This window comes from Enterobacter sp. RHBSTW-00175, from assembly GCF_013927005.1.
Taxonomy (GTDB): Bacteria; Pseudomonadota; Gammaproteobacteria; order Enterobacterales; family Enterobacteriaceae; genus Enterobacter.
The window spans coordinates 4,698,682-4,756,352 of the sequence record NZ_CP055930.1; the positions used below are offsets into that span (position 1 = coordinate 4,698,682).

Annotated in this window: 51 protein-coding genes (2 of these 51 only partly in view); 25 read left to right on the forward strand and 26 right to left on the reverse strand. The window is 52.6% G+C overall.

Features of this window, described 5'->3' with window-relative positions; translation table 11 throughout:
• Together HV107_RS22745 and HV107_RS22750 are read left to right on the forward strand one after the other, a co-directional pair.
• A protein-coding gene (locus HV107_RS22745; RefSeq protein ID WP_182060963.1) for an AraC family transcriptional regulator crosses the window boundary here: on the forward strand, nucleotides 1–202 show its final stretch. It extends 740 nt beyond the left edge of the window; the window shows 202 of its 942 coding nt (coding positions 741–942); the start codon falls outside the window, past its left edge; it ends in the stop codon at nucleotides 200–202.
• Nucleotides 203–404: 202 nt separating this feature from the next.
• On the forward strand, nucleotides 405–1,784 hold the full coding sequence (locus HV107_RS22750) for an MFS transporter (RefSeq protein WP_182060964.1): 1,380 nt from the start codon (nucleotides 405–407) through the stop codon (nucleotides 1,782–1,784).
• A 122-nt stretch (nucleotides 1,785–1,906) separates the two neighbouring features.
• Here HV107_RS22750 and HV107_RS22755 read toward each other — a convergent pair whose 3' ends face one another.
• Nucleotides 1,907–2,803, reverse strand: coding sequence for a LysR family transcriptional regulator (locus HV107_RS22755; RefSeq protein WP_182060965.1), 897 nt, complete (start codon nucleotides 2,801–2,803; stop codon nucleotides 1,907–1,909).
• 243 nt (nucleotides 2,804–3,046) lie between these two features.
• On the opposite strand from HV107_RS22755, the gene HV107_RS22760 reads away from it, so the two are divergent.
• The 4 genes from HV107_RS22760 to HV107_RS22775 all read left to right on the forward strand — a co-directional run bounded on the left by HV107_RS22760 (nucleotide 3,047) and on the right by HV107_RS22775 (nucleotide 7,067).
• On the forward strand, nucleotides 3,047–3,784 hold the full coding sequence (locus tag HV107_RS22760) for an SDR family oxidoreductase (RefSeq protein WP_182060966.1): 738 nt from the start codon (nucleotides 3,047–3,049) through the stop codon (nucleotides 3,782–3,784).
• 198 nt (nucleotides 3,785–3,982) lie between these two features.
• Nucleotides 3,983–5,191 carry an MFS transporter gene (locus HV107_RS22765; protein WP_182060968.1) on the forward strand — a complete coding sequence of 403 codons (1,209 nt, stop codon included), beginning with the start codon at nucleotides 3,983–3,985 and terminating at the stop codon, nucleotides 5,189–5,191.
• An 85-nt stretch (nucleotides 5,192–5,276) separates the two neighbouring features.
• Nucleotides 5,277–6,320, forward strand: a complete 1,044-nt coding sequence (locus tag HV107_RS22770) for an alpha/beta hydrolase (RefSeq protein WP_182060970.1) — start codon at nucleotides 5,277–5,279, stop codon at nucleotides 6,318–6,320.
• A 264-nt stretch (nucleotides 6,321–6,584) separates the two neighbouring features.
• On the forward strand, nucleotides 6,585–7,067 hold the full coding sequence (locus HV107_RS22775; RefSeq protein ID WP_182060972.1) for a glutathione peroxidase: 483 nt from the start codon (nucleotides 6,585–6,587) through the stop codon (nucleotides 7,065–7,067).
• Between the two features lie 29 nt (nucleotides 7,068–7,096).
• On the opposite strand, the gene HV107_RS22780 is transcribed toward HV107_RS22775, so the two are convergent.
• The gene (locus HV107_RS22780; protein ID WP_182060974.1) at nucleotides 7,097–7,972 is read right to left on the reverse strand and encodes a LysR family transcriptional regulator; all 876 of its coding nucleotides are present in this window, start codon (nucleotides 7,970–7,972) and stop codon (nucleotides 7,097–7,099) included.
• Between the two features lie 127 nt (nucleotides 7,973–8,099).
• On the opposite strand from HV107_RS22780, the gene gstA reads away from it, so the two are divergent.
• Nucleotides 8,100–8,705, forward strand: a complete 606-nt coding sequence (gene gstA, locus HV107_RS22785; RefSeq protein ID WP_182060976.1) for a glutathione transferase GstA — start codon at nucleotides 8,100–8,102, stop codon at nucleotides 8,703–8,705.
• Between the two features lie 396 nt (nucleotides 8,706–9,101).
• A complete protein-coding gene (locus HV107_RS22790; protein ID WP_182060978.1) occupies nucleotides 9,102–9,848 on the forward strand; it encodes an SDR family oxidoreductase in 747 nt (248 codons plus the stop codon).
• Between the two features lie 39 nt (nucleotides 9,849–9,887).
• Here HV107_RS22790 and HV107_RS22795 read toward each other — a convergent pair whose 3' ends face one another.
• Both HV107_RS22795 and HV107_RS22800 read right to left on the reverse strand, forming a co-directional pair.
• Nucleotides 9,888–10,778, reverse strand: a complete 891-nt coding sequence (locus HV107_RS22795) for a LysR family transcriptional regulator (RefSeq protein WP_182060980.1) — start codon at nucleotides 10,776–10,778, stop codon at nucleotides 9,888–9,890.
• A gap of 125 nt (nucleotides 10,779–10,903) precedes the next feature.
• A complete protein-coding gene (locus tag HV107_RS22800; protein ID WP_182060982.1) occupies nucleotides 10,904–11,380 on the reverse strand; it encodes a GNAT family N-acetyltransferase in 477 nt (158 codons plus the stop codon).
• 86 nt (nucleotides 11,381–11,466) lie between these two features.
• Here HV107_RS22800 and HV107_RS22805 point away from each other — a divergent pair, with 86 nt between their 5' ends.
• From HV107_RS22805 to HV107_RS22825, 5 genes are all read left to right on the forward strand, one after another.
• Nucleotides 11,467–12,399 carry a LysR family transcriptional regulator gene (locus HV107_RS22805; protein ID WP_182060984.1) on the forward strand — a complete coding sequence of 311 codons (933 nt, stop codon included), beginning with the start codon at nucleotides 11,467–11,469 and terminating at the stop codon, nucleotides 12,397–12,399.
• Nucleotides 12,400–12,585: 186 nt separating this feature from the next.
• A complete protein-coding gene (gene dapF, locus HV107_RS22810; RefSeq protein ID WP_182060986.1) occupies nucleotides 12,586–13,440 on the forward strand; it encodes a diaminopimelate epimerase in 855 nt (284 codons plus the stop codon).
• A gap of 10 nt (nucleotides 13,441–13,450) precedes the next feature.
• On the forward strand, nucleotides 13,451–13,849 hold the full coding sequence (locus tag HV107_RS22815; RefSeq protein ID WP_182060987.1) for a cell envelope integrity TolA C-terminal domain-containing protein: 399 nt from the start codon (nucleotides 13,451–13,453) through the stop codon (nucleotides 13,847–13,849).
• 352 nt (nucleotides 13,850–14,201) lie between these two features.
• Nucleotides 14,202–14,696, forward strand: coding sequence for a molybdopterin-dependent oxidoreductase (locus HV107_RS22820; RefSeq protein ID WP_182060989.1), 495 nt, complete (start codon nucleotides 14,202–14,204; stop codon nucleotides 14,694–14,696).
• A gap of 17 nt (nucleotides 14,697–14,713) precedes the next feature.
• Entirely contained in the window at nucleotides 14,714–16,675 is a 1,962-nt protein-coding gene (locus tag HV107_RS22825; RefSeq protein ID WP_182060994.1) for a bifunctional diguanylate cyclase/phosphodiesterase, read from the forward strand.
• Between the two features lie 15 nt (nucleotides 16,676–16,690).
• Here the strand turns inward: HV107_RS22825 and HV107_RS22830 are convergent, their stop codons facing one another.
• From HV107_RS22830 to HV107_RS22890, 13 genes are all read right to left on the reverse strand, one after another.
• Nucleotides 16,691–18,106: a DUF4832 domain-containing protein gene (locus tag HV107_RS22830; RefSeq protein ID WP_182060996.1), complete on the reverse strand. Its 1,416-nt coding sequence runs from the start codon at nucleotides 18,104–18,106 to the stop codon at nucleotides 16,691–16,693.
• A gap of 6 nt (nucleotides 18,107–18,112) precedes the next feature.
• Nucleotides 18,113–18,526: a hypothetical protein gene (locus tag HV107_RS22835; protein ID WP_182060998.1), complete on the reverse strand. Its 414-nt coding sequence runs from the start codon at nucleotides 18,524–18,526 to the stop codon at nucleotides 18,113–18,115.
• An 11-nt stretch (nucleotides 18,527–18,537) separates the two neighbouring features.
• Nucleotides 18,538–19,638: a glycosyltransferase family 4 protein gene (locus tag HV107_RS22840; RefSeq protein ID WP_182061000.1), complete on the reverse strand. Its 1,101-nt coding sequence runs from the start codon at nucleotides 19,636–19,638 to the stop codon at nucleotides 18,538–18,540.
• Nucleotides 19,635–20,849, reverse strand: a complete 1,215-nt coding sequence (locus HV107_RS22845; protein ID WP_182061002.1) for a glycosyltransferase family 4 protein — start codon at nucleotides 20,847–20,849, stop codon at nucleotides 19,635–19,637. Before HV107_RS22845 ends, HV107_RS22840 begins: the two co-directional genes overlap by 4 nt.
• Entirely contained in the window at nucleotides 20,830–21,855 is a 1,026-nt protein-coding gene (locus HV107_RS22850; protein ID WP_182061004.1) for a glycosyltransferase, read from the reverse strand. Before HV107_RS22850 ends, HV107_RS22845 begins: the two co-directional genes overlap by 20 nt.
• Entirely contained in the window at nucleotides 21,848–23,230 is a 1,383-nt protein-coding gene (locus HV107_RS22855; RefSeq protein ID WP_182061005.1) for a capsular biosynthesis protein, read from the reverse strand. Before HV107_RS22855 ends, HV107_RS22850 begins: the two co-directional genes overlap by 8 nt.
• Nucleotides 23,221–24,438 (reverse strand): lipopolysaccharide biosynthesis protein, encoded by a 1,218-nt coding sequence (locus HV107_RS22860; RefSeq protein WP_182061007.1) that lies wholly within the window; start codon nucleotides 24,436–24,438, stop codon nucleotides 23,221–23,223. The genes HV107_RS22855 and HV107_RS22860 overlap by 10 nt, the downstream gene beginning before the upstream one ends.
• 5 nt (nucleotides 24,439–24,443) lie before the next feature.
• Nucleotides 24,444–26,531 (reverse strand): exopolysaccharide transport family protein, encoded by a 2,088-nt coding sequence (locus HV107_RS22865; protein ID WP_182061009.1) that lies wholly within the window; start codon nucleotides 26,529–26,531, stop codon nucleotides 24,444–24,446.
• A gap of 1 nt (nucleotide 26,532) precedes the next feature.
• Nucleotides 26,533–27,087: a polysaccharide biosynthesis/export family protein gene (locus HV107_RS22870; protein ID WP_182061011.1), complete on the reverse strand. Its 555-nt coding sequence runs from the start codon at nucleotides 27,085–27,087 to the stop codon at nucleotides 26,533–26,535.
• Nucleotides 27,084–28,370 (reverse strand): outer membrane beta-barrel protein, encoded by a 1,287-nt coding sequence (locus HV107_RS22875; RefSeq protein WP_182061013.1) that lies wholly within the window; start codon nucleotides 28,368–28,370, stop codon nucleotides 27,084–27,086. Before HV107_RS22875 ends, HV107_RS22870 begins: the two co-directional genes overlap by 4 nt.
• Nucleotides 28,360–29,748, reverse strand: coding sequence for an undecaprenyl-phosphate glucose phosphotransferase (locus HV107_RS22880; RefSeq protein WP_182061021.1), 1,389 nt, complete (start codon nucleotides 29,746–29,748; stop codon nucleotides 28,360–28,362). Before HV107_RS22880 ends, HV107_RS22875 begins: the two co-directional genes overlap by 11 nt.
• A gap of 385 nt (nucleotides 29,749–30,133) precedes the next feature.
• On the reverse strand, nucleotides 30,134–30,481 hold the full coding sequence (yajD, locus tag HV107_RS22885) for an HNH nuclease YajD (protein WP_014070216.1): 348 nt from the start codon (nucleotides 30,479–30,481) through the stop codon (nucleotides 30,134–30,136).
• 670 nt (nucleotides 30,482–31,151) lie between these two features.
• Nucleotides 31,152–31,460 carry a hypothetical protein gene (locus HV107_RS22890; RefSeq protein ID WP_182061023.1) on the reverse strand — a complete coding sequence of 103 codons (309 nt, stop codon included), beginning with the start codon at nucleotides 31,458–31,460 and terminating at the stop codon, nucleotides 31,152–31,154.
• A 245-nt stretch (nucleotides 31,461–31,705) separates the two neighbouring features.
• On the opposite strand from HV107_RS22890, the gene HV107_RS22895 reads away from it, so the two are divergent.
• Nucleotides 31,706–32,245, forward strand: a complete 540-nt coding sequence (locus HV107_RS22895) for a DUF2058 domain-containing protein (protein ID WP_182061025.1) — start codon at nucleotides 31,706–31,708, stop codon at nucleotides 32,243–32,245.
• Nucleotides 32,246–32,252: 7 nt separating this feature from the next.
• Here the strand turns inward: HV107_RS22895 and HV107_RS22900 are convergent, their stop codons facing one another.
• Together HV107_RS22900 and azoR are read right to left on the reverse strand one after the other, a co-directional pair.
• Complete coding sequence (locus HV107_RS22900) at nucleotides 32,253–32,939, reverse strand: RluA family pseudouridine synthase (protein ID WP_182061027.1); 687 nt, start codon at nucleotides 32,937–32,939, stop codon at nucleotides 32,253–32,255.
• Nucleotides 32,940–33,029: 90 nt separating this feature from the next.
• Nucleotides 33,030–33,635 (reverse strand): FMN-dependent NADH-azoreductase, encoded by a 606-nt coding sequence (azoR, locus tag HV107_RS22905; protein ID WP_014070219.1) that lies wholly within the window; start codon nucleotides 33,633–33,635, stop codon nucleotides 33,030–33,032.
• Nucleotides 33,636–33,839: 204 nt separating this feature from the next.
• Here azoR and hrpA point away from each other — a divergent pair, with 204 nt between their 5' ends.
• Entirely contained in the window at nucleotides 33,840–37,742 is a 3,903-nt protein-coding gene (gene hrpA / locus HV107_RS22910; RefSeq protein ID WP_182061029.1) for an ATP-dependent RNA helicase HrpA, read from the forward strand.
• 44 nt (nucleotides 37,743–37,786) lie between these two features.
• On the opposite strand, the gene HV107_RS22915 is transcribed toward hrpA, so the two are convergent.
• Nucleotides 37,787–38,446, reverse strand: coding sequence for an O-methyltransferase (locus HV107_RS22915; RefSeq protein WP_182061031.1), 660 nt, complete (start codon nucleotides 38,444–38,446; stop codon nucleotides 37,787–37,789).
• Between the two features lie 337 nt (nucleotides 38,447–38,783).
• On the opposite strand from HV107_RS22915, the gene HV107_RS22920 reads away from it, so the two are divergent.
• Both HV107_RS22920 and aldA read left to right on the forward strand, forming a co-directional pair.
• A complete protein-coding gene (locus HV107_RS22920; protein WP_182061033.1) occupies nucleotides 38,784–39,587 on the forward strand; it encodes a YdcF family protein in 804 nt (267 codons plus the stop codon).
• A 198-nt stretch (nucleotides 39,588–39,785) separates the two neighbouring features.
• The gene (gene aldA / locus HV107_RS22925) at nucleotides 39,786–41,225 is read left to right on the forward strand and encodes an aldehyde dehydrogenase (RefSeq protein ID WP_182061035.1); all 1,440 of its coding nucleotides are present in this window, start codon (nucleotides 39,786–39,788) and stop codon (nucleotides 41,223–41,225) included.
• A gap of 38 nt (nucleotides 41,226–41,263) precedes the next feature.
• Here the strand turns inward: aldA and gap are convergent, their stop codons facing one another.
• Entirely contained in the window at nucleotides 41,264–42,265 is a 1,002-nt protein-coding gene (gap, locus tag HV107_RS22930; RefSeq protein ID WP_182061041.1) for a type I glyceraldehyde-3-phosphate dehydrogenase, read from the reverse strand.
• A 190-nt stretch (nucleotides 42,266–42,455) separates the two neighbouring features.
• Here gap and cybB point away from each other — a divergent pair, with 190 nt between their 5' ends.
• Nucleotides 42,456–42,986, forward strand: a complete 531-nt coding sequence (gene cybB / locus HV107_RS22935; protein WP_182061043.1) for a cytochrome b561 — start codon at nucleotides 42,456–42,458, stop codon at nucleotides 42,984–42,986.
• Nucleotides 42,983–44,260, forward strand: coding sequence for an MFS transporter (locus HV107_RS22940; RefSeq protein ID WP_182061045.1), 1,278 nt, complete (start codon nucleotides 42,983–42,985; stop codon nucleotides 44,258–44,260). Before cybB ends, HV107_RS22940 begins: the two co-directional genes overlap by 4 nt.
• Before the next feature lie 36 nt (nucleotides 44,261–44,296).
• Here HV107_RS22940 and HV107_RS22945 read toward each other — a convergent pair whose 3' ends face one another.
• Both HV107_RS22945 and HV107_RS22950 read right to left on the reverse strand, forming a co-directional pair.
• The gene (locus tag HV107_RS22945) at nucleotides 44,297–45,406 is read right to left on the reverse strand and encodes an oxidoreductase (RefSeq protein ID WP_395676420.1); all 1,110 of its coding nucleotides are present in this window, start codon (nucleotides 45,404–45,406) and stop codon (nucleotides 44,297–44,299) included.
• Nucleotides 45,399–46,142, reverse strand: coding sequence for a DeoR/GlpR family DNA-binding transcription regulator (locus tag HV107_RS22950; protein ID WP_182061049.1), 744 nt, complete (start codon nucleotides 46,140–46,142; stop codon nucleotides 45,399–45,401). The genes HV107_RS22945 and HV107_RS22950 overlap by 8 nt, the downstream gene beginning before the upstream one ends.
• Nucleotides 46,143–46,274: 132 nt before the next feature.
• Between HV107_RS22950 and HV107_RS22955 the strand changes: the two genes are divergently transcribed.
• From HV107_RS22955 to HV107_RS22965, 3 genes are all read left to right on the forward strand, one after another.
• Nucleotides 46,275–46,550, forward strand: a complete 276-nt coding sequence (locus HV107_RS22955) for a metal/formaldehyde-sensitive transcriptional repressor (protein WP_006175178.1) — start codon at nucleotides 46,275–46,277, stop codon at nucleotides 46,548–46,550.
• A gap of 32 nt (nucleotides 46,551–46,582) precedes the next feature.
• Nucleotides 46,583–47,701 (forward strand): S-(hydroxymethyl)glutathione dehydrogenase/class III alcohol dehydrogenase, encoded by a 1,119-nt coding sequence (locus tag HV107_RS22960; RefSeq protein ID WP_014070233.1) that lies wholly within the window; start codon nucleotides 46,583–46,585, stop codon nucleotides 47,699–47,701.
• A gap of 159 nt (nucleotides 47,702–47,860) precedes the next feature.
• Complete coding sequence (locus HV107_RS22965; protein WP_182061050.1) at nucleotides 47,861–49,552, forward strand: methyl-accepting chemotaxis protein; 1,692 nt, start codon at nucleotides 47,861–47,863, stop codon at nucleotides 49,550–49,552.
• A 121-nt stretch (nucleotides 49,553–49,673) separates the two neighbouring features.
• Here HV107_RS22965 and HV107_RS22970 read toward each other — a convergent pair whose 3' ends face one another.
• Entirely contained in the window at nucleotides 49,674–52,058 is a 2,385-nt protein-coding gene (locus HV107_RS22970; protein ID WP_182061051.1) for a membrane-bound PQQ-dependent dehydrogenase, glucose/quinate/shikimate family, read from the reverse strand.
• Nucleotides 52,059–52,348: 290 nt separating this feature from the next.
• On the reverse strand, nucleotides 52,349–53,272 hold the full coding sequence (locus tag HV107_RS22975) for a LysR substrate-binding domain-containing protein (RefSeq protein ID WP_182061052.1): 924 nt from the start codon (nucleotides 53,270–53,272) through the stop codon (nucleotides 52,349–52,351).
• Between the two features lie 272 nt (nucleotides 53,273–53,544).
• Here HV107_RS22975 and HV107_RS22980 point away from each other — a divergent pair, with 272 nt between their 5' ends.
• Nucleotides 53,545–54,888 carry a VOC family protein gene (locus tag HV107_RS22980; RefSeq protein ID WP_182061053.1) on the forward strand — a complete coding sequence of 448 codons (1,344 nt, stop codon included), beginning with the start codon at nucleotides 53,545–53,547 and terminating at the stop codon, nucleotides 54,886–54,888.
• Between the two features lie 42 nt (nucleotides 54,889–54,930).
• A complete protein-coding gene (locus HV107_RS22985) occupies nucleotides 54,931–56,439 on the forward strand; it encodes a carboxylesterase/lipase family protein (protein WP_182061054.1) in 1,509 nt (502 codons plus the stop codon).
• Here HV107_RS22985 and HV107_RS22990 read toward each other — a convergent pair.
• Nucleotides 56,426–57,268, reverse strand: a complete 843-nt coding sequence (locus HV107_RS22990) for a LysR family transcriptional regulator (protein WP_182061055.1) — start codon at nucleotides 57,266–57,268, stop codon at nucleotides 56,426–56,428. The two genes, HV107_RS22985 and HV107_RS22990, sit on opposite strands and share 14 nt — an antisense overlap.
• 113 nt (nucleotides 57,269–57,381) lie before the next feature.
• Between HV107_RS22990 and HV107_RS22995 the strand changes: the two genes are divergently transcribed.
• Nucleotides 57,382–57,671 carry the start of a pyridoxal phosphate-dependent aminotransferase gene (locus tag HV107_RS22995; RefSeq protein ID WP_182061056.1) on the forward strand. The gene runs 880 nt beyond the window's last position, so 290 of the gene's 1,170 nt are visible here — the first part of the coding sequence; the start codon lies at nucleotides 57,382–57,384; its stop codon lies beyond the right edge, outside the window.

Consider the following 57,671-nt stretch of genomic DNA (forward strand, 5'->3'; position numbering starts at 1 on the left):
CACTCACTGGCGTATGCACATTGCCAGCAGGGCACTCAGACTCAGCAGTGAGCCGGTCAAGCATCTGGCTTTCAGGCTTGGTTATGCAAATGAAAGCACCTTCAGTACCGTATTCAAGCGTGTTTATGGGATGTCACCCACAGCACATCGGGCTCAATACCGGGAAGGGCCGGTATACCCACTTCGACCATACACGAACTAAAGCCTCTTTAACTTTAAAATCGTCATAGACTGATACTATTACGAAAGTAATCTGGACTTTTGATTATTAAACGTCTCTCTTCTTTCAAATATTATTTTCCGGGCACATCAACGTGTGCGTCAGCCTAACTTAGGGCGCGGCCGTCAGGCTGAAATTGTTCCGTCATATGGCGGGAAAATCTGAATAAAAACGGGAAATATAAATGACTGAATCACGGACCAGTAAACGCTGGTTTACTGCTGCATCCTGCCTTGGGATCGTTCTTGTCCAGCTTGACGTAAGCATTGTAAACGTCGGATTGCATTCACTTAAGGACGCCTACAATTCTACGGTTTCCGATCTGGAATGGGTCATTAATGCGTATGCACTTGTTTTTGCCGCATTGATGCTCAGTTCCGGTAGCATTGTTGACCGTTTCGGTTCAAAAAACACATTTATCTGCGGTGTGACCATTTTTATCGTTGCCTCAGTATGCTGTGCTCTGGCACCGACCATTTACTGGCTTGACTTTAACAGGGGCTTACAGGGCGTTGGGGCTGCTCTTTTACTGCCCAGCTCACTTACGCTCCTTCGCCAGTATTTCTCCAACTCGCATGAACGCGCTTCTGCTATTGCAATGTGGGCTGCGGCGGGTTCACTCGCGCTTGTTGCAGGCCCCGTAGCAGGTGGTTTGCTGATTAAGTATTTTGGCTGGAAAAGTATATTTGTTATCAATTTCCCGCTGGGACTCTTGAGTATTATTGTGATCCTTCGCCTGGCTCAAGCCAGCAGCCCATCCAGAACTGAAATGAATTTGCTGAGTCAGGCGTTCATTATACTGGGACTGGCGATGATGACCTTTACGCTTACCGAGGCCGGGGAATATGGCTGGACAAGTCCGGTGATCCTCACGACCCTGACGCTTGCTGTAATAATGATGGCAACTTTCTGTCGTGTTGATAGCCTTTCAGCCAATCCCGTTATTGCAAGAGAGGTCAGACAAAATCCACTTATTATCAGCGCTGTACTTGTTGGACTCCTCTGTAACCTGGTGTTCTATGGTGCTGTTTTTATCTTCAGTATTTTCTTTCAGAACAGATTACACTTATCGGCCCTTGAAACGGGTATTGCCTTCATGCCGATGATGGCTTTAACTGCCCTCGTTAATTTTTGTTCAAGATGGTTCTCGTCATGGTGCTCTGTTCGGACACTATCCATCCTGGGTAGCCTGATCAGCATGTTTGGGTTTGTGATAATTTTCTTTATCACACCTGAATGGACCGCTTATCAGTTATTCCTACCCATGATACTGCTGGGAAGCGGGACGTCATTTGCTATGCCCATCATGACCAACATGGTGCTTTCGCAGGCAACACAGCGTTCTGCTGGATCTGCATCCGCCTTCTTTAACTGTGCCAGACAAATGGGGGGAGTAACCGGAGTTGCAGTTTTTGGCCTTGTTCTGGGAGCAGGCGGAGATGATATGACACGGGGTTTACAACAAGTCGCTTTTACTGCTGCCTCAATTACACTCGTCTGGGTAATGATCAGCTTTAAAAAACTACCCTCTCTTAAGTTGCATGAGCTTTATTCCCATGATTAAAGTTCATCCGCCAGAAATATAACCCTGTTTCTTTATCTGAGGTATGAGTGAGTCAGGGCTGCAACAGCAGCCCTGTGCAAGAAGCTGACATCCATTTGTCAGGAAAGATTAACTCTATTGGTTTAGCGCGTTGAAGCGCGTAGTTCGTCAACCAACAGGCTAAATGCCGGGGTGGGTTGACGATGGCTTGGATAATAAAGATGGTATCCAGAGTATGGTTCACACCAATCTTCAAGTACGCGAATAAGATTTCCGGATGCGATATAAGGTTCAAGCTGCCCTTCTGGTAGATAGGCTAGTCCTCGACCTTCAAGTGCCGCTTTCAGTATCATGCTTCCCGTATTGAAAACCAATTGACCATCAACTCGCACATTTAGTTCTCGTCCGTCTTTTTCAAATTCCCACGCATAGAGCCCTCCATGTCCTGAAAGGCGCAGGTTTATACAATTGTGATCTGTCAATTCCTGCGGAGTAATGGGCACATGCCTGTTACTGAAATAATCAGGTGATCCTGCCACTGTCATCCGCATATCTGGCGCAATACGAATGGCAATCATGTCTTTGGCGATAGTTTCGCCGGGACGTACACCGGCATCAAAACGATCTCTTACGATGTCAGTTAGCCCATAATCTGTAAGAATTTCGACCTTAATATCGGGGTATTTTTTAACGAGACGCGCTACTGCTGGCCAGAGTATTGACTCTGCTGCATATTCCGTTGCTGTAAGGCGTATTGTACCAGCTGGCTTATCACGTAATTCACTCAGCACCATTAACTGACGCTGAATATCCTCTATCTGAGGTCCGACTGAAGAGAGTAAACGTTCCCCGGCTTCAGTCGGGACGACCCTTCTGGTGGTTCGGTTAAGCAACCGGAGCCCGAGCTGGGCTTCCAGAACGCGAACGGTCTGACTGAGTGCTGACTGTGAGACTCCCAGACGTTTTGCTGCTCGCGTGAAATTCTGTTCCTTAGCCACCACCATAAATGCGGCGAGGGCATTCAGATTATCATCGGCCATTTAAAGGTTTTCCTTATAATTTCAATCTCATTTTACCATCTAATCACTTAATGCGTCCTCAGATATACTTTCTTCGTTCACTAAATAACCACCCACCCGGTCTGAGGGCTTTATGTAAGCCGCTACGCCATTTGTCGAAGTCAACCAGCAAGGTGAAGATGAAGTCAATCATTGCCGCACCGGTTTTCAACGCGGTGTTTGAACAGCGCGAGTCGAATTAACAACGCCCTACAGGAGGACAATATGTCTCAGGGTATCGAAAACAAAATCATCGTCATCACCGGTGCCAGCAGCGGTTTGGGCGCAGAAACAGCCCGACATCTGTCAAAGCTGGGCGCGAAAGTGGTTCTGGGAGCCCGTCGTATGGAAAGGCTGGAACATATTGCCGCGGAACTGGGGCTGGATCACAGAGCCATACTGGGTACCGACGTGACGGATCGCGCTCAGGTTCAGGCCCTTGTTGACCGGGCGGTAGAATTGCATGGTCGCATTGATGTCATCATCAGTAACGCGGGTTTAATGCCGAGCTCCATGCTCGACAAACTGAAAGTAGATGAATGGGACCGGATGATTGACGTGAACATTAAGGGCGTGCTTTACGGTATTGCCGCCGCGCTGCCGTATATGAAAGCACAGAAGTCCGGGCAGTTTATCAACGTGTCATCCGTCGCCGGGCATAAGGTGGGTCCCGGTGGGGCCGTATACGCAGGCACTAAATGGGCTGTCCGGGCTATTTCAGAAGGACTGCGTCAGGAAGTGAAACCCTGGAATATCCGCACGACTATCGTCTCTCCTGGGGCGGTAGACACCGAACTGATCAAAACCATCACCGACGAAGATGTTGCAAAAGGTATGTCTAAGACCTATGAGAATGCAATTCCGGCGGATGCCTTTGCGCGAATAGTAGCATTTGCTATCAGCCAGCCTGACGACGTGGACGTTAACGAAATACTTTTCCGGCCAACGCTACAGGTTTATTAAAAGCGTATCAGGCGCGTAATCTCCGCGCCTGTTTTTCCGGATGATTTTTACTCTCCAGGATTAAGAAAGAAACGCACTAATTTATCCCTGAAGACAAACAGGAAATTCTAAATGGAATTTTCTGCAGGCCACTTCGTGCCTGAAAAATAAAACAGATATACGACATTCTATACATGAAAAGGGAAGGGGCTGAGTTATATGCCTGTAAAACAATCACACCATATTTCCGGCACTTCAGTTGTCGCTACGTTAATACCCGTAATGACCGCCGTTCTGGTCGGCTTTATTATTATCGGCGTTGCACTACCCGTCCTGCCATTACATGTCAAAAATGGTCTGGGTTTCGGGACTTTTATTGTGGGTCTGGTTGCCGGGGCGCAGTTTGCTGCATCGCTTATTTCCCGAGTATGGTCCGGGAGCTATTCAGACAAGCGCGGTGCTAAAAAGGGCGTGGTCGCAGGACTCATCGCCGCTGCTGTGTCAGGGTTGTTATACCAGGCTTCTCTCTGGCTGGTGAGTATTCCGTCACTGTCAGTGAGCGTACTTTTGGCTGGGCGTGCGATCCTTGGCGGTGCAGAAAGTTTCATCATTACCGGTGCAGTGGCATGGGGGCTGGCCCTGGTTGATAAAGAGCATGCGGGTAAGGTCATTGCCTGGGTGGGCACCGCGATGTTTGCCGCTATGGCGCTTGGCGGGCCAGTGGGCACGCTGTTATACGATGCATTCGGCTTTGAGGCGGTTGTGTTACTGACCTTGCTGCTTCCGCTGATGGTGCTCATGTATCTCGCTCGTATGCCCGCTGTGGCTCCTCATCCACATGCTATACAGACTTCTGTTGGCTCTGTGATGCGCGCAGTCTGGTTACCAGGCCTGGGTGCTGCGCTTGCGAGTACAGGCTACTGTACCATCCTGGCCTTTAGCTCGCTTTATTACAGCTCGATGAACTGGCAACCCGTCTGGTTGGCATTTACCGCCTTTGGTGTAGCGCTGATTGTTGCCCGAACCGCTGCGGGCCACCTGCCTGATCGCTTTGGCGGCGCGCGTGTTGCGCTGATATTTGTCCTCGTCCAGGCCGCAGGGCTTTTCCTTATCTGGCTTGCGGGAACATCCCTGATAGCAACCCTTGGCGCCGCCTTCGCTGGCTTTGGCTACTCGCTGGTGTATCCGGGACTGGGTATCGAAGCCATCAGTGGTTCGACACCACAGAACCGGGGCACGGTGATGGGGATCTACACAGCATTTCTTGATGTGGCGATGGCAATCGGCAGTCCTGCACTTGGCTGGGTCGGTGGGCATCTGGGACTCAACGCCATATTTCTGGCCGGTGCGCTGGTTGTACTCTCCACTGCCGTGGTGGCATTACTGCTGTTAAAACGCGCAAAACAAGTCAAAGAAAATCCAGCCTGAAAGGGCTCTGCTGTCCTGAGGTGTTTCATTGTATGGATGTTTCACTTCGTTCGTCCTAATACCGTCGTTTAATTCAGGAGGTAATATGAAATTACATTCAAAAGGGAAATTAAAATTGTTGGTCACGCTGGCAATTATGAGCATCGCATTCACTGCGGGTACAAACATAGCTACCGCTGCGGATATGTCTCATGGTGCAAATAATTTCTATAAAAGCGATAAAGTGAATACTGAAATCGTTAAATTCAAAAATATTTACGGTATGGAAGTCACTGGCACGTTATTTACTCCCCGGAATATGGCGGCTGGGAAAAAATACGATGCACTTATTGTTGGCCATCCATTTGCCGCGGTAAGACAGCAGGCCGCTAATCTATATGCGACGAAAATGGCGGAGGCTGGTTTTGTTACCCTCTCTTTCGATCAGTCCTTTTGGGGGGAGAGTGCCGGTACGCCACGTGGAGCGGTGCTGCCTGATGTTTATGCAGAAAACTTCAGTGCTGCTGTTGATTTTCTCGGAACACGCACGTTTGTAGATCGAGATAAGATTGGTGTGATAGGCATATGCGGTAGTGGCGGCTTCGCTATCGCGGCAACCAAAGTGGACCCGCGCATCAAGGCGCTCGCCACCGTCAGCATGTACGATATGGGGGAGTATTTCCGTACCGGTCTGAACCACGAACGGACCGCAGCAATGAGAAACAAAGACCTGGCAACCGCAGCTGAGCAGCGCTACAAAACGTTTAAAACCGGGCAGCCCGTCTACGGCCCAGGGCAAAATGATCCGGTGTTTATTGAAGGAAAGGAGTCGAATGACTTCTATCAGACCGAGCGAGGTAAAGTGGCATCCAACGATCGCCGAACCACGCCGGCAACCTACGCCAGATTGATGAATTTCCATCCGTTTATTGATATTGAATCCATTTCACCACGACCAATACTTTTTATCGTGGGGGATGCGGCACCTTCCCGCACCTATACCGATACGGCATATAAAATGGCGGCTGAGCCGAAAGAGCTTATGGAGATTAAGGGCGCTAACCGTATCGATCTGTATGATCGCACTGAACTTATCCCGTGGGATAAGCTGGTCTCATTCTTTAATACCAACCTGAATACAAATAAATAATACGTTACTTGAACGGCACTGTTTCAGTGCCGTTATCACTATAAAGATAAAAATGGAGAGTGTTATGATCAAACCAATATTACTTGCTCAGGCTTCACTGACGGCCGTGTCATTCTCATCCGTGGGGACATAGGTTGAGGGTTTGTTGTTCTTTTCGTTCGACTTTGCAAAGATGTCTCACACACAATTTCAGACCTGCTCTGACAGCAACGTAAATCTGTTGCCATGTCGATTTCGAACGAGTTCTGCTTTAAGGAGCCTGATATGACCACTTTTCATCAACTTTCAGCCACCAGTCTGGGCGGCCAGCTTATCCCGATGGCCAACTACGCGGGCAAGGTGGTTCTGGTCGTGAATACCGCCAGCCAGTGTGGCTTCACGCCGCAATATGCAGGCCTTGAAACGCTCTACAAGAAATACGCCGCCCAGGGGCTGGTGGTGCTGGGTTTCCCCTGTAACCAGTTCGGCAAACAGGAGCCCGGCGACGCCGACGACATCGCGCGGACCTGTCACATTAACTACGGTGTGACCTTCCCGATATTCGAGAAAGTAGAGGTCAATGGAACTGCTGCCCACCCGGTGTTTCGTTATCTGAAAAACGAATTGCCCGGCATGCTGGGAGGGCGAATCAAGTGGAACTTCACTAAGTTCATAATCGGGCGGGATGGTAAACCACTCAAACGTTTTGCACCGTACACCACCCCGGAGAAAATGGAAGCCGACATTCTTGCCGCACTTGAAATGTAGCAGGCCCTTTGACCCAGAAGTCGGTATGGCTATTTATCAGAAAACAGACCTTTGAGCAGCGCCTGCGTCGCAGCGGATGCGTGTCCTGATGGTGAACACACCAGCCCAAATTCACGATGCAGGGAAGGTACTACGGGGACCACGCACAGGCCGCGTAATTTCTCCGGCAGAGCCGATTCAGGTACCAGTGCGACGCCCATACCTTCGCCTGCCAGCAAGCAGGCGCTGACCCAGTCGCGTACTTTCACGCGTACGTCAGTGAGCTTTAAGCCAGCATTTTCCATCAGGCTTTGCCCATTCACTAAACACCCTCCGGTGGCAAGAATAAAGGGTTGGTCTGCCAGTTCTTCTAACGTAATGCCGGATGTCCTTGCGAGCCCCGCCAGTGGATGACGAGCCGGCATTACCGCAACCCAGGCATCTTTTCCTAAGACAATATTTGCGCGCCCGGGGGCAGGGTTCATGACAACCCCGAGTTCAACGGTGTCTTGCGCGAGCCACTCCTCAACTTCCTCGTCTGTACCTTCCAGAACAACTACCTCAATACCGGGATGCAGGCGCTTAAAGTCCCGTAATAACCTGGGTAAAAATGTGGACGTCACGGAGGGAAAACTGGCCAGGCGAATGCGACCGCTGTTCAATTCCTGGCTCTGGTCTGCCAGGGAACGAATCGCATCCAGCTTCAATACCATGCTCCTTGCATGTGCGACAACCTGCTCACCCAGAGCGGTTACACCAATATAGCGCCGCTCACGTGTGAACACCGGAAACCCAAGTGCGGCCTCCAGCTGAGCAATTGCCTGGCTGGCACCAGACTGCGTCATGCCTATTTCTTCGGCAGCCCGTGAAATGTTGTTGGCATCTGCGACGGCTACCACCAGGCGCCAGTGCAAAAGATTCATCATGGGTATCAGTAGCTCAACTAATAGTTAAATTATGAACAATTAATTTTACAGCAATAACGCCGTTAAGCAGAGTGTATTCATGAACGTAGTAAGCGTTGATTACTATTTTTAATTCAAAGGAGACAACATGAAACTCTATTACGCCCCTGATACCTGTTCACTTTCACCCCATATCGTGCTGCGCGAACTGGAGCTTGAGTTTGAACTGGTTAAAGTGGACAACCGTAGCAAGCGTACTGCTGACGGGCGCGATTTCCTGACCATTAATCCAAAAGGCTATGTAGCAGCTCTTGAACTTGACGATGGCAAGATACTCACTGAAGGTCCGGCCATTGTGCAGTATCTTGCGGATCGTAAACCGGAAAGCGGGCTGGCTCCACGCGCGGGCACCTGGGATCGGGTTTGTCTCCAGGAATGGCTTAACTTTATCACCAGTGAAATACACGCGGGCTCGGCGCTATTATTCAATTCCTCGCTGCCCGAAGAGGTCAAATCAATTTATCGCGAGAAGCTGTTCCGGCGATTCAATTTTCTTGAGGAGCAACTCAACGGCAAAACCTGTCTGATGGGGTCGGCGTTCAGTGTTGCTGATGCCTACCTGTTCACCGTGCTGGGCTGGTGTAAATTCTTCGCCATCGACCTGAATAGCTGGCCTGTGCTATCAGCCTATATGGCCAGAATCCATGCACGGCCTGCGGTGCAGGCTGCATTACGTGCTGAAGCCTCTGATTAAGGTCGTCAGCACCACTAGACGAACGCCTTTAATACTTGAGCGCAGAGCTGTAGTTGCCTGCGCCAGACTGGTGTTGCACAGCGCAGCAAAAAGCGGCGGAGCGAATGATTCTGTTGAGTCAAGCCCGATGAGTTTCAGTGAAAAAAACATCTCCCGCTTCGTCTTCAATGCGCCATTTTCATAGCGGGTTACGCCACCTCATTAATCTCTGGGAGATTGATTAGTTGTACTAATGTTTGTTAGCAATTTATACGTATTATCGTATTAATCCCACCCTGCTAGGATTATCCGCGTTACCCGTTTCCGGCTGTGATAACAGTCAGGATACTCAAGGTTAAGCTCACACCCATTGTCGAAGTAAGACCTTGCGAATCATCCCATCAGCAGGAGAAAAAAATGACAGATAACATCAAAGATAAAGTGATTGTGATCACCGGTGCATCAAGCGGTATGGGTGAGGCTGCGGCTCGTCACCTTGCTGCGAATGGTGCGAAAATCGTGCTGGCTGCCCGCCGTACCGACCGTATCGACGCGATTGCCAGCGAGTTAACGAAGCAGGGCAAAGAGGCGATTGCGGTGGCGACTGATGTCACAAAACGTGATGATGTCCAGCACCTCATCCAGTCTGCCGTTAACCGTTTTGGCCGCGTGGATGTGTTAATCAACAATGCCGGTGTGATGCCTCTTTCACGCCTCGACCAGTGCAATGTGGACGAATGGGATCAGATGATTGATGTGAACCTTCGCGGCGTACTGCACGGTATTGCGGCGGTTCTGCCCTATATGAAGGAACAGAAATCCGGGCACATTATCAATACTGCATCGGTTGCTGCACATCTTATTTTCCCGAGTTCAGCCGTCTATTCCGCGACAAAATTCGCCGTTCGCGCGCTGACAGAGGGATTACGTCAGGAAACTGCCGCACTGAACATTCGTGTCACGCTTGTCTCACCGGGAGCCGTTAAGACTGAATTGCTGGAGCACATTTCTGATAAAAACGTGCAGGCTGCGAACCGTGAATATGTCGAAAATGTCGGTGTCGCGCCTGAAACCTATGCCCGTATGGTCGCATTCGCCATCAGCGAGCCTGACGATGTGGGCATCAGCGAGATTATTTTCCGTCCCACCGCGCAGGAATTGTAAGCCCCGAACGGGCAGGGCATCCGGCTCTGCCCGTTCAGGCTACATGCTCGTGTATCTGAGGGCGTTCAACACGAGCAGAAATGCCGGGGAATGATGTTGCCTGTTGGGATAATAGAGATGGTATCCGGGTAATGTCGGGCACCAGTCGTCGAGCACCTGAATCAGCCTTCCTTCCCTGATATCGTCTATGACAGTGTCTTCGGGAAAACAACTTATCCCTCCGCCTGCCCGAACAGCGTTTAACCGCAACTCCAGATTGTTAAAAATCAACTGGCCATCCACCTTTACCTTTAGCTCATTACCCGCTTTTGCAAACTCCCAGGGGTAAAGACCGCCATAGGTTTCCAGACGTAAATTGATGCAATTATGATGAGTCAATTGATGCGGTGATTCTGGTATCGGATGGCGTGAAAAATACTCAGGGGAGGCAACGACAACCATCCGTATATCCGGGCTGATACGCAGGGCTATCATATCTTTGGCGACCTGTTCCCCTAGCCTGACACCTGCGTCAAAACGTTCAGCAACAATGTCCTCTAACGCATCATTCACGGCAATCTCAACCTTAATGTCAGGGTTTTCCCGCAACACATTACGCAGCCCTGGTTCAATGACAGAAACCGCCGGATGTGACGCCGCAGAGATCCTGACCATTCCCGCCGGACTTTGCCGCATTCCTCTGAGCGAATTGAGCACGTTAACAATATCGTCCAGCTTAGGAGCCAGATTAGTTAACAGAAATTCACCTTCCTCGGTCGGTGATACACTACGGGTCGTGCGTGTCAGCAGGCGTACTTCAAGGCGGGATTCAAGATTCCGTATTGTCTGACTCAGGGCGGATTGAGATATCCCCATTTTTGCCGCTGCCCGGGTGAAACTGCGTTCACGGGCAACGAGAGCGAAGGCGGCCAGTTCGTTAAAGTTTTCCATGATTAAGTAGCTCGGCTAATTAGCATTAATGCAATAATCACGCTGATCTTATCAATATGGAAGTATTAAAATTGCTGGCACAAAAAAGCCCGCCATTCCAGCGAGCCTGTCAGGAGGGGATGTATTTAGCCGGCAAATTTGAGCAGTGCTTCACCATCAAGACGATAGCGAACCCATTCAGACTGCGGCAATGCGCCAATGCTCAGATAAAAGTCAATGGCGGGCTGGTTCCAGTCCAGAACACTCCATTCAAGGCGGCCGCACTGGCGCTGCACTGCGCATTGCGCGATATTTTTTAGCAAGGCTATTCCCGCACCCTGGCCGCGATAATCCGGGGAAACATACAAATCTTCCATATAGATACCGTTACGACCCAGCCATGTTGAATAGCTGGTGAAGAAAACGGCATACCCCACGGCTTTACCTTCACTCTCGGCAATCAATGCTTCGGTTTTACTGCCTGCGGCGAAAAGTGTTTCCCGGATCTCGTCTGGCGTGGTGACAACCTCTTGCGGGGCTTTTTCGTAAACCGCCAGCTCGTAAATCATATCGTAAATTGCGGATGCATCTTCCGGGCGGGCCTGACGAATCGTGATGCTCATGAGTATTCCTGTTTGCTCTGCATTTTGTTGATGGGGCTAAGCATAAAGGTTATCGTCAGAAGAATTAAGTGCAATGAAATCAACAAATGATGAATGTTATGCATCCAACTCTGAGGCGTCTTGATTTAAACCTTCTCCCCGTTTTTGACGCGATTTACCGTCACAGCTCTGTGCGGCTGGCGGCGGATGAACTGGCAATGAGCACATCGGCGTTGAGCCATGCATTGTCTCGCCTGCGTATCACGCTTAACGATCCGTTATTTTATCGGGAAGGCCATCGCATGTGCCCCAGTGTGTATGCCACTCAGCTTGCGCCTGCGATTGCATCGACACTAAAATTCCTCAATCAGGAGCTGACGCCACAGCCGGAATTTGAAGCCTCTGAGAGTACGGAGTCTTTGCAGATTGCGATTACGGATTTCACTGCATTTTGTATTTTCCCTGCGCTGATGCACAAGTTGCAGCATGAGGCGCCAGGTTTGCGCCTGGAGTTACGCTATTTGCCGCATAGCCCGGCACTGACTGAACTGCTGGCAGGGGAAGTGGATCTGGCGCTCGGGTTCAGCACGTCGGATGACATTCGTCACCCGGAACTGGAAGAGATTAGCTGGTTCGAAGATGAGTATGTTGTCATCAGTAACACCCGCCGGACACAACTGACGCTGGAGGATTATCTCGCCGCCCGACATCTGGTGGTGACGCCCTGGAATGAGAAGCAGGGCGTTTTGGATCTACAGCTTGAGCAGTTGGGGCATACCCGGCAAATCGCGATCAAAACCCCGTCTATGCTCAGCGCGCCCTTTATCGTTGCCCAGAGCGATCTGCTGATGGCAATCCCGCGATATGCCGCTGAGAAACTGGTTCCGGCGACGGATATCAGGATTTTCCCACTGCCATTCGCGATCCGCCCGTTTGAAGTGAAGATTTATTCACATAAACGCAGCGGTAAGCGAGGCGTGACTAACTGGCTGAAAGCACAACTGCAAATCCTGGCTGACGAGATGAATACAGCCTTGTGAGGGTCGAACCCCGGTGTTCTGGCTAAAGATGGCAAATTTTAAAACGCTAGCATCCGTTGGAACCATTTCCCAGTAAGGCGCAAACTGCGTCCGCTTTTTTGATTCCGCATGAAGCTGTTTTTATTTGCAGATAAATAACTTGTTGTATTATGAAGTTAACTCTTCCGCTGCTAGTCGATTAACCCTATGACATCACTTCTTCTGCATAAATATCATGGCCTCGGTAATGACTACCTGGTTTGCCATCGAGATATTGCCGACCGACTGACCAATGAACAGATTCAGATCTTGTGCCATCGCCACTATGGCATCGGTTCTGACGGCCTGCTTATCGACAGCGGCGATAAGATTCACCCTACGCTGAGGATCATTAATCCTGACGGTTCTGAAGCCGAAAAAAGCGGAAATGGTTTGCGAATTTACGCACGTTATCTTTTTGATATCGGTCGGGTGGGACATCAGCCGTTTCTGGTGCATACCGCAGGTGGAGACGTCCGTTGCACTGTTCATGACGATCCTCATCAGATTACGGTCGAAATGGGCCAGGCGAATTTTAATCCGGCGGCATTGCCTGCCTTACTGGATCTGCCCGAAGCCCTGAATTATCCCCTGAAACTGAAAGATGAAACCCTGTCAGTGTCACTGGTTTCAATGGGCAATCCCCATTGTGTCGTACCCGTCGATAAGCTGGATTTGGCACAGGTGCACCGTTTAGGCCCGCAGATTGAAAACCATCCTCTGTTCCCCAGACGCACGAATGTGCAATTCGTTGAAGTCGTTGATCGCGCTACGCTGCGCATCGGTATCTGGGAGAGAGGGGCCGGATTCACGACCGCATCCGGTAGCAGCAGCTGCGCGGCCGCCAGTGCGATGCGCAAGCTGGGCCGTGTTGACGATCGGGTCAACGTCAATATGCCCGGTGGGCAATTGCAGATTAGCTTCAGCCACGATTTTCAGGTCAGCATGTGCGGCCCGGTGCATAAAATCGCCAGCCTGACGGTAGATGAAGATTGCTTCAACGCGGCGATAACGCAGAAATAAGGGAAAGGGAATGAAAAGGGTGAAGACAATCGTGATGCTGGCCGTTGTGGCCAGCCTGGCAGCAGGGTGTGCGCCGTTACATCCGTCCGGATGCCATAAAACAACGGCAACGGGTAGTTGCGGCTCTGGTCGCTGGGATGACAATGATCAATGGGGTGCACAAGCGCGGGCAATCAGAGACGCAGTCAATGCCAAAATTGCAGATCCACAACGCTGGAAAGGGAAGAAATGCAGGCTCCATCTGGAATTTGCCGAGGATGGTACGGCGTTAAACATATCAACCAGCAACGGCAATAAAGCCTATTGCGAGGCCATAAAATCAGCAGCCCAAAAAGCCCAGTTCCCGGCCTTTACCAACCCGGATGTTTATCGGGATTTTCAGAAATCCGGCTTTGATATGCAGGGTTAGCCATAAAATTACCGCAGGGGAAATAACAATATGTCAGGAAAACCGTAGCCGTGACTCGTGATTTCTCCTGTGGCTGCACAATCTAATAAACCTCTATTTTCGTAGGTCTTCAACGTACTACCTAAACTGGTGGCTTGTTTTTTGTACAAAAACCATAGGATTAATCGCACATCAAATAGCAGTGTCGATATTTATTAATTAATATTAAAAAATCGATATGACTTAACTCATTGATTCCATTCAGTTAAAATGTTGTTGAACTTATTGCAACAAGATTGGCCAGGCAGCATATACTAAAGGCATGATATCTAAATTATAATCCTTTAACATCGGGTAGATAGGTGAGGTTAGAATGCGTTTAATTGTCATGTTGTTGAGCCTGGTGGTCTGCACTCAGGTCTGGGCAGGGGAACTTACCAAACCTACCGGTAAAGTCCTTTTAACCATGTCGGGTAAAATAGAAAATACCAACGATAACGGCAAAGCCGTTTTTGATATCGCGAGCCTTGAGAAACTGGGCGTAGTGAGTTTTCAGACCTCTTCACCTTGGTATAATGGGCGCACGAATTTTACGGGTATTTCCATGCAAAAGCTCATGGATTATGTCGGGGCGAAAGGGACTGTTGTTAAGGTCACCGCGCTCAATGATTACACCACTGTTATCCCTCTCAGTGATTTCAAGAATTACAATGTGATCCTCGCTTTTAAAATTAACGGGGAATATATGCGTGTCCGTGATAAAGGCCCGTTCTTCATTGTGTATCCCTATGACAGTTTGCCTGAACTGAATAATCAGATCTATTATTCACGATCAGCATGGCAGGTCAGCCGCATGAGTATTGAGTAAGAGTTCAGAGGAGCATCATGAACAGAATACTGGCTGGCATAATCTTTTCCCTTTTTATATCCACAGGGTATATCTCTTTCCTTGTGCATGAAAGGCAACAAGAGTTACAGAAGCTAAGTCGTTACACCGACTCATGGTCTGCTGCACAGCTGGTGTCAGAATATTACCGTTTCGAGTCATGGCTTGGTCTTTACACTATTGTTGATACGATGGAACTTGATGACGTACGCCTGCGTCTCGACATTATGCTCAGCCAGAGTGATTTAATGAAAGGCGGTGATTTAGGGCATTATATAGACAGCAATAAAGCCCATCATGAACTGGCGTTACAACTTCAAAGTACGCTTGAATATCTGGATGTTCATCTTGAGAAGATGGACCGTTCAGACATCAAGGAGTACCTGAAAGTCATGCATGAGCTTGATTCGCCGCTAAGCCGCCTTTCATCTGGCGCATTAGACAAAGATGTTAACTCGATAAATAATGCGAACCACAATATTCAAACGCTGTATTATATTTATTCAGCAACGTCGGTACTGCTAATAATACTCAGTGCGATATTAGGCGTGCTGATATTCTTTCAAAACAGAAATATTCTGAAGGCGCATCTTCAGGTTAAAAGCCTTGCCGAAGAATTGCAAAAATCGAAAGAAAAACTGCAAAGCCAGAATGCAAAACTGGAGTATGACGTCTACCACGACTCTCTCACAGAGATGAATAACCGCCATTTCTTCTGGGAAAATTTAACTAAAACCATCGAGGTGGCAGAAAAAGTTAATCACTCTGTGGCTGTCATGTTGTTTGATTTAGATCGATTCAAAGAGGTCAATGATACATACGGACATGATGCCGGTGATATCTTATTACGCCAGATTTCCCACCGTCTGGTGTCGATGAGCCTTGCTTCAGATACGCTTTACCGCTTAGGCGGAGATGAGTTTGCGTTTCTTTCGAGTGGCCTGACCGAAAGCCAGGCGGTTTCCCGGGCCCAAAAAATATGTGAATTTATCAACCAGCCGTACACGATTTATAACACCATTATCAACATCACCACCTGTGTGGGTATTGTTATTTCTGAGACTGAACGCCGCTCTGACTATCTCTATAAATTTGCCGATCTGGCCCTTTATGAAGCCAAAAATGAAGGTTCAGGTAAGATAAAAGTCTTCCGGCAGCGCATGTTAGACAAGCTGCAAGAAAGCAGAACCCTTGAACATGATATGGCCATGGCAATCGTGAACAAAGAGTTCGTGGTTTATTATCAGCCTATTGTTGATTCGTTCAGCCGGGAAATTTACAGTTATGAAGCCCTTATTCGCTGGATACATCCTCTGAAGGGACTCCTGTTACCGGATAGCTTTATTCCGGTTGCTGAAAAAACAGGAATGATTAACGAGATGGGTAAAACGGTGCTCGAAATGGCCTGTCGGGAAGCGGCGACCTGGGCAGTTCCGGCGAAAATTTCAGTCAATGTCTCTCCTGTCCAGCTCAGCAGTAAAACCTTTGCCGGAACAGTGCTGTCCATTCTGAAGGAAACAGGGCTTCCAACTGAACGTCTTGAACTGGAAGTGACTGAATCCTCTCTCTTTACGGAGAGCACTACACCGATGAATACCCTGAACAAGCTCAGATCCCAGGGCGTGAAAATCTCCATCGATGATTTTGGTACGGGGTACTCTTCTCTGTCGCGACTGAGCCGGATTGCCTTCGATAAAATCAAAATAGACAAGTCATTTGTCCATTCGCTGGCTACCCAGGAAGACGCCATTAATATCATCAAACTCATCACGGGGATGGCGAAATCCCTAAATATGAAGGCTATTGCAGAAGGTGTTGAAACGCAGGAACAGCTGGAGAGTCTTCAGGCGCTGGGCTGCGATTTCGCACAAGGGTATCTATTTGGTAAACCTCAGCCACATATCGCAGCGGAAATACGCAACGGTTATCAGGAACAGTTAAACTGCGAACGTTTATCCTGAGCATGTTCCAAAGGCTTACCTGATAGCAAAAGTGGCCATCTGATACCAGCCATCGGTGGTTTTCCCTTTGTTGGCAAGCTGGACTCGCGGTGCGCCCTGGGCATCGGTAATTGCCGTTTGCAGCGAATAGTTGCCTGCGGGTAGGGTTGCAGGCAGGGCCAGCACCACGCGGCTTTGAATCTCACCTGGCAACCAGCGACGAATATCGTCCTGCGTTTTCTGCTTCAGAACGGTTGTGCCTGCGGCATTAACCACCCGCCACTGCACCGGATAGGCAAGATAAGCCGGCGCAACACCGTCATTACGCCAGTTAACGGTCAGCGTCAGCGGTTGCCCGGCCAGAAGTGGAGTGTCAAACGTCAGCTTATTCACCCGGTAGCGATAGCCAATGCGCAGTAAGGCCTTATCGACAATGTCACGATATTCGGTGGGGATCGGTCGCGATTTAATATTCAGCGTGCTGGCGTGCTGCTGTATCGCCCAGTCGAAGGTCGCCTGGACCTCCTCGCGGGTATAGTGCTGCACGGTTTGCCATTCAGTCATATAGCCGCAAATCTCAAGGCTAACCGGCGCCCGTTTCCAGCTGTCGTTAAAGCCCGGCTCGGCGGCCTGCGCGGCAGCCAGACGCTGCGGGTAGTCATCGCGCATATGGCTCCACTCGGTTGAGAAGTTACGCCAGTCGCCCCAGCAGTCCGCACGCCAGCCTGCACCCCGGCGGCTGGCCCATGCCAGCGAGTCTCCGCCGCTGATGAGCATCACTTTCGGGGTTTTCGGGAAGCTATCAAAATGCATATCGACATAACGATTGAGCTGCGCGGGGGTGTATTTATCCATTAATTTCGGCACGTCAGGAAAATTGGAGTTATGCCATTCCCCCCATGAACCGACCATGCCGATGTCAATAAAGGCCAGCTCAGGGTTTCCGTCGTAGCGTTTGCCCATGGTGCCGATCAGTTTCTGTGCGTAGGCGATGAAGGTTGGGTCGCTGAGATCCGGCACGAAGGTTTTACCGTTTTCAACCCACTGTCCTTTAATGCCTTTGGCAATCAGCCAGGCGGGAATTTTTGAACCGGTTTGTGGTTCATCGAGCGCCATAAAGCGCAGGCCGACGTTCATCGCCGGCTGGTGTCTGGCGGCAACGGCAAAAGCGTTGTCGATGAGGGAAAAATTATAAACCCCTTCCTGTGGCTCCAGTTCGCTCCAGTAAAAACGCTCGTATTCAAAGCCGGTGTCGGGATACTGCGCAAGGGTGGGTTTTTGACCGTAACCGTCATGAAAACTGGCAACACCCATGCCCGGATTGGTCAACAGACCGTCGAAGGGCAGAGGTGAAACCACCGTGGTGACTGCACCCGCAGAACCTGAAGTCAGCAAGCCCGCCAGCAGCAGTGCACGAAACAAAGGCGCTTTACGAAGAGACGACATCGGCATTTCATTTCACCTTGTCATTTTGTCATGAAGGTCCATAAACCACGTCCAGATACCGACGTGGAAGTTGGTAAATACGTCGATGCCTAATGCCGATTTCAGCATATAGAGTGCCAGCAGAACCGACAGCAGGCAGAACAACACCCCGAGGGTAATGATCAGTGTAGTGAAGATGCGCCCGACCAGAGTGCTTTCGCGCGATACCTTGCGCACATCACGGCCAAAGAGAAACACCACAAAGTAGCGGCGGTGGAGGAACGGGAAGCTATGGCGAAAATCGAGCCGGTGGCGCGTCGCCAGATTAGTGCGGACCAGCGCCTGCTCAATTCCGCGCTTTTGTTCCGGGGTTAATGAGGTTTCGACCTCCTGGTCAAGTGCGGCATAGAAGCGCTCGACGACCAGTTCTGCTGTAGATTTCGACACGTGTTTCCTGTTTACGTTAGGCGCTGATACACTTGAGCGGTTTGGGCGGCAATTTCCGGCCAACGGTACTTTGGCAGGAACTGGCTGTAATCTGCTTTCTCTCCTCCGACCCATTGTTGAAGCTTCTGCGTCAGGGCCGGAACGTTAGCGACAGGGAAATAGTCCGCTTGCGGCAGGCCAATTTCGAGATTTGCCGGGATGTCGCTGACAATGACCGGCAATGACCACGACATGGCTTCAAGCAGGGCGATCGGCAAGCCTTCATGGTAAGAGGGCAGGACGAATAACCCGGCTTGTGAGAACAGCGTATGAAGCGTCGGGCCGCTGACAAAACCGGTCATGAAGACGTTCGGCGTGCTGAAGGCCTGTTTCTTTAGCTGTTCACTGTACTCATCGGCATGGTCGGCATCGCCAATCAACACCAGTGGCATACTACAACCCGCCGCAGCATAAGCGGCTATCAGGTCGTGTAGCCCTTTCTCTTCCACAAAGCGGGCCACGGCAACAATATACTGTCCCGGCTTAAGGGCGTGCCTTTCAAGGATCGTCGCCTGTTCTTCAGCGGATGGCAGCGCGGTCTGGCGGACGCCGTTGTAGATAACGTGGGCATTATGCCGGCCATGTTTGCGCTTAATCAGATTGTTGATAACCTCGGAAATGACGATCACCTCATTGGCGTAGGTTACCGCCCATTTTTCGCCCAGTCGCAACATCCCTTTACTGACTTTTCCCCATTTCTGGCGGTCATAATCCGGGCCGTGATGAGTAAACACGACGCGTTTTCCCAGCAGGCGCAACAACGGCACTACCAGCCCAGGGCCGATGGCGTGAACGTGAACCACACTGGAGCCGTCAAATAAGGTACTGAGCGCTGCCAGCGTTGAGTGAACGATGGCCTCGAACTTACGGCTTTTCGGTGCCCATAAGCTCTTGAGTTTAACACCTTTATATTCACTGCGGCGATAGTTCACGTAGGGCGAGCGGGCCAGCACGCAGATCTCCGCGTTGCCCAGACGATAGATCTCCGGGTACAGATTCTGGCAATGGGTTTCTACGCCGCCCTGAACATCGGGAATGCCGCGGGTACCCAGCACCGTCACCTTGGCTTTCATGTTGTCTCTCCCACAAGTTGCTGATAAAGCGCCTGTAGCACCTGCATATGACGGGCAAGATCGTATTTTTCTTCCAGACGCTGGCGGGCGCTAATCCCCATTTCACGCGCTCGTTGTGGGTCTGCGGCCAGTCTGTCCATCAACTGCGCCAGCGAGTCGCTGTCGCCTGGCTCCACCAGATAACCATCCCGGTTGTCGCGGATCTGTTCCGGAATGCCGCCAATGTTGCCGCCGATAACCGGGCGGCCAAAGGCCATGGCTTCGAGCACTGACATCGAACAGTTTTCGTAATATTCGGAAGGAACAATAACCGCGCGGGCCCCTCGAATCAGGTTGTTCAGTGCCTCACCGTGTTTCATATACCCGAGGAATTCTGGCCCACTGAAGCGGGCGCGCAGTTCTTTGCCGAGCGGACCATCGCCGACAATTTTAAGCGGCATGTTATGGGTCATTTTCTGCTGTGCCTGGGCAAGGGTAGATACCCCTTTTTCACGGCTCAGCCGGCCGATATAGAGGAAATAGTCGCCCGCCGTTTCGCCAGGCACGGTGGTGCTGGCATCGATACCATTAACGATAACGTCGATGCGGGTGTCAGGGAGCTTACGCAGCAGCGTCTGGCGCATAAACTCGCTTGGCGCGACGATGCAGTCGAGCATGGCGTAATTTTTGGCGAACTTCTGCCAGTATGCTTCCAGCGACAGCAGCAGGCTTTTAAAGGTATCGCCTTGCTGGCAGCGGTGGCGAAACGCGTTGCTGACTGATCCGGTCAGGCACTCTTCGCAGACGTGGCCGTCGCGCAGCATGGTGTAGGAGGGGCAGACGATTTTGTAATCGTGTGCGGTTAGTACCGTTTTACAGCCAAAGCGCTTTGCCACGCCAATGACGGCGGGCGTTATCTGATGATAGATATTGTGGAAATGAACAATATCCGGCCGCTCGCGGAGCAGCAACGTGTTGAGTTTCGCACAGGCCTGCGAATTATAGATAAAATCCACCCCGGCTCTGACCCGGCTCATCAAACCGTGGCTGTCGTGATAATCGACATTCTGGACGAAAAATTCTTCCCACGGTGACGGTTTGTTTTCCACGTGCTTCATACTGAAGTCGATGACCTGGTAACCGGACTGCAGCATGGCATCCCGCTCCTGGAAATAAACGGTTTCCGCGCCTCCTTTGATAAAGAAGAACTTGTTAACGAAGAGAATTTTCATTTTCGGTATCGATATGCTTTGGATTAAACACGGTCACCGCCGGGCGTTGCATCGGGTCACGGACTGCACGGGCCATCCCGCGCAGCATCCCCGCTGAAAACATAAATAAGTTAATCACGCTCTGCACACCATCGCGCAGGGATCTGTTTTTGATTGTTTTCAGTGCGATAAACGCCAGCAGTGGCAGCAGCGCAATGGCGATAACCTTACCGTTAAAAGTCAGCAGGCAGACAAGCAAAATCAACAGATACAGGGTGAAAATCAGCTCATTACGAACAATGCGCAACGCGGCCGGGAAATGGGCTTTGCCCCAGCAGCCGCGCAGCAGCTCACCAGGCGCGCACAGGAAACGGTTCTTCCAGCGGTAGATCAGCATTTTGAAGGTCGGCATGGTGTAGGAGGTGTGGCTAAAGTAGGGCACTTCCAGTCGGTGTAGCTTGTAGCCCGCAGCACCCAGACGGATGCCCAGCTCTGCCTCTTCATAGGCGTGCAGGTTCAGGTTGGTCAGGTAGCCGACTTTTTCGATGGCCGAACGGCGATACAGACCCCCGCCACCTAAGTGGTCGGTATCACCGTGGGGATAGATTAGGTGCAGGCGCTGCTTGCGCGATTTGAACTCGTAGTTGGATGCATCATCCATATCAACGCTACCGGCTACCCCCGCATACTCAGGATGGGTTTCCAGAAATTCGACGGCGGTATCAAGGAAGCCCGGCTCCAGCTCCATATCGCCATCCAGCAGCAGCAGGTAATCGCCCTCGCTATACAGCCAGCCGAGCTGGTGGCCGATACCGCAACTGCGATCGCTAATGTTATCCAGACACACCACCATCACGTCTTTACCTAACGCGAGCTCCCGCGTGTTATCCGTCGAGAGGCTGTCAGCAACGATGATTTGATGCGGATAGGGTTGCAGCTGTTTGCGGACACTGTCGATTGTTTTCTCAATGCCCTGCGCTTCATTCAGGGTCTTGATGCTGACGGTAATAGAGGGTTTTTTATTCATGTTCGTTACCGGAGTTCAGGCGGATAGAGCGGTGGATGACGATAAGCGCCCCGAGGGCCACCCATAATAAAAACTGTAGCATCGGCACAATCATCAGGATCTGGCTGTAGGGCAGGCTGAGCAGACAGCCGATGACAAAGACGTAGTACGCCGGTGCCGAGCTGAGCAACTGGAGATCCTCACGATTAAGATCCTGACGGGCAAAGGTCTCTTTTGGCCGCATCGCCACGAGCACGGCGCCAATCATGCAGACAAACAGCACGATGCCGATAATGCCCACTTCCCACAGCAACATGCTTAAGGACGTTGAATCGAGGATCAGGTGATACCAGGCGCCAATATACCCCGGTGAAACCGTACTGCCGCTGTTGGTGGCGTTAAGACCGTAGCCGAACAGCATCCCGCCCGGGCCGAAAAGGTCGTTATGTTGGAGCCAGAAGAAGACGGTGGTGAAGCGTCCCAGTTCGCCGCTTGGCATGATGTAGTTGGCATCAAAAATATAACTTAGCGAGTCAATAAATACCGAAAGCGCGCTGCGGGTTGGATCCCCGCCAAAGGCCGCCGAATAGTTTGATGCCAGAACGGTAATGGCGATAAAGATTAACAGCGCCATCCCGACGGCGATAATCAGCAGTGAACGCAGGCTGACGGCACTGACTCCGCGCACATAGCCGGGCATAACCCACAGCAGTGCCAGCAGGAATGGCGACAGCAGGATAATGAATTTGACTTCGCCCACCACGCAGAGGAAAAAGCCCAGCGCGATGTGAACCACCAGCGATTTTAACGAGCAGATCCCGTGTTTATACTCCGATAGCTTCAGCAGCATGATCAGCAGGCAAAATGACCCCATTGCCGCAGTGTTGCCGCCGCCCATTGGGTCGCCGCCGAACGTACCGACCACCGAGTCCCACTTCTCATCCTCACCACGAAGGGCCACGCGTTGGGGAACGATAAAAATCACCTGATAAATCGCGACCGGGATCTGCACGTAGAAGATCCAGTAGAAAAGCTGGGTCAACCTGTGCAGTTGCGATTCACGGACCATCCCAAGCAACATACAGAGCATCAGCAGCGACAACGCCAGCTCGTTTTTAAAGCCGACGATGGTGGTCACAATCCCCGATTGCAGAACAGTAGAGACAAGCCCGAGGGAAATAAACGTCAGGTACAGCGTCAGTATCACCTTTTCGCGCCCGGTCAGGCGCAGCGGCTGCGGGCGGTTTTGCATCAGCAGCAGTACCGCCATGACCAGCACCATAAAGAAGGGCAGCCACAGGATCGCCGCAATGCCGGTGAAGTACTGGACCGTGCCGCAGAATACCAGGGTTATCAGGGCGTAGGCTTCAAGGTAGCGGCCAGTATTTAACTGCATATTTTCTGCTCCTGTACCCAGAGCGATTTCGCCCGCTGGTTCATTTTGATGAGAATGAACAAATAGCGCACGCTGGTCAGCACCGAGAAGGTCAACAGTGCGATTTGATAACCCACGCCAAATTTTGGCAGGGCGATAAAGGCGACGGCAATAATCAGGATCTGCTCAATCTGAATACGCAGAAAATAGCGTCGGGAGCCGAAAATCAGCTCAATGACCGTCAGCGGGCTGACTGCCAGTGCGGCAAACAGATAGGGCAGCATATAGCGTGAGGTCGGGATCGAGTTCAGCCACTCCTGGCTGAATCCCAGACGCATCACCAGCGGATAGAAAATCCAGATGCCGAGAATGCACACCACCGAAGCACCCATCAGCATCAGGCGTACCTTTTTATATTCCGGGTAGTTAAAGGTGTTGTTACGAAAATCCATCGACCATTTAGAAAAGATGGAGTTGCGCACCGCGTTGCCAATGATCATCACCGGCGATAAACAGAAGCGACTGACCACCGAGAAATACCCGGCGACCAGCGGCGAGAACCAGATGTTAATCAGCATGGTCGGCAGGTTATTACTGGCTATTGCCAGGACCTCGGCACTGCCAACGCGGCTGATATGCTGCCAGTGTTCGCGTAAAAAGCGGGCGTTAGTGGTCAGTGAAAAGTTGCTCAGCGTCAGGCTACGGAAATTAAACAGGCGGATCAGGCAGCCGCTTATCAGCAATAAAATGCCGACCATCCACGCCAGATAGAACAGCATCGGATTGGGCATCACCAGCAGGGCGACAGCCACAACCAGCGACACGGCGATACGCTGGAAGGTCAGGAACGGGTAATTCCCGCCGCGCAGCGACAGGTTTTCGGCAACCAGTACCAGTGCATAACCGAAGGTCAGCAAATAGAGAAAGGCAATATTCAGGTTAAAGATAAGCCCGGTGATCACCGCCCAGGGGATAGCCATCACCAGACTCTGTAACACACAAAACACCACGTTTTGCCCTAACTGGTGATCCTCCTGGCGGGGGATCAGCAGCTGGGAGGCAAACATACACACCTGTGCGCCGATCAGCACATTGCTGTAGATCATCGCGTAATGGCCGACCTCCGCCATCCCGTAGCGATGCGAGATAAGCCAGACCGAAAAGGCGCCAATCAGCTGCGAAAGCACTGACGAACTGGCGATGGATGAAATGCTCCTGATGAGATTCATAATCGCTATTTCGGTGAAATAAGTTCGTGCATTTCACGATCGAGCAGACGTTTCCCTTCCTGCGTTTCCAGGTTCTCTTCTTTCACCTGGTTGAGCAGGAGCGCGACCGGGGCATCACCAGCGCTTTTGAGACGAAGCGCCGCCTCGCGAACCCGTGCCGCCTGCTCGCCGGCTTTCACCACCAGCAGGTTTATGTCGCTCTGCGCTGCCAGCAGCAGGCTATCCTGCGCCAGGCTCAGTGCTGGGGTATCGATGACCAGCGTATCGTACGTCTGGTGCAGTGTTGCCAGCAGGGCGGGTAAGCGTTCGGACGTTAAGAGCAGCAGGGAAGAGTCGTTCAGCTCGCCGCGTGCAAGGAAGTCCAGCTGGTCATCCAGTTTAACGATCGCCTGTTCCGCAGTGGCGGTGCCGTTCAGCAGCTGGCTGAAGCCCTGTTTCTGCTGCGGATACTTCGCCGATAACCCCTTAGAGGCCAGATAATCAAGATCGATAAGCAGCGTTTTGCGTGACTTGCTGGCGGAGCTGGCCAGCAGTTCGGCGATAAGCGAGCTGCCGAACCGGGGTTGTACTGAGGTCACCAGAATGGTCGCAGGTTTATCCCGGCGATTAAGCAATGCCAGGCGCAGGCTGTGGATCATGTCGGCATACTGGACGTTGTGGAAAATCTGTTTCGCACTGTCCAGATGCGGCAACTGCGGGAATTCACCGCTGGCGTCGAGAGCGGCTTTTGCTTTCAGCTCGCTGAGGCTATTCACCGTTTTGTCCATCGCGGTACCGACGATCAGGTACATGATGTATAGCGCCAGTGCCATCAGGGTGATCATCACAATCAGCAGGCCGCGCTGCGGTTTTGACGGACGATCCGGTGGAACGGCGGCATCGTAAATCACCTCATCCGGCACCGAGAGATTTTCCGACAGCTTTTGCTCATTGGCGCGCTGGTACAGCGACTTATACAGCTCTTCGGTTTTGTTGAGCGTAGTGGTCATGGTGTTGTACTGATCACGCCTGGCACCGAGCGCCTGGAAGTTTGCTTTTTCCTCGTCGAGCATTTGCTGGTAGTGCTTCTCATCGTCGAGCGCGATTTGATACTGCTGGTGCAGGCCGTTTGACAGCTCACCTAACACCTGACCGAGCTGGGCGCTTACCGCCTTCATTTGCGCCTGCGCCTGAAGATACTTCGGATGCATCGGCCCATAGTGTTCCGCCGCATCGGAAAGCTCACGGCGCGTCTGGATCATGGCAATGCGCAGATCCTGAATCTGTGGATGACCGGATATTTCTGGCAGAGAGATAATCTGCTCAACCGGTTTGCCTTGCTGCTGGCGGACTTTGTCCCACTCGGTCTGCGCTTTCAGTCGGCGCTGGGTCGCATCGGCCAGGCGGTTTATCGCGATCCCCATGCGCTCGGTTTCATAGCCATCCACGCTGCGGAAGGTCAGCAACCCATTTTGCTTGAGGAAGGTATCGATTTCCGCCTTTTGCTGATCCATTTTGCTTTTCAGCTCGTCCATCATTTGTTCGTTCGAGCTTTGTGCCTGAAGCAGAGTGTTTTTCTTCTGCTGCAAACTGTAATCGATAAAGGCCTGAGCGACGCCGTTGGCGATATCTGCCGCTTTTTGTGCCGATTTGGCTTCTACAGAAACGGAAACCAGCTGGGTAGAACGCACGCCGGAAATGGTCAGTTTCTTTTGCAGCGCCAGTATCGCATTATCGATACGCCCGGCTTCATCCTGTTTATCGCCGTCGTTAAACTCGGGATCCTCATACAGCTTTAATTTACGCACCGCGGCATCGAGCACCACTCGCGAACCCATTAATGCATATTTGGTTTCGTAGTAATCGTTGCGCGTGGAGTCGTAATTATCTACGCGTGGCAGGGGAGAGATATCCGATGACTGCGCTTTAAACAGCACGGTAGCCGTCGCCGTATAGCTCGAGGACATTAAGCGAGTCAAAATAAATGACGCCACGGCGGCAACGATCACCACCACCAGGCACCAGATAAGCTTGTGCTTAATCTTGTTGAAATAAGGCGTGAAGTCGATAAAGCCTTCTTTCTTTTTTCCGTTTTCTACCAATGAAATTGCCATATTAGAAGAAGCTCATGCCAATAATGATGGTATCTCCAGCCTGAACGGCGGAGTCTGCGGCGACATTGTTCAGCAGCTGACCGCTGCCAGACTGTCTAACTTGAATATCTTTACGGTCAGCGCGATCGGTAAAACCGCCCGCCAGCGCAATGGCTTTTTCCGCCGTTAAGCCTGGCTCCCAGGCGTAGCCGTCCGGTTTTTTCACTTCACCCAGCAGATAAACTTTGCGGTATTCGGCGACGCTTACCGTGACCATCGGCGTTTTCAGGTAGTTGCCGCGAAGCTTGTCAGCAATTTCTTTGCTGACCTGTTCAGGGGTCTTGCCCTGGAGTTGCAGCACACCAATAAACGGGTAATCAACGTTGCCGCTGTTATCGATTTTTACCCGCATGGACATATCCTGTTCGCCGGAGACGTTAATGTTGACTTCATCGCCATGGCTCAGCAGGTAAACGGTATTCGGCTGCGTTTTGATGGACTGCTGCGGGGTTGAGCATCCCGCCAGCAGCAGCGCCAGCAGCGGAAGCATCGCCAGATTCCTGTTTAAAAAGGTCATATTTGTACCTGCGTCATAAAAATAATGGCCGAATCGTCATAGCCCAGGGTGCGGTCAACTGCATGTGTGTAGTCCGGGCCAATATAAAAAGTATCCGTGTCTTTATTGGAGTGCATGGTGTTCCATTGCAGCTTCAGCTTAAAGTTAATGGATGGACGAAAATCATAGTTAAAGGTCAACGACACCAGATTTGACGTATCTTTGCGCTTATCACTCTGGTGCTTATAGTCTTCGGTAATATAGGAATAATCGATCAAGGTCGAAAAACGATCCACCACCCAGTGATGCTCATAGCCAATGCCTGTCGTTGATACCAGAATATACCCACCAGAATCGGTTGGGTCTTTAATTCGCTGCGAGCTGTGCAGGTTAACGTTAACCTGCTCGAGCGGTGCCCAGTCAGCGGTAATATCCCAGTTCAGACCGTTAAAACCCTGCGAATTCGGGTTATGGATAAACTCTTTATACAACCAGGCGATGTTGCCATTAATCTCCGTTTTCCCCGTCAGCCGGTTTTTCATACCGAATAGCAGGTAATACTCATTGCTGTCTTTAAGCTCATTGAGCTCGTAACGCCGCTGGTTAGTAATAAAGCTATAGCGGTATCGGAGCGTTTTTGCTTTCTGGTCGAACACGTCGGCCACCAGGCTGTCTTCATGCCACTCCTGATCGCGCATGTAGTAGCCGAAGTCATCACTGGCATGATTGATGCTGTCGAGGTCGCGAAAACGCAGTTGCTTATGCTGAAGCGCGAGTTCTGCCTTACCGCGACCCTCTGGCGCACCGTAGCTGTAGCGCAACTCGCTGTTGAAAAAGCGGGTGCCGATAGGCTTATCGATGCCAAATTCTTTAAATTGCTCGGGTAAAAAACCTTCGGTGGTATCGCGGCCACGCTCTTCATGACCCAGAGTTTCTTCGAGGTCAAGAGCCAGCCCATGTTTGTCGCCGAAGCGCCAGTTACCGTTGAACATGAAATAATGGTTGTTGCGATTATCCGCGCTATCGTTGGCATAGTAACGATAATCGCCGGAATACATCAGCAAGTACCGGTCTTCCTGGCGCTCGCCCATGGCTTTCACGACAGGTTTAATGTTCTGGTAGCTTGAGCCAATTGCATCCTGGCTATCGTGCTGCCAGGTCACATTGTCATCGTAGCCAATGTCATAGCCCAACTGGCTCTCGAAATCGATGCCAGCGATACCAGTGTGCGGTTTTGCCTGGAGGTCGGCGTGTGCGTAAGGCACAGAGAGAAGACCAGCCAGGATAGCGAACCTAGAACGCATTTTTACCTACAAAACCCCGTAAGAAGGTCAAAATTATGATTTTAAGATCGAGGAACAGCGACCACGACTGGATATAGTCCAGGTCGTACTGAATGCGCTTTTCCATTTTATCCAGCGTATCGGTTTCGCCGCGAAAACCGTTGATTTGTGCCAGCCCGGTAATCCCCGGTTTTACCTTATGGCGAATCATGTAGTTTTCGACCAGTACGCGGTACTGCTCGTTATGCGCCACTGCGTGTGGGCGCGGGCCGACTATCGACATTCGCCCCTGAAGGACGTTGAAAAATTGTGGCAGCTCATCGAGTGAAGTTTTACGTAAAAACGCACCAAACCGGGTAATGCGCGGATCGTTGCGGGTCGCCTGAGTAACGACGGTACTGTTCTCCATGACCTGCATGGTTCTGAACTTCCACACCTCGATTTGCTTACCGTTCAGGCCATAGCGGTTCTGCTTAAACAGAATTGGACCGGGGGAGGTGATTTTGATACCAATGGCCACCAGGATCATGACCGGAAGGCTGATCAGGGTAAAGAAAAAACCGAGGATCATATCTTCAATGTACTTGATGATGGCGCCTTCACCGTCAAACGGGGAGGTAAAGATACTGATGGTTTGTAGGTTGCCGAACATGCGCAGCTGGGAAATATGCGGGCTGTAAGAGAACAGGTCCGGTACCAGAAACACATCCACGGTCGTGTCCGAGAATTCGTTCAAAAACTGCTTAATGCGCTGCCGGGCGACCATGGGCAGCGCAATATAAATTTCGTCGATTTCGCCCGCTTTCGCCATAGCCAGCAGATCGCTGCGGGTGCCGTGTCGTTCGATGCCGATAAGCGAACTTTCGCGCTGGTTATTGCGGTCTTCAAAGTAGGTGATGGTGAAGCCACGCTGTGAATATTCTTTTTGTAGTGCGTTTTTAATGGCCAGACCTGCCGGCGTAATGCCGAGGATCGCTACGCGTAACGGTGAATTAAAAAGATAATAAGAACTGATTACACGAACAAGGAATACGATTATAAATATAAACACCGAACATTTCGCCAGACTCTCAGCCAGCAGGATAAAATTCTCCAATGGTTGCTTATTGATAAGTTTTTCGGCAATCACAAAAAATAAAAACGAAACAATACTGCTCAGACATATGCTTATAATGAGTGTCAGTGATTTGGTTAAATAACGACCTTTCAGCTTTCCGGTGTACAGGTGAAAATATTCGTTAATACGAATAAATACCAATGAGAAGATGATGCCCAGAAGTGCGCTGGCTGTGGTAGGGTCGGTATAAAAATACTTTAAATAGGTAAAGACCAGAATATTGACTGTGAAAAAATCCAGTAGTTTTATCAGCTTGCTATAGCGTGAATTATAAATTTTCATATTGTTATCTGTCTTGTTTTACTCGTTTAATGGCGTTAATTAAACATCGATATGTTTTTTCCAACCAACCCAAAAACGCGTGAGAAGCATTCACAGCTACAATAAAATTCTACTATTCATCACATTAGACCATGGTCAGAGCGATGTCGAGATATCACAAACAAAAAATATGCCGCCTTTAAATGCGCGTTGAGGGGGCTATTCAATTATTTAAAAGGTGTGATGCGATTGCCGTATTGAGAAGGGGTTATCCGGCGCTGAGATTGCTGCACGAACGGGATGTCGCGCACAGTCGATTTCGTTCAGGCGACACATGGCTACCGGCCCGACAGGGAGATCTATTTTCCTCTCCCCGCAGGATGAGCCGACAAGCCCGCTAACGATATTATTTTTTCTTATTAAGCATCGCCTTTAAATCAGCGAAGGGATTATAGGTTGCCTCGCCAACATCTTTTTGCGCGTCTTCACCCGCCACAACGGTGGTGCCGTACTGGTCAGCTTCGGTGTACTTAGAGTGTTCGTGGTCGTGGCAAAACAGACACAACAGCTCCCAGTTACTGCCATCTTCCGGGTTGTTGGTATGGTCGTGATCGATGTGGTGCACCGTCAGCTCGCGCAGGTTTGAATACACAAACTCCCGCGAACAACGCCCGCATACCCAGGGGTAGATTTTAAGCGCCTTTTCACGATAGCCGCTTTCCAGCCGCGCGTAGTTTTTGGGGATCAGAGCCATTGCCAATGTTACCTGCTAAAAAGAGTGGGTTTCACAATATATCCCATAATGGAAAGAAGGAGAATAAGCGAGGTGCCACTCTGCGCGAGCCCTCTCTTTAGCAACCCACCAGGCGTGAAAATCACAACGCTTGAGTATTAACCTGAGCTTATGGTTTTTGGGGCGGCGGGACGCCAGATTTTTACACTGGGATTGAACGACAGGTGTTGTTGTTTGTGTGGTTAATTGACGAGGAGATAAGAGGTTTATTGGGTTTTTATTTTTCGCTTAATTGTTTTGAAAATATAAAGGCATCAAATTAATTCACCTTTAACAATCCGGGAGTTTATTATCATAGCAGTTAACAGGGTGTGATTTTACGTGGGGTCTATTATGTTTCTCGTTTCGCTGAAGAAGACGTTAATCACGGGAGGGCGTGATAAGGCCGAAAAAAGGACGATAAAAGATAAGCTGAATCATCAGTCTTATTTAGAGGGCGAAAGAGTATTAGAAATATATTTGATGCGGCTGCTCTGTGCTGCGACGCTATATGGTACGTTGCTAATGGCATATCATAGCTATTGATTTTCACCTGTGCATTCATAAGAACAGGTGCCGCAACCCCGGAGTACTGGCACTCACAGGGTTAGGGCATTCCAGTCAGGTCTGAACACCGTATAGTCGTTATGAATCACATGCATTTAGCGCAAGGCTGCAACGACTCCAGGCCGGTAATGTCTTTTGCTTCCTGCTCCGCCTCTTCACGCCCTGGCGAGCAGCATTTGAAATATGCAGAAGTGGTAAATGCTGAATCTTCTCCGCCATTTATGGTTGGGCAGGACGCTTTATGGACGCGGGTGAGCGTAGCGTCTGTTTTTCGCCCGGTACCGTTGGCGCTTTTCGGCAAATTAACAACATAGCCCGTCGGGTTTTCATATAACCATGCTTTATATGCCTCTTCACTGTTATCCATCCGGTCGCTATGGAAAATCCTGATCATCTCTGAACTCCTGTTTTTTTAATAGGGGGCATAAGGTTTAGATTAGCTGCACGATAAAGCGTAAAGAGTATTACAGACAAAGAGATGAACGTAATATTGTTTAACCAGGAATGCATTTGCAATACAATTGTCCCGGTTATGCGCGCTCGCGGCCACTTCTTCACGATCACCGCCTCCGGCGTGGCACACTCTGACCAATCCCCTGTATAATCCCCCGAAATTCTCCAACCGGTTTAGAAACGAAAATGACAAAACTCACCTTACAAGAGCAGATGCTAAAAGCGGGCTTAGTGACCAGCAAGAAAATGGCCAAAGTTCAGCGCACGGCAAAAAAATCACGCGTTCAGGCCCGCGAGGCGAGAGAAGCGGTAGAAGAGAACAAAAAAGCGCAGATCGAGCGTGATAAGCAGTTGAGCGAGCAGCAGAAACAGGCTGTGTTAGCGAAAGAGTTTAAAGCTCAGGTCAAGCAGTTGATTGAAATGAACCGTATTTCGGTCTCAAGAGGCAATATCACATTTAACTTCACCGACGGCAATCTTATCAAAAAGATTGAGGTGGATAAGCAAACCCAGACGCAGCTGATTAATGGCCGCCTCGCCATCGCGCGTCTGGTGATTAACGCCAGCGGTGACTGTGAATACGCGATTATCCCGGCAGTTGTGGCGGATAAAATTGCCCAGCGTGATGCAGACAGCATTGTGCTGAACAGCGCGCTCAGCAAAGAAGCGGAAGATGAAGACGACCCGTACGCAGATTTCAAAATCCCTGACGATTTGATGTGGTAAGCCGTATCTAAAACGGGCTGGCGTTACGCGCCTTTATTAACTCCCCGGTGACCGGATGAACAAAATCCAGTCCGCTGGCGTGTAGCATCAGCCTCGCGGTATTTTCTGTGCCCGGCAACGCAAGCCCTCCGTACAAATCACAGCCTAAAATCGGGTGTCCTGTCTGCTGGCAGTGAATGCGCAGCTGGTGAGTACGCCCGGTTTCCGGGATAAGCTCGACCCGCGTTAACGGCAGTTCCGCACCCTGATAAAAGCGATCGATAACCCGGTAGCGAGAGCGAGCCGGTTTGCCGGTGACAGCACAAATTGACATCAGCGGAAACAGCGCCGGATCTTTGGCAATCGGCGCATCGATTATCCCTTCATCGTCTTCCATATGCCCGCAAAGCAGGGCGGTATACACCTTGCTGATGGTGCGCTGACTGAACTGGTAACACAGGGCGGCGTTGATGGCTTTATTGCGGGCGATCACCATTAATCCGGATGTGCCGAAATCCAGACGATGCACCAGCGTGCAGCCAGGGAATATTTTTACCAGCCGATAATGGACGGAATCGAGATTGTGCGGGTTTTTACCGGAAAGGCTAAGCAGCCCGGACGGTTTATTGATAAGCGCGATGTGTTCGTCCTGCCAGAGGATCTCTATCTCATCAGGACAAGGTGGGGCAATAAACGTATCAACAATGACAGACATCAGGCTACCCGGCTGGAGAGTGGGAGCGGATGATAGCGAAATACGGGGGAAAATTAAAACCCTCCCACCGGGCGGTGAGAGGGCTAAATCTTATGCTGCTACGAAACCGTCAATAGCGGCTTTCGCGTCAGACTGAGCTTTGGTCGCCACTTCCGGACCGTAAGCGATACCTTCAGCGAACACGAAGTTCACGTCGGTGATGCCGATGAAGCCCAGGAAAACGCTCAGGTATGGGGTCACCAGGTCAGTTGCGGTATCTTTATGGATACCACCACGGCTGGTCAGCACAACCGCACGTTTGCCTTTCACCAGACCTTCAGGGCCTTTTTCGGTGTAACGGAAAGTTACGCCAGCACGCGCCACCAGGTCGAAGTAGTTCTTCAGCTGAGTTGGGATGTTGAAGTTGTACATTGGAGCGTTGATCACGATAACGTCGTGAGCTTGCAGTTCTGCAATCAGCTCATCAGACAGCGCCAGCGCTTCCTGCTGACGTGGAGTCAGCTGAGCATCGCTCGGACGCAGTGCGCCAACCAGTTCGCCGTCCAGCACAGGGATCGGGTTAGCCGCCAGGTCACGTACGGTGATTTCGTCAGCAGAATGCTGTTCACGCCACTGTTCAACGAAATAGTCAGACAGCTGACCAGACTGAGAGTACCCTGCCAGAATACTGGATTTCAAAACTAATACTTTGCTCATGGGTGATTCCTGTTGTGCATTTGATTGAAGGGGGTTGCCCCGTTGCTTGTTGACACTCTATTCACAATCCTGTCGCAGGGATAGCGCAATATATCGAATCCTATGTTCGATTTTTTTGAATAAGGCGGCCAAAGCCGCAATGTGGTAATCTATACCAATCATTAAAATGAGATTTTACCAGGCAGAGCACTGCCCGTTAACGCTATGACAGAACAACAAAAATTATCCTTCCCGATGCTCCTGCAACAGCTCGATTCCCTTATGCTGCGGGACAAACAGCGTTTTGCCCGCCGTCTGCATGGCGTGAAGAAGGTTAAAAATCCTGATGCACAACAGGCCATTTACCAGGAGATGGCGCAAGAGATTGAACAGGCGGCAGGGAAAGTTGTGCTGCGCGAAGCCGCGCGTCCGGCAATCACCTACCCGGAAAACCTGCCTGTCAGCCAGAAGAAACAGGACATTCTCAACGCCGTACGCGACAACCAGGTGGTGATCGTGGCGGGGGAGACGGGGTCCGGGAAAACCACACAGCTACCTAAAATCTGTATGGAGCTGGGGCGCGGTGTGAAAGGGCTGATTGGCCATACACAGCCTCGTCGTCTGGCGGCGCGTACCGTGGCGAACCGTATTGCCGAAGAGCTGCAAACGGAGCCGGGCGGCTGCATTGGCTACAAGGTGCGATTCAGCGATCACGTCAGCGATAACACCATGGTCAAGCTGATGACCGACGGTATTCTGCTGGCGGAAATCCAGCAGGATCGCCTGCTGATGCAGTACGACACCATCATCATCGATGAAGCGCATGAACGCAGCCTGAATATCGACTTCCTGCTCGGTTATCTGAAAGAGCTGCTGCCGCGCCGCCCGGATCTGAAAATCATCATTACGTCCGCGACCATCGACCCGGAACGTTTCTCGAAGCATTTCAACAATGCGCCGATTATCGAAGTTTCTGGCCGTACCTTCCCGGTGGAAGTGCGTTATCGCCCGATTGTTGAAGAGGCGGACGATACCGAGCGCGACCAGTTGCAGGCTATTTTCGATGCCGTCGATGAGCTGGGGAACGAAAGCGCGGGCGATATCCTGATCTTTATGAGCGGCGAGCGCGAAATCCGCGATACCGCCGACGCGCTGAGCAAGCGTGATCTGCGCCATACCGAGATCCTGCCGTTGTATGCCCGTCTGTCAAACAGCGAGCAAAACCGCGTATTCCAGGCGCACAGCGGGCGTCGTATCGTGCTGGCAACCAACGTGGCGGAAACGTCACTGACCGTACCGGGTATTAAGTACGTAATCGACCCAGGTACGGCGCGTATCAGCCGCTACAGCTACCGCACCAAAGTGCAGCGCCTGCCGATTGAACCGGTTTCCCAGGCCTCTGCTAACCAGCGTAAAGGGCGTTGCGGTCGTGTATCTGAGGGGATCTGTATTCGTCTTTATTCTGAAGATGATTTCCTCTCCCGTCCGGAGTTTACCGACCCGGAAATCCTGCGTACCAACCTGGCGTCCGTCATTCTGCAAATGACCGCGTTAGGATTGGGCGATATTGCCGCGTTCCCGTTTGTGGAAGCGCCGGATAAACGCAACATTCAGGACGGCGTGCGCCTGCTGGAAGAGTTAGGCGCCATCACCACTGACGAACAGGCAACGGCGTATAAACTGACCCCGCAGGGGCGTCAGCTCAGCCAGCTTCCGGTTGACCCGCGACTGGCACGTATGGTGCTGGAAGCGCAAAAACATGGCTGCGTGCGTGAAGCGATGATCATCACCTCGGCGCTTTCCATTCAGGATCCGCGCGAGCGTCCGATGGATAAACAGCAGGCATCCGATGAGAAACACCGCCGTTTCCACGACAAAGAGTCAGATTTTCTCGCCTTTGTGAACCTGTGGAACTATCTGAGTGAACAGCAGAAAGCGCTGTCGTCTAACCAGTTCCGCCGTCAGTGCCGGGTTGATTTCCTAAACTATTTGCGCGTGCGTGAGTGGCAGGATATCTACACCCAGCTGCGCCAGGTGGTGAAAGAGCTTGGCATCCCGGTGAACAGCGAGCCGGCTGAATACCGCGAAATTCATATTTCACTGCTGACGGGGCTTCTGTCCCATATCGGTATGAAAGACGCCGAGAAGCAGGAGTTTACCGGTGCGCGTAACGCTCGTTTCTCTATTTTCCCGGGCTCTGGTTTATTCAAAAAACCGCCGAAGTGGACAATGGTGGCCGAGCTGGTGGAAACCAGCCGTCTGTGGGGGCGTATTGCTGCCCGCATCGATCCAGAATGGGTTGAGCCGGTTGCTCAGCACCTGCTGAAACGCTCGTACAGTGAACCGCACTGGGAGCGCGCGCAGGGCGCGGTCATGGCGACAGAAAAAGTGACCGTGTACGGCTTGCCGGTAGTGGCGGCGCGTAAGGTCAACTACAGCCAGATTGACCCGGCGCTGTGCCGCGAGCTGTTTATTCGTCATGCGCTGGTTGAAGGTGACTGGCAGACGCGCCACGCGTTCTTCCGTGAAAACCTGAAACTGCGCGCCGAAGTGGAAGAGCTTGAGCACAAATCCCGACGCCGCGACATTCTGGTGGATGACGATGCGCTGTTCGAATTTTATGACCAGCGTATTAGCCATGACGTGATTTCTGCACGCCACTTTGACAGCTGGTGGAAGAAAGCCAGTAAAGAGACGCCAGACCTGCTCAACTTTGAAAAGAGCATGTTGATCAAAGAAGGGGCGGAATCGGTCAGCAAGCTGGACTACCCGAACTTCTGGCATCAGGGCAACCTGAAGCTGCGTTTGACCTATCAGTTTGAGCCAGGGGCAGACGCCGACGGTGTGACGGTACATATCCCGCTGCCGCTGTTAAACCAGGTGGAAGAGAGCGGTTTTGAGTGGCAGATCCCCGGCCTGCGCCGCGAGCTGGTGATTGCCCTGATTAAGTCGCTGCCAAAACCGGTGCGCCGTAACTTTGTTCCGGCGCCGAACTATGCCGAGGCATTTTTGGGCCGCGTTACACCTCTGGAACTGCCGCTGCTGGAATCGCTGGAACGTGAATTCCGACGTATGACCGGCACGACCATCGACCGCGACGACTGGAACTGGGATCAGGTGCCCGATCACCTGAAAATCAGTTTCCGCGTGGTGGACGATAAAAACAAAAAGCTCCTGGAAGGGCGTTCCCTGATGGAGCTGAAAGATGCGCTCAAAGGTAAGGTACAGGAAACCTTGTCTGCCGTGGCGGATGACGGTATCGAACAGAGCGGGTTGCATATCTGGAGCTTTGGTCAACTGCCGGAAAGCTACGAGCAGAAACGCGGAAACTACAAGGTGAAGGCCTGGCCTGCGCTGGTGGATGAACGTGACAGTGTCGCGATCAAGCTGTTTGATAATCCGCTGGAGCAGCAGCAAATGATGTGGCGCGGTTTACGCCGCCTGCTGCTGCTGAACATTCCGTCGCCGATTAAGTATCTGCACGAAAAACTGCCGAACAAAGCCAAACTGGGTCTCTACTTTAACCCGTACGGGAAAGTGCTGGACCTGATTGACGACTGCATCTCCTGCGGCGTGGACAAGCTTATTGACGAGGCGGGCGGCCCGGTCTGGACGGAAGAGGCGTTTGCGAAATTGCACGATAAAGTGCGCGCAGAGCTGAACGACACCGTGGTCGACATCGCCAAACAGGTAGAGCAGATCCTGACGGCCGTGTTCAATATTAACAAACGCCTGAAAGGGCGCGTGGATATGACCATGGCGCTGGGGCTGTCGGACGTAAAAGCCCAGATGGCGGGGCTGGTGTACCGTGGTTTTGTCACCGGCAACGGCTTTAAGCGTCTGGGTGACACGCTGCGTTACCTGCTGGCTATCGAAAAACGCCTTGAGAAGCTGGTCGTGGATCCGCATCGCGATCGCGCGCAAATGCTGAAAGTGGAAAGTGTGCAGCAGGCCTGGCAGCAGTGGCTCAATAAACTGCCGCCAGCCCGCCGTGACGATGAAGACGTTCAGGCAATCCGCTGGATGATTGAGGAGTTACGCGTCAGCTTCTTCGCGCAGCAACTTGGTACGCTGTATCCGATTTCGGATAAGCGTATTTTACAGGCGATGGAGCAGATTTCCGGTTAAATCTCTGTTTTCTCCCTCTCCCATAAGGCGAGGGAGCCGTACCTTCACCCATTCACCATCGCCAGCGTAAACCCATCCCAACCTTTAACCCCCACCGTTTGCAACGCGGTGGCGGTTAAACGTGGGTTATCCCCAATCATCTCGATAAACCGCCGCACGCCCTGTACGCGCGCGTCGTCACTCTGTCCGTTAATCACTTCGCCATCACGTACCACGTTATCGCCGATAATCAAGGTTCCCGGGCGGGAGTAGTACAGCGCCCACTCCAGGTAACCCGGGTTATTTGGTTTGTCGGCATCAATAAAGATCAGATCAAACGGCAGAATATCGCCCAGCTTTTCAAGTGATGTCAGCGCAGAGCCTTCAATCAAGGTGATGCGCGTGTCCAGGCCTGCCAGATGAATATTCTGTCGGGCGATATTTGCATGGGTCGGGTCTGCTTCCAGGGTGATGAGTTGCCCGTCAGGCGGCAGGGCGCGCGCCATCCAGATTGAACTGTATGCACCCAGAGTGCCGATTTCCAGAACGCGCCTTGCCTGCGTCATACGGACAAACAGTGCCAGAAGCTGCCCCTGATTGGCGGCAACATCATGCTCCGGTAGCCCGGCGCGTTTATTGTTTTCAAGTACCTGCCGGAGCACGTCATCCTGAGGTATAAGACGAGAAATCATGAAATTATCTACGGCAGACCATTGTTGTTGCATAGATTGACTCCCTGGGATTAATGGCCGGGCAAGGCGCAGCTGCCACCCGTCATGTTGCTACTGATTAGCCCACCGGAGAGGAGCGCGCACTGGTCAGGTTACGATGAAATATGCAGCGACCGGTGCTTTTTCAGGCGGTATGAGTGGCATGATCTTTTGTATGCGTTGTCATTAAAAGCATAAAATGCAGCTGCAACCTGCCTCTTTTTGGATATTTTTGGTTATTTGGAAAGATGACAAATTGAGCGGGTTTTGGTGTCCCGGCTTTCAGAGTGCTCCTCTGTTTTGTCAGGAAAAAACCGCTACCCTGAACAGAAAAGCGCATAAGGAGTATACAATGAACCGGGCGATCTTTCCGTGCCTGCCAGACGAAACACTGGCCGCCGTCAACACCGTAGGTGAGTGGCTGGCGCAGGATGATGTCAACGCGGGCACTGCGGCGCAGAACATTGATTTTGTAGTGCTGGCGGGAAATGCGGTGATCCCGACCATTGATGCTGCCTGTCGGTTTGCGGCAACGCAAAACGTGCCGTTGCTGATTAGTGGTGGGATCGGCCATTCCACGTCGTATCTGTATGCCGCGATTGCACATCATCCTCGCTACCACGGCATTGCCACCACGGGCAGGGCGGAAGCCAGCATCCTTGCAGATGTGGCGCGCCAGTTTTGGCATGTACCGCCGGAACATGTCCGGTTAGATGACCAGTCAACCAACTGTGGCGAAAATGCCCGCTTTAGCTGGAATATGATGAAGCAGCAGCGCCCTCTGGCTGAACATGTGCTGGTGGTTCAGGATCCCACAATGCAAAGACGCACAATGGCGACCTTCGCCCGCGTCTGCCGCGATGAGCCGGTTTCACCGCAGTGGATTAGCCACCCTGGGTTTATCCCGCAACTGCAAAACAGTGACAAGGGGCTGGTATTCTGTGGCGGTGGCGAAGGCGTATGGCCTGTCGACCGTTATCTGTCGCTGGTGCTTGGTGAGCTGCCGCGCCTGTTTGATGATGCCAATGGGTATGGCCCTGCGGGTCGCGACTTTATCGCGCACGTTGATTTCCCTGATGCGGTACTCAGGTCATGGGAGATTTTACGCTGTGACACCATTCTGACCGATGCCCTGACCAGCCGCTCACTTATCTAGCCTGCTGCCCGTTTGCGCAGGGTTTTCCGCAAACGGGCAATTTATGTTGCCAATTTGTAATTATAAAAATCTGCTGACGCGATTCTTTTATGAGATATCTCACAAAAACAGCGCGATAGGGTAGGAATGCAGCCCTGTGATTGTAGTTTTTAACAATAAATTTACTTGTCAAAAACAGTGTAATTACAGGAGCAGGTCATGACAGTACCCGTACAACATCCGATGTATATTGATGGTCAGTTTGTTGCCTGGCAGGGTGATGCCTGGATTGATGTGATCAACCCGGCAACCGAAGAGGTCATTTCCCGTATTCCCGACGGTCGCGCTGAAGACGCGCGTAAAGCTATCGAGGCCGCTGACCGCGCCCAGGCCGACTGGGAAGCACTGCCTGCTATTCAGCGTGCCAACTGGCTACGGAAAATTTCAGCGGGTATTCGCGAGCGCGCCAGTGAAATTAGCGCCTTAATCGTGGCCGAAGGCGGGAAAATTCAGCAGCTGGCGGAAGTCGAGGTGGCATTTACTGCCGACTATATCGACTACATGGCCGAGTGGGCGCGCCGCTACGAAGGAGAAATCATCCAGAGTGACAGACCTGGCGAGAATATCCTGGTCTTTAAACGCGCGCTTGGCGTGACCACCGGCATTCTGCCGTGGAACTTCCCGTTCTTCCTGATTGCCCGCAAGCTCGCGCCAGCGTTGCTGACCGGCAACACCATTGTTATCAAACCGAGCGAGTTCACCCCAAATAACGCCATTGCCTTTGCCAAAATTGTGGATGAAATCGGCTTGCCGAAAGGGGTGTTTAACCTCGTTCTGGGGCGTGGTGAAACCGTGGGCCAGGAGTTGGCGGGCAACCCGAAAGTGGCGATGGTGAGCATGACGGGCAGCGTCGGCGCCGGTGAGAAAATCATGGCCGCCGCCGCGAAAAACATCACTAAGGTTGGCCTGGAGCTGGGCGGTAAAGCGCCAGCCATCGTGATGGACGATGCGAACCTGGAGCTGGCCGTGAAGGCGATTGTTGATTCGCGTGTGATCAATACCGGGCAGGTGTGTAACTGTGCCGAGCGTGTTTATGTGCAGAAGGGCATTTACGACCGCTTTGTGAACCGTCTGGGCGAGGCGATGAAATCCGTGCAGTTTGGTAACCCGGCAGAACGCAATGACATTGCGATGGGGCCGCTTATCAACGCCGCCGCGCTTGAACGCGTGGAACAAAAAGTGGCGCGTGCGGTACAGGAAGGGGCAAAAGTGGTACTCGGCGGAAAAGCGATTGAAGGTAAAGGTTATTACTACCCGCCAACACTGCTGCTGGATGTCCGTCAGGAGATGACCATCATGCATGAAGAAACCTTCGGCCCGGTGCTGCCCGTAGTGGTCTTCGACACGCTGGAAGAGGCGCTGAAGATGGCGAACGACAGCGATTACGGTTTGACTTCCTCTATTTATACGCAGGATCTGAATGTCGCGATGAAGGCCATCAAAGGGCTGAAGTTTGGCGAAACCTATATCAACCGCGAAAACTTTGAAGCAATGCAGGGCTTCCACGCGGGCTGGCGCAAGTCCGGGATTGGTGGGGCCGATGGTAAACATGGTCTGAACGAGTATCTGCAAACTCAGGTGGTTTATTTGCAGTCATAAGCGAAAACCCCCTCGCAATTGCAGAGGGGGTTTTTATTTTACAGTGCGGCGTATTTATCCAGCGTGCGTACCAGTTGGGTGACAAAGCCATATTCGTTGTCGTACCAGGCAACGGTTTTCACCAGCTGTACATCCCCTGCATCCGTCACTTCCGTCTGGGTGGCGTCAAACACCGAACCAAAATGTGAACCGATAACATCGGATGAGACGATCTCTTCGTCGGTGTAGCCAAACGAGTCGTTATCCCTGGTGGCCTGTTTCAGCGCCTGGTGGATATCTTCTACCGTGACCTTTTTATCCAGAATGGACACCAGTTCAGTGACTGAGCCGGTTTTGACCGGCACGCGCTGGGCGTGGCCTTTCAGCTTGCCGCTCAGGGCCGGGATCACCAGCCCAATCGCTTTGGCGGCACCGGTAGTGTGCGGGATGATATTTTCCGCCGCCGCACGTGAAGCGCGAAGATCTTTGCCGCGCGGGCCATCGACCAGCGCCTGTGTCCCGGTATAGGCGTGAATAGTGGTCATGGTACCCACTTTAATGCCGAACGCGTCATGGAGGGCTTTTGCCATCGGCGCAAGGCAGTTGGTGGTGCAGGATGCCACGGAAATAATGGTATCGCTGGCAGTGATAGTGTCGTCGTTGACGTTGAACACAATGGTTTTCATCTCACCCGCGGGGGCAGAAATCAGCACTTTTTTAGCGCCCGCATTCAGGTGCGCTTTTGATTTCTCTTCAGAGGTATAAAAACCGGTGCATTCCACGACGAGATCCACACCCGCAGCCTTCCACGGAATATGCTGTGCCTCTTTTTCGGCATACACCGAAATGGATTTTCCGTCGACAATCAGCGAGTCTTCTGTGAAATCAACGCTCCACGGAAAACCACCGTAGTTAGAATCATGTTTGAGCAGATAGGCCAGCACTTTGGGGGAGGTGAGGTCATTGATGGCAACCACGCTGTTGCTGTCCTGGGTTTCGAGTAGGCGACGCAATACAAGACGTCCAATGCGACCAAATCCGTTAATACCAATTTTACTCATGGCTTTCTCCTGGTGAATCTGTCGAAGTGACAGTTTGAACTCATCCAGGCTTAGACCATGAAACCCGCGCAGGCAATTGAAGATATGTCATGCGTCGGGAAACATTTGAAAAGCCATACAGAAAAGTTAATGAATTTTTAAGGAAAGCTGGTTATGTTGGCCGTAAATTCGTTTTTTCTCAGGAAATCATATGCGCACTAAATATACGGGCCTGCAAATTGGCATCCACTGGATGGTGTTTATGTTGGTCATAGTGGCCTACTGTGCCATGGAATTCAGAGGCTTATTCCCGCGTACCGCCCGCCCAGCGATCAACATGATCCACGTCTCCTGCGGCATCTCTATCCTGGTTCTGATGTGTGCTCGTTTGCTGATGCGCCTTAAACATCCGGCGCCACCTATTCAGCCAAAACCAAAGGCCATGATCACCGGTTTATCCCACCTGGGGCATCTGGCGGTGTATCTGCTGTTTATGGCGCTGCCGGTTATTGGCCTGACCATGATGTATTTCCGTGGCAACGACTGGTATGCCTTTGGTCTGGTTATGCCTCACGCGGCAGAAGCGAATTTTGACCGGGTCGACTCGCTCAAAGAGTGGCACTCCATTCTGGCAAATACCGGGTATTTCCTCATTGGTATTCACGCTCTGGCGGCGTTAATCCACCACTATTTCTGGAAAGACAATACGCTGCTGCGCATGATGCCGAAGAAACGTCAGTGACACCCGCAGTGGGAAAACTGCGCAAGGTACTCCTCGCGACCGGTATCGGCCATTTTGTCGAATGGTTTGACGTTGGCCTTTACGGCACGCTGGCGGGGATTATCGGTATGCAATTTTTTCATACCGACAGCCCGGGCGTAGCGCTGCTCTCATCGTTTGCGGTGTTTGGCGCAGGGTTCATTATGCGCCCGCTCGGCGGGCTGTTTTTCGGTTCGCTTGGCGATCGCATTGGCCGGCAGAAAGTGCTGGCCACGGTCATTTTACTTACCTCGGGCGCGACCTTCGTGATGGGGATTTTACCCACCTGGTCGCAACTGGGGGTAAGCGCCACCGTTTTACTGGTGCTCACCCGCCTGGTTCAGGGATTCGCAGTCGGCGGTGAAAGTGCAGGGGCAACCGCATTTTTGGCCGAATACGCGCCAGCTAACCGCCGCGGCTATTTCACCAGCTGGACAGACAGCTTCGGTTTTTTGGCGTTTGTCGCAGGCTCCGGGCTGGTGTTCCTTCTGACGGCTGTGCTGGGTGAAAGCGCAATGAATGACTGGGGCTGGCGCATTCCTTTTCTGATTGCTGGCCCGCTCGGGATTGTGGGGCTGTATCTGCGTCTTTACCTTCAGGATTCCCCTGAATTTCTGGCCGCGCTGAAAAGCGGAAAAACCGACGCAGCACCCCTTCATTCCGTGGTGACACATTCCCGGGCTGCTCTGCTGTTTTGTGCCGGCTTTATGGTCATCAAGGCGGTGGGACACTGGACGTTGCAAACCTTTATTCCTCACTATCTTTCGGGTGCAATGGCGTATTCACAGCGGGATGCCTACGCGATAACCACTCTTGGATTATTTGCGATTGTCCTGCTGATACCGCTGATGGGGTGGTTATCCGATCGCGTGGGCCGTAAACCATTGATGCTGGTAGGCTGCGGCGGATTAATCGTCTTTACCTTGCCTGCCATGATGCTGATGGCGCGCGGGGATATGGCCTCTGCCGTGTTGGCAATGTTGATCCTTGGGGGCTTTATCGCGGCGTTTGATGGCGCGAGCAGTGCGGCAATGGCCGAGCTTTTTCCGACCCGCGTGCGTTTTGGTGGTATGGCGATGGCCGGGAATATTGTGGCGGCGCTGCTGGGTGGGTTCACACCGTGGTTTTCGGTGTATCTGATGACGATCACCGGTAACCCATTTTCTCCTGCCGGGTATGTCATCGCTGCTGCGTTAATCACCTTGCTGACGGTAATGCGGGCGAAAGAAACAGCCGGTAAACCGCTACCGCGGTAAGAGTAACCTGCGGAAAACCGCAGGTTACCGCAGAGGTTATTTTTGCAGGTGAGCGCGCTCGCCTGCGGTTAATGCCAGCGGCTGCGTGGTGCCGGTTTCGGAAGAGGTCACCGCGGCTTCCAGTACGGCCATCACCGCCAGCGCTTCAACCGGGTGAACCGGGTTTTCGATTTCACCGTTCAGTGCATTACGCACGTTAATGTAATACTGGCGCTGATCGCCTTTTGGCGTGCTAACCGCGTGCGGCTCGCCGTTGGCATCAAACAGCACCATGTTATCGCTGTCTTCACCCCAGGTGTCGCTGCCAGGGATGACGCCTGCCAGAAGCTGCGCTTCCTGCTGGTCGATTCTGGCTTTAACCACGCTTGCCTTATCACCGTGAACCGTAAAGCGCGACGTGCCACCGGCAACCAGCATACTGCAATGCAGAACTACTTTATGTTCCGGGTAATTTAATACCACATGCGCCCAGTCATTAATTTCCGCACCTGCGCGAAGGGTGGCGATATTGCCCTGCACGGACTGCGGCAGGCCAAACAGTTGCAACGTCTGGTCAATCAGGTGTGGCCCGATATCAAACCACAGGCCGCTGCCCGGCACGTTTTGTTCTCTCCAGCGCACGCGAACTTCCGGGCGGAAGCGGTCAATGTGAGACTCAAAATGCTTCACTTTACCGATTTGACCCTGCCCGATAACCTGCTTAATACCGAGGAAATCGCTATCCCAGCGGCGGTTATGGAAGACTGACAGCAGTAACTGTTTTTCCGCTGCCAGTGCGATCAGATCACGCGCTTCCTGCATGTCGAGGGTAAAGGGTTTATCCACCACCACATGCTTACCACTGTTCAGGGCAAGCGTTGCCAGCGGCGCGTGGGTTGCGTTAGGGGAGGCGATCACCACCAGATCGATATCCGGGTGCTGAATAGCTTCTTCAGGCGTGGCCACCACGATGGCATCCGGGATATCGCGTTTGACCTTTTCTTCGTCGCGGGAAGAGACAACCGCCAGCTTCAGGCCATCGACGGACTGGATCAGCGGCGCGTGGAAGGTTTTTCCCACGAACCCATAGCCGATCAGCGCAATGTTGATTGTCTTACCGTTTCGAGCGACAACTTTATTCATGACCATCTCCACGTTATTAAGCATCTGCAAGAGTGACTTGTAGTGCGCTGTTGTCCCCAAGCTCTGCCCAGGGACGATCTAAGAACAATTGATGAATGTCGGCTAACCCGGAAACCAGGTAAGGCTCGCAGTGGTTGAGTTTCAGGTGATCGGCAACGATCCAGTGCTCACGGCTGGCTGCCAGCATGGCTCGTTTTACGTCAGCATCGGCTTCTTTGCTGGCACTCAGGCCCAACTGAGGGTGAATGGCGCAGGCACCAAGAATGGCGATATCCGCCCGGTAGCGTGACAGCAGTGAAAGGGTGGCGCTACCGGCAAACAGGCGCTGTTTCTGATCCCACTGGCCCCCGAGCAGAATGAGTTCGATGTCTGCACGGTCGCTGAAATGCTGGGCAATATCCAGCGAAGTGGTGATGACCTTCAGCGGCCCCTGAAGAAAGGTGGCGACGGCCATTACCGTGCTTCCCGCATCAAGAAACAGGGTTGAGCCCTCAGGTACGCTCTCTGCAACCTTTTTGCCAAGCTGCTGCTTGGTTTTGGGCAGTAACGTATTTCTGCTCTGGCGGTTCATCGCCGACAGATCGAGGGCAATGGCGCCACCGTGGTTCTTTTGCGCCAGCCCCTGATTCTCAAGGTCTGTAAGATCCCGGCGAACGGTGTCCGCAGAAACCTGCAATTTTTCAACGAGGTCGCTGATACTGACTTGACCATTTTCACTAATAATATCAAGCAAGTATTTCTGACGAGCGGTTTTATGCATCTGGGTTCAATCCTGCAAAATATCGCAATAAGTCGCATATTACAGCATTTTGCCGGAAACCCATAAGAAACCGACGGTTTACAGGGAATGAATAACAAATTACTATACCCCCCTATAGTATCAGGAGGGCGTATGCCGCATTCACCCGCAGATAAAAAACGAATCCTCACTCGCGTCCGGCGCATCCGTGGGCAGGTTGACGCCCTGGAACGTGCGCTGGAATCCGGCGAACCCTGTCTGGCCATCCTGCAACAAATCGCCGCCGTGCGCGGTGCTGCAAATGGTCTGATGGGCGAAATGGTCGAAATTCACCTCAAAGATGAGCTGGTGACGGGGGAGACAACCCCGGACCAGCGGGCAGTCAGAATGGCAGAAGTCGGCCATTTGCTGCGCTCTTATCTAAAATAAACCCACAGACCTCACAACAAGGGAAAGACATTATGAAATCTCGCGCTGCTGTCGCATTTGGCCCAGGCCAGCCGTTGAAAATCGTCGAAATTGACGTTGCGCCGCCGAAAAAAGGCGAAGTATTAATTAAAATCACCCACACCGGCGTGTGCCATACGGATGCGTTCACCCTGTCTGGTGATGATCCTGAAGGCGTATTCCCGGCGGTACTTGGCCATGAAGGCGGCGGTGTTGTGGTTGAAGTGGGGGAAGGCGTTACCAGCCTGAAACCTGGCGATCACGTTATTCCGCTGTACACCGCAGAATGTGGCGAGTGTAAGTTCTGTAAATCCGGCAAAACCAACCTCTGTCAGGCCGTGCGTGCCACCCAGGGTAAAGGACTGATGCCAGACGGAACAACCCGTTTCTCCTACAACGGTGAGCCGATTTATCACTATATGGGCACCAGTACCTTCAGCGAATACACCGTATGCGCCGAGATTTCCCTGGCCAAAGTGAACCCGCAGGCACCGCTGGATAAAGTGTGTCTGCTGGGTTGTGGTGTAACCACCGGTATCGGTGCGGTACACAATACGGCGAAAGTGAAAGAGGGTGATACCGTGGCGGTGTTCGGCCTGGGCGGGATTGGTCTGGCGGTTATCCAGGGTGCGGTGCAGGCAAAAGCCGGTCGTATCATTGCGGTGGATACCAACCCGGAAAAATTCAAGCTGGCCGGTGAAATGGGCGCGACCGATTTCGTTAACCCGAAAGATTACGAAAAGCCGGTTCAGGACGTGATTGTTGAGCTGACCGACGGCGGCGTTGATTTCAGCTTTGAATGTATCGGTAATGTCAACGTGATGCGTTCTGCGCTTGAATGCTGCCATAAAGGCTGGGGCGAAAGCATCATCATTGGTGTGGCTGGTGCAGGTCAGGAGATCCGCACACGTCCATTCCAGCTGGTGACGGGCCGCGTATGGCGCGGCTCTGCGTTCGGTGGTGTGAAAGGCCGTACCCAGCTGCCGGGAATGGTTGAAGATGCCATGAGCGGAAAGATTCAGCTCGATCCGTTCATTACCCACCGTCTGCCGTTAGAGCAGATCAACGAAGCGTTTGACCTGATGCACGAAGGTAAATCGATCCGTACCGTCATCCATTTCGGCGACAACTAATTATTCTGCCAGCGGTTTTTGCCGCTGGCATTTCTTTAATAATCTTCTCGAAACTGTGACCTGGCTGGCGATTTTAGCCGTAATCAAATTCCCCGCTGTGCCGATGACTATTTTACAGGCGTGTTTTTACGCATCTTACCTATAAGAGAGTCGACGGTCATGGACAACACAACTTCGATGCAGGCACAGCACAAGCTGAGCTTCTTGCATCACATCAGGCTGGTTCCGCTGTTTTCCTCCATTCTCGGTGGCATTATTCTTCTGTTTGCCTTGAGCTCCGGTCTGGCGGGTTACTTCCTTTTAAAAGCTGACACCGATCAGCAGGATGTCACATCCGAAATTCAGGTTCGTCTGGGGTTATCGAACAGTTCAAACCACTTACGCACCGCCCGTATCAATATGATCCACGCGGGTGCGGCGAGCCGTATCGCCGAAATGGATGCAATGAAGCAGAACATCCACGAGGCGGAAACGCGCATTAAACAATCCCAGGACAGTTTTGCGGTGTATATGAATCGCGCGGTTCGCACCCCGGCAGATGAAGCCCTGGACGCGGATCTGAAAGCGCGTTACGACGCCTACGTTGCCGGGCTCCAGCCGATGCTGAAATATGCCAAAAATGGCATGTTCGAAGCCATTATCAACCACGAAAACGAAACTGCACGTCCGCTGGATGACGGGTATAACGAGGTGCTGATGAAGGCGATTAAAATCCGGACCGATCGCGCGAATGCACTGACGGCACAGGCACATACTCGCACGCAGATGGGGCTGATGTTTATGGTCGGCGCCTTTGCGCTGGCGCTGGCGCTGACGGCGGTGACATTTATTGTGCTGCGCCGCACGGTGATTAACCCACTTCAGCGTGCTGCTAAGCGCATTGAGAATATCGCTAAAGGCGACCTGACGATGCCGGACGACGCAACTGGCCGCAGCGAAATTGGCCGTCTGACGCGTGACCTGCAAACTATGCAGCACTCGCTGGTGACGACCGTAGGTACGGTTCGCCAGGGGGCGGAAGAAATCTATCGCGGTACCAGCGAGATTTCTGCCGGCAATACCGATCTCTCGTCACGCACCGAGCAGCAGGCGGCCGCCATTGAGCAGACTGCAGCCAGCATGGAGCAACTGACTGCTACCGTGAAGCAGAACGCCGATAACGCACACCATGCCAGCAAACTGGCGGAAGATGCTTCCGGTAAAGCCAGCCGTGGCGGTCAGATGGTGTCCGGCGTGGTGAAAACCATGGGCAATATCTCTACCAGCTCGAAGAAAATCTCTGAAATCACCGCGGTGATTAACAGCATCGCTTTCCAGACCAATATTCTGGCGCTTAACGCCGCAGTGGAAGCTGCACGCGCCGGTGAGCAGGGGCGTGGTTTTGCGGTGGTGGCGAGTGAAGTTCGTACCCTGGCAAGCCGCAGTGCGAACGCAGCGAAAGAGATTGAAAGCCTGATCAACGAATCCGTGTCGCTGATTGACCAGGGCTCTGGTGAAGTGGTTGCCGCAGGTAACACCATGAATGAAATCGTCGAAGCCGTTAAGCGCGTCACCGACATCATGCTGGAGATTGCTGCGGCTTCCGATGAGCAAAGCCGTGGCATTGTACAGGTGAGCCAGGCCATCTCTGAGATGGATAAAGTGACCCAGCAGAACGCCTCGCTGGTGGAAGAAGCCTCTGCGGCGGCAGCGTCTCTGGAAGAACAGGGCGCACGTCTGACCGAGGCGGTTGGTGCGTTTCGTCTGAACGGAGCGAAGGCGGGCCGTGCGCAAGCCTCTGCACCCGTGGCGAAAAATGTGCCTATGCGTCCGGCAGCGACGGTTTCCGGGGATAACTGGGAGACGTTCTGAGTCGCCAGCAGTGTCGGGTGGCGCTTAGCTTACCCGACCTACAAAACCAGGCCTGTAGGCCCGCGTAAGCGAAGCGCCACCGGGCAAAAAAAAGGGACCGAAAGGTCCCTTTTTTCATCCGTTACTGCTTATCCGGCAACGCATACGCGATGATGTAATCACCCCGATCCGGTGACTGACGTGCGCCACCTGCGTTAATGATGACGTACTGTTTACCGGTTTTCGGTGAAACGTAGGTCATCGGGCCAGACTGGCTGCCAACCGGCAGACGGTCTTTCCAGAGCTCTTTCCCGGTTGCGGTATCAAACGCGCGCAGGTAGAAGTCCTGAGTACCTGCGAAGAACAGCAGGCCAGACTGTGTAGAGAGCGATGCACCAAGCGTAGGCATCCCGATTGGGATAGGCATGTGCATACGGATCCCCAGCGGACCCGTGTCTTCCACGGTGCCAACCGGAACCTGCCACACCAGCTTACCGGTTTTCAGATCCACCGCAGACATGGTACCAAACGGTGGTTTCTGGCACGGAATACCCAGAGGCGACAGGAAACGCTCACGCATAGCACCGAACGGCGTGCCGTCCATTGGCACGATACCCATCTCGATCCCGCTGGCATTTTTCGCAACGTTTGCACGTGGAACCATGTAGTTAGCCAGGCCCAGGCGCATATCATTCACGAACATCAGGCTGTTGTTCGGGTCAACGGAAACGCTGCCCCAGTTCATCCCACCCAGCGAGCCAGGGAACTGCAATGAACGGTCAAGACCCGGCGGGGTGAAGACCCCCTGATGACGCATCTCTTTAAACTGGATACGGCACAGCAGCATATCGACCGGTGTGGCACCCCACATGTCGGATTCCGTCAGTGTCTGGTTGCCGATCATCGGCATCCCTACGGAGTACGGCTGAGTCGGGGAGTAACGTTCGCCTTCCACATTACCAGCAGGAACCGGGCGCTCTTCAACCTTCGCAACAGGTTCACCTGTTTCGCGGTTGAGCATGAAGATCATGCCTTGTTTACTGGTCTGAACCAGCACAGGTGTGGTGCCGCCTTTACCGTCTGGCAGATCATACAGCAGCGGTTGAGATGGCAGGTCGAAATCCCACAGGTCGTGGTGCGTGGTCTGGAAATGCCAGCGCACCTGGCCGGTGGTTGCATCAACGGCGACGATAGACGAGCTGTATTTATCATCCAGCGCGGTACGTTCACCCGCCCAGAAATCTGGCGTGGCGTTACCGGTTGGCAGATAGATAAGGTTCAGTTTTGCGTCGTAAGACATCGCAGACCAGACGTTCGGCGTACCGCGCGTGTAGGTCTGGCCTTCCGGCGGCAGGCCGGTCAGGTTCGGATTACCCGGATCCCATGCCCAGGCCAGTTTACCGGTGTGAACATCATAAGCGCGCACAACGCCCGGCGGTTCGCCAGTGGAGAAGTTATCGGCCACGCGTCCACCGACCACCACCACATTACCCGCCACCAGTGGCGTAGAGGTTTGCTGGTAGTAACCCGGTTTGATGTCACCCATGCCCACGCTCAGGTCAACGATGCCGTGGTCGCCAAAGTCTTCGCAGACTTTGCCGTTGTCGGCATTGATAGCAATCAGACGCGCATCGGTGGTTGGCAGGAACAGACGACGGGAGCAGGCCGCGGGCGACGTTTCTGCCTGTGACGTTGTCACGTTGTTGTGGTCTTCAAAATAGCCCAGACCACGGCAACGCTGCCAGTTTGGCGCGGTGGCTTTGGAATCATAACGCCATTTTTCTTTACCGGAATCCACATCCAGGGCCAGCACTTTGCTGTACGGGGTACAGACATACAGCGTGTCGCCAACCTGGAGAGGGGTATTCTGATCTTCAGCGCCGGAGCCGTTGCTCTGCGGGATATCGCCCGTATGAGCAACCCAGGCTACTTTCAGATCGCCGATGTTTTGCTTGTTGATCTGATCCAGTGCGGCAAAGCGGTCACCGTGGGTGGTGTTACCCCAGTGTTCCCAGTTTTTTTGCTGCTCGCCAGGAGCGACAGGTTTAACCGGAACCGGCTCGTTGGCAGTAACCAGAGTTTGCGGTTTAAACATCCAGCCGAAACTTGCCAGCATGGCAACGGCCAGCACTGCGGCGATACCGAATGGAGCGGATTTTCTGACGGGCGCATTACTGTTTGCCGCGCGCAGGAAAGGCCAGACAATCGCGCACAGGAACGCCAGCACCGCGAAGGTAAACAGGCGCGAGAAGAGCGGCCAGAAATCCCAGCCTGCATCGCTGACGGCCCAGAACAGTGATGCAATAAACGCGATGGCGTAAAGCACAATGCCGCTGGTGCGGTTAGTGAAAATCAGTCCCGCAGCGATGACCATCACCACGCCCATTATCAGGAAGTACCAACTTCCGCCTACTGTGGCGAGCTTGAAGCCCAAGCCGCCGACTGCCAGACCGATGAGTGCCATCAATCCGGCAAGGAGCCACTGCAGGATACGAGGTAACCCACGCGGCGCGCTGCCAAATGCCATTTCTGTCTCCTTAAATACTCTCGTCTTTTCAGGTCTGTGCTGTGCGGCTCTGTACCAAATGGGTAAATAAAGACGAGGGTGATGGTAGTTTTTACGCTAATGATTGCGTCATATAGCGCAGGAATTCACAGGTAACAAACGGTTTGTGAACCATTTGGTGAATTCTCGACTATGATAAAACTGTTAAATTGTTTTACGCAATTGTTAATGAAAGATTTCGCATTATTTGATTAGAGAATAGATCAAACCCGCCTCGACGGCGGGTTAAGGGAAAGGGTGCTAAAGGAGTATCAGGCAGGCATTGACTTGCGAATAGCGCTGAGCAGCGTCTGTGTGCCTGTCGAAAGTGGGATATCGACGCGGGTCAGAATACCGATAGGCTCTCCGGCTCCGGGCGATGTGACCGGTAGCGCCGTGAGCGTGCCGTGACGTAAATCGTCTTTCACCGCACCCGAAGGCACAAACCACACATAGTCGAAATCAACCGTCAGCTGGCGTGAAAGGGAAGCTGACAGGGTTTCGATACAGCCTGTTGGCAGGGTGCAGCCCTGTAGCTGCAACAACGCTTCGGCGTTCTGACGCGGGACTGTACCTTTTGGTGACACCACCACTGGCCACTCCATGACGCGGCTTAAGGTGACGGTATCCTGCAACAACGGGTGGTTTGGCCGAACGACAAGCTTGAGCGATTCCAGGAACAACAGTTCATAGTTAAGACCCGTCATCAGTTCCGGGTCGGACATTCGACCGATCCCCAGATCCAGTTCACCAGATTTGAGCCCCGCAAGCAGCATGGTGTTACTCATGGTCGCTACCTGAATCGTGGTGTGCTTTTGCTGCTTATGAAACTGGCCAATTACGGCAGGCAGAATGCCCAGCGCCGCCGTTGGCAGCGCGCCCACGCGAACAATTTCGCTGGTGTGGTCGTCTTTGCGGTTTAACGCCTGGCCTGCGGTGTTCAGTGCATCCAGGACTTTCACAGCGTGGGTCAGAAACTGCTCGCCCACGAGCGTGAGCTGTGCGCCAAGGCGTCCTCTGTCAAACAGCCGGGTTCCGGTAAGTTGTTCCAGCTCGTTGAGTGTTTTAGACAGTGCGGGCTGACTTAGGTTAAGAGTTTCAGCCGCTCGCCCCAGCGTTCCCTGTTGAGCGACGGCCACAAATGTATGCAAATGGCGCAAGCGTATGCGCTGACTGAACTGACCATTTTTTTCCATAGGCGATGTTAAAAACAGAGCGATGCGGGTGACAAGTTAAGTTGTTTAATTTTGATAACCTGATAGCAAAATATTTTTAACATTTGATCTATTTGAGTTACAAGCTGTTTTTCAACTGACCGATTTTACTCCCGCACGCAATAACCTGAATTCACACCCGAAAGTACAGCCTTTAACCACTCATCTGCCTGGATCACAATTTGTAAATTCTTCCCGCCAACCAGGACGGGCTTCTCTACACTCCAGGTAATATTCACTGGAGGCATGACATCATGGCGAACACCATCACGGCTGATGATATTCGGGAACACTTTTCGCAGGCTATGTCGGCGATGTACCAGCAGGAAGTTCCGCAGTACGGCACGTTACTTGAACTGGTTGCCGACGTTAACCTGGCCGTTCTGGAAAACAATCCCCTGTTACATGAACAACTGGCGAACGCAGATGAACTGGCGCGCCTGAACGTTGAACGGCATGGCGCGATCCGTGTTGGCACGGCGCTTGAGCTGTCCACACTACGCCGGATGTTTGCGATTATGGGGATGTTCCCCGTCAGCTATTACGACCTTTCCCAGGCGGGTGTACCCGTCCACTCAACGGCTTTCCGCCCGATTGATGATGACGCGTTGTCCCGCAATCCGTTTCGTATTTTTACCTCGCTGCTGCGCCTGGAGCTGATAGAAAACGTCGCACTGCGTGAACGCGCCACGCAAATTCTGGCGAGCAGGAATATCTTTACCCCGCGCTGTCTGGCGCTGATTGAATTGTATGAGTCAGAAGGGGGATTTACAGAGGTGCAGGCCCGCGAGTTTGTGACAGAGGCGATTGAAACCTTCCGCTGGCACCGCCACGCCACGGTTGACCAGGAAACCTATCTGGCACTGAGCAATGAACACCGGCTGATTGCTGATGTGGTCTGCTTCCCGGGATGCCACATTAATCACCTGACCCCTCGCACGCTGGATATTGACCGCGCGCAGGAGCTGATGCCGAAATACGGCATTGAACCGAAAATCCTGATTGAAGGTCCGCCGCGCCGCGAAGTGCCGATTTTACTGCGCCAGACCAGTTTCAAAGCCCTTGAGGAGCCGGTGCTGTTTTCCGGTGAACATCTGGGCACTCATACTGCCCGTTTTGGTGAAATTGAACAGCGCGGCGTTGCGCTGACGCCGAAAGGCCGCGAGCTGTACGATAGCCTTCTTGGGCAGGCCGGTACGGGAAAAGACAACCTGACGCACCAGCTGCATCTGCAAGAGGTGTTCAGCGCCTTCCCGGACAGCGAAATGTTCCTGCGACGTCAGGAGCTGGCCTATTTCCGTTACCGTCTGACGCCTGCGGGTGAAGCGCATCGCCAGGCGTTCCGCCCGGGCGACGATCCGCAACCGCTGATCGAGCGGGGATGGATGGTCGCTCAGCCGATTACCTACGAAGATTTCCTGCCGGTGAGTGCGGCGGGCATTTTCCAGTCAAATCTTGGGAATGAAACTCAGGCGCGTAGCCACGGAAACGCCAGCCGCGATGCGTTTGAAGCCGCGCTTGGTTGTGCGGTCTATAACGAGTTTACGTTGTACCAGGAGGCGGAAGCGCGCAGCAAACACCGTTGCGGTTTGCTCTGAAAACGTTACTCTGCGGGGGTGTGACGGAAAAAGAAGGTTAGTATGCAAAATCCCTCCGCCCCTGTGGTTGAAACGCGCCAGGGCGCACTCGCTGGCTTTACCGATGAGGATGTACACGTGTGGAGCGGAATTCCTTACGCCGCTCCGCCTGTGGGTGCATGGCGCTGGCGTTCCCCGCAACCTCCCGCCGCCTGGGAAGGGCTGCGCTCCGCTACGACGTTTTCTGCATCAAGCTGGCAAAACAGCGAGTATTGTCAGGAGCTGGGCGGTGGCGATCCGGGCCAGTTCTCCGAAGATTGTCTCTATCTGAATGTCTGGTCGCCGGTTGCGCGTACCACGCCGCTGCCGGTGATGGTCTGGCTGCATGGTGGTGGCTTTACCATTGGGGCCGGCGGGCTTCCTCCCTATAACGGCAAAGCGCTGGCAAGACGTGATGTGGTGGTGGTGACCATCAATTATCGCCTTGGGCACCTTGGTTTCTTCGCCCATCCGGCTCTTGCCGGGGAAGAGGACCAGGTGGTGCACAATTTTGCTCTACTGGACCAAATCGCTGCGCTGAACTGGGTGCGGGACAATATTGCGGCCTTTGGCGGCGATCCGAGTTCGATAACCCTGTTCGGTGAATCTGCTGGCGCGCGAAGCGTGCTGTCGCTGCTGGCCTCTCCGCTGGCAGGCGGACTTTTCCATAAAGCGATTGTGCAGAGCGGTTACACCTTACCGGACACGCCGCGCGAACAGGCGCTGCAAAAAGGCGAAGCACTGGCTGCCCATTTTGGTTTTGAAAACGCGACGGCAGAACAGCTGCGTGCCATTCCTCCTGAGGCGTTCTGGCCGCTGGCCTCGCCGCTGAATATCGCCCCGGCACCGGTAGTAGGCGATTGCGTGCTCCCTGAAGCGATGCTCGATGTGTTCTTTGCCGCCCGTCAGCATCCGCTTCCGGTGATGATTGGCTCCAACAGTGATGAAGCAAGCGTAATGGCGGTATTTGGGATCGATCTCGCCGGGCAAATTCAGAAGCTGCGCCGTGAACGCCGGTTTGGTCTGGGGTTAATTAAACTGCTTTATCCAGGTGTTAAAGGGGATGAAGAGCTTGGCAGACAGGTCTGTCGCGATATGGCATTTACCACCATGGGATTTGTGGTGATGCAGGCTCAGCAGCGTGTGGGGGCTCCGTGCTGGCGGTACTGGTTTGACTATGTTGCCGAAGCGGAACATGCCACCTATATCAACGGCGCCTGGCACGGTAACGAGGTGCCTTACGTGTTCGACACGCTGGGACAGGTGGAGCCGTCTCGTTATTATGTTAATTCCCGCGATATGCAGTTTTCTGCTCAGGTGGCTGACTACTGGGTAAGCTTCGCTCACCATGCCAGCAGCAGTCGGGACACGCTCCAGGGGCCGACTCACTGGCCTGCATGCCGTAAAGGTCGGGATGTACTGTTACGGATCGGAGTGAATAAAAATGCAGGTTTCAGGCTTGAAAACCGCTTTATGCGCGCCCGCATGAGCCTCTTCAAACGGGTCATGAAACACCACGTCAGTCTTGATTGAGGAGGCAGGAGCGAAACGCTGCGAGTCCGTTATCCTGACTATGCGACTCGCGTAACACCAGTCGGTAGCTCGCACCGGTTTTAATACTCGTCTCAAAAGGCCGCGTCAGCCGTCCGGCGCGGACATCTTCTTCCACCAGCGTTTCATCAGCAATGGCGATCCCAAGCCCCTGAATGGCTGCGGTGATGGCCAGATCCATCGTATCGAAGTGTTGATTTTTGAGCATGGCTTTAAGGGACAGCGCCTGTTTTGCCAGCCACAGCGACCAGTCCGTTTTGTCACGAGTGGGGTGCAGGAAGGTTAACGACTCCAGCTCTGCACCCGCGCGTAACGGGCTGATGACCGGCGTCAGCGCCTCTTCAAACAGCAGATCGCCTGCGCTCATGTGCGTGCCAAAAACAATGGCGGCATCGTAGGATTCGGTTTTGAAATTGACGTTGTGATCGGTGGTGGTGGTAAGCGCGATTTGCAGTTCGGGCTGCTCGCGCTCTACCTGTAACAAACGTGGGATCAGCCAGCGCATCGCGCAGGTTGGCGCTTTCAGTCGCACCACAGTTTGCTGCGCGCGAGCCTGCTCAGCTACGGTCAGCAGATGCTCAAAGGCGGATTGCAGCTCGGGAAGCAGGGCGCTTCCCTGGGGGGAAAGCCGCAGCCCACGGGCGTGACGCTCAAAAAGTGGAAAGCCGAACCAGGCCTCAAGTGCCGCAATTTTACGGCTTACAGCGCCCTGGGTCAGGCACAGCTCTTTTGCCGCATGGGTAAGATTCAGATGACGGGCCGTTTTTAAAAATGCATCAACGGCATTAAGCGGGAAGGAACGGCGCGACATAGAACTCCTCAGGTATGCATTTTTCTCATGGCTATTATGACAACAATTCGTTTGTCGCCACAACCGACTTATTGTTTGAATAGTTATGCAATCTTTATGAGAAAGGAAAGATGATGACTTTGAGAACTCCGGTGCAAACCCGGTCAAAACTGCCTGATGTTGGCACCACGATTTTTACCGTTATTGGCCAGCTATCGGCACAACATAACGCCATCAACCTTTCTCAGGGCGCACCGAATTTTTCCTGTGACCCTAAACTGGTCGCCGGTGTCACCCGCGCCATGGAAGCCGGGCATAACCAGTATGCGGCGATGACCGGCCTTCAGACACTGAAAGAGCGGATTGCCGAGAAAATCGCAACGCTTTATGGCACGCAATATGATCCCGGTAGCGAAGTACTGGT

Excerpts from the sequence above, each read along its gene's own strand:
- HV107_RS22865 (WP_182061009.1), bottom strand. The coding sequence starts at position 26,531 with ATGGCAATTTCATTGGTAGAAAACGGAAAAAAGAAAGAAGGCTTTATC.
- HV107_RS22850 (WP_182061004.1), bottom strand. The coding sequence starts at position 21,855 with ATGAATAAAAAACCCTCTATTACCGTCAGCATCAAGACCCTGAATGAA.
- HV107_RS22765 (WP_182060968.1), top strand. The coding sequence starts at position 3,983 with ATGCCTGTAAAACAATCACACCATATTTCCGGCACTTCAGTTGTCGCT.
- HV107_RS22825 (WP_182060994.1), top strand. The coding sequence starts at position 14,714 with ATGAACAGAATACTGGCTGGCATAATCTTTTCCCTTTTTATATCCACA.
- HV107_RS22880 (WP_182061021.1), bottom strand. The coding sequence starts at position 29,748 with ATGAAAATTTATAATTCACGCTATAGCAAGCTGATAAAACTACTGGAT.
- HV107_RS22975 (WP_182061052.1), bottom strand. The coding sequence starts at position 53,272 with ATGGAAAAAAATGGTCAGTTCAGTCAGCGCATACGCTTGCGCCATTTG.
- dapF (WP_182060986.1), top strand. The coding sequence starts at position 12,586 with ATGACATCACTTCTTCTGCATAAATATCATGGCCTCGGTAATGACTAC.
- HV107_RS22890 (WP_182061023.1), bottom strand. The coding sequence starts at position 31,460 with ATGATCAGGATTTTCCATAGCGACCGGATGGATAACAGTGAAGAGGCA.
- HV107_RS22795 (WP_182060980.1), bottom strand. The coding sequence starts at position 10,778 with ATGGAAAACTTTAACGAACTGGCCGCCTTCGCTCTCGTTGCCCGTGAA.
- hrpA (WP_182061029.1), top strand. The coding sequence starts at position 33,840 with ATGACAGAACAACAAAAATTATCCTTCCCGATGCTCCTGCAACAGCTC.
- HV107_RS22855 (WP_182061005.1), bottom strand. The coding sequence starts at position 23,230 with ATGCAGTTAAATACTGGCCGCTACCTTGAAGCCTACGCCCTGATAACC.
- HV107_RS22770 (WP_182060970.1), top strand. The coding sequence starts at position 5,277 with ATGAAATTACATTCAAAAGGGAAATTAAAATTGTTGGTCACGCTGGCA.
- azoR (WP_014070219.1), bottom strand. The coding sequence starts at position 33,635 with ATGAGCAAAGTATTAGTTTTGAAATCCAGTATTCTGGCAGGGTACTCT.
- HV107_RS22830 (WP_182060996.1), bottom strand. The coding sequence starts at position 18,106 with ATGCCGATGTCGTCTCTTCGTAAAGCGCCTTTGTTTCGTGCACTGCTG.
- HV107_RS22900 (WP_182061027.1), bottom strand. The coding sequence starts at position 32,939 with ATGTCTGTCATTGTTGATACGTTTATTGCCCCACCTTGTCCTGATGAG.
- HV107_RS22990 (WP_182061055.1), bottom strand. The coding sequence starts at position 57,268 with ATGTCGCGCCGTTCCTTCCCGCTTAATGCCGTTGATGCATTTTTAAAA.
- HV107_RS22950 (WP_182061049.1), bottom strand. The coding sequence starts at position 46,142 with ATGCATAAAACCGCTCGTCAGAAATACTTGCTTGATATTATTAGTGAA.
- HV107_RS22775 (WP_182060972.1), top strand. The coding sequence starts at position 6,585 with ATGACCACTTTTCATCAACTTTCAGCCACCAGTCTGGGCGGCCAGCTT.
- HV107_RS22970 (WP_182061051.1), bottom strand. The coding sequence starts at position 52,058 with ATGGCATTTGGCAGCGCGCCGCGTGGGTTACCTCGTATCCTGCAGTGG.
- HV107_RS22780 (WP_182060974.1), bottom strand. The coding sequence starts at position 7,972 with ATGATGAATCTTTTGCACTGGCGCCTGGTGGTAGCCGTCGCAGATGCC.
- HV107_RS22955 (WP_006175178.1), top strand. The coding sequence starts at position 46,275 with ATGCCGCATTCACCCGCAGATAAAAAACGAATCCTCACTCGCGTCCGG.
- HV107_RS22840 (WP_182061000.1), bottom strand. The coding sequence starts at position 19,638 with ATGAAAGCCAAGGTGACGGTGCTGGGTACCCGCGGCATTCCCGATGTT.
- HV107_RS22815 (WP_182060987.1), top strand. The coding sequence starts at position 13,451 with ATGAAAAGGGTGAAGACAATCGTGATGCTGGCCGTTGTGGCCAGCCTG.
- HV107_RS22875 (WP_182061013.1), bottom strand. The coding sequence starts at position 28,370 with ATGCGTTCTAGGTTCGCTATCCTGGCTGGTCTTCTCTCTGTGCCTTAC.
- HV107_RS22760 (WP_182060966.1), top strand. The coding sequence starts at position 3,047 with ATGTCTCAGGGTATCGAAAACAAAATCATCGTCATCACCGGTGCCAGC.
- HV107_RS22860 (WP_182061007.1), bottom strand. The coding sequence starts at position 24,438 with ATGAATCTCATCAGGAGCATTTCATCCATCGCCAGTTCGTCAGTGCTT.
- HV107_RS22915 (WP_182061031.1), bottom strand. The coding sequence starts at position 38,446 with ATGCAACAACAATGGTCTGCCGTAGATAATTTCATGATTTCTCGTCTT.
- HV107_RS22945 (WP_395676420.1), bottom strand. The coding sequence starts at position 45,406 with ATGCTTAATAACGTGGAGATGGTCATGAATAAAGTTGTCGCTCGAAAC.
- HV107_RS22895 (WP_182061025.1), top strand. The coding sequence starts at position 31,706 with ATGACAAAACTCACCTTACAAGAGCAGATGCTAAAAGCGGGCTTAGTG.
- HV107_RS22755 (WP_182060965.1), bottom strand. The coding sequence starts at position 2,803 with ATGGCCGATGATAATCTGAATGCCCTCGCCGCATTTATGGTGGTGGCT.
- HV107_RS22790 (WP_182060978.1), top strand. The coding sequence starts at position 9,102 with ATGACAGATAACATCAAAGATAAAGTGATTGTGATCACCGGTGCATCA.
- gap (WP_182061041.1), bottom strand. The coding sequence starts at position 42,265 with ATGAGTAAAATTGGTATTAACGGATTTGGTCGCATTGGACGTCTTGTA.
- HV107_RS22750 (WP_182060964.1), top strand. The coding sequence starts at position 405 with ATGACTGAATCACGGACCAGTAAACGCTGGTTTACTGCTGCATCCTGC.
- HV107_RS22805 (WP_182060984.1), top strand. The coding sequence starts at position 11,467 with ATGATGAATGTTATGCATCCAACTCTGAGGCGTCTTGATTTAAACCTT.
- HV107_RS22920 (WP_182061033.1), top strand. The coding sequence starts at position 38,784 with ATGAACCGGGCGATCTTTCCGTGCCTGCCAGACGAAACACTGGCCGCC.
- gstA (WP_182060976.1), top strand. The coding sequence starts at position 8,100 with ATGAAACTCTATTACGCCCCTGATACCTGTTCACTTTCACCCCATATC.
- HV107_RS22965 (WP_182061050.1), top strand. The coding sequence starts at position 47,861 with ATGGACAACACAACTTCGATGCAGGCACAGCACAAGCTGAGCTTCTTG.
- HV107_RS22980 (WP_182061053.1), top strand. The coding sequence starts at position 53,545 with ATGGCGAACACCATCACGGCTGATGATATTCGGGAACACTTTTCGCAG.
- HV107_RS22960 (WP_014070233.1), top strand. The coding sequence starts at position 46,583 with ATGAAATCTCGCGCTGCTGTCGCATTTGGCCCAGGCCAGCCGTTGAAA.
- HV107_RS22845 (WP_182061002.1), bottom strand. The coding sequence starts at position 20,849 with ATGAAAATTCTCTTCGTTAACAAGTTCTTCTTTATCAAAGGAGGCGCG.
- HV107_RS22985 (WP_182061054.1), top strand. The coding sequence starts at position 54,931 with ATGCAAAATCCCTCCGCCCCTGTGGTTGAAACGCGCCAGGGCGCACTC.
- HV107_RS22870 (WP_182061011.1), bottom strand. The coding sequence starts at position 27,087 with ATGACCTTTTTAAACAGGAATCTGGCGATGCTTCCGCTGCTGGCGCTG.
- HV107_RS22820 (WP_182060989.1), top strand. The coding sequence starts at position 14,202 with ATGCGTTTAATTGTCATGTTGTTGAGCCTGGTGGTCTGCACTCAGGTC.
- yajD (WP_014070216.1), bottom strand. The coding sequence starts at position 30,481 with ATGGCTCTGATCCCCAAAAACTACGCGCGGCTGGAAAGCGGCTATCGT.
- cybB (WP_182061043.1), top strand. The coding sequence starts at position 42,456 with ATGCGCACTAAATATACGGGCCTGCAAATTGGCATCCACTGGATGGTG.
- HV107_RS22800 (WP_182060982.1), bottom strand. The coding sequence starts at position 11,380 with ATGAGCATCACGATTCGTCAGGCCCGCCCGGAAGATGCATCCGCAATT.
- aldA (WP_182061035.1), top strand. The coding sequence starts at position 39,786 with ATGACAGTACCCGTACAACATCCGATGTATATTGATGGTCAGTTTGTT.